The following is a 54525-nucleotide window of genomic DNA, read 5'->3' as shown; positions in this document are numbered from 1 at the left end:
GCCTCCGGTGAGGTTGGAGACATTGGTGAAGCCAGCGGCTTTGAGGGCGAGGGCGGCCTTCTGGCTGCGGGCTCCTGAGCGGCAGTGGATGACGATCTCGTCGTTTTTGTGGGCGGCAAGTTCGCTGATGCGGGACTCGATGGAGCCTACGGGGATCAGAGGGGCGCCGAGGTTCGCGATCTGATACTCGTGGGGCTCGCGGACGTCGAGGACGAAGATGTTCTCCTTCGCGTCGAGCTTCTTCTTCAGGATCTCGACGGAGATCTGCGGGATGCCATCGACGACAGAAGCGTCGGCGACGGCCTTGTCGCGGGCGACTTCAAGTGGGCCGACGGAGGTTGGCTTCTCGATGCCGCAGAACTGGTCGTAGTCGATGAGTTCTTTGATCTCGCGGGTTCCGCAGGCCGGGCAGTTGGGGTTCTTGCGCAGCTTGAGGGTGCGGAAGCCCATGCCGAGCGCGTCGACGAGCAGGAGACGGCCGATTAGGGGGTCTCCAATTCCCAGGATGAGCTTGATGACCTCGGTGGCCTGGATGACTCCGACGAGGCCGGGGAGGATTCCGAGGACTCCGCCTTCGGCGCACGAGGGGACGAGGCCGGGCGGTGGCGGCTCGGGGTAGAGGCAGCGGTAGCACGGGCCTTCCTCGGTGGCGAAGACAGAGGCCTGGCCCTCGAAACGGAAGATGCTGCCGTACGCATTGGGCTTGCCGGTGAGGACGCAGGCGTCATTGACCAGGTAGCGGGTCTGGAAGTTGTCGGTGCCGTCGGCGATGACGTCGTAGTCCTTGAAGATCTCGAGCGCGTTGGCGCTGGTGAGCATCGTGTTGTGCTTGACGATGTTGACGTTCTTGTTGAGGCCCTTGAGCATCTGCTCGGCGGAGTCGACCTTGAGCTTGCCGACGGTGGACTGCGAGTGGATGATCTGGCGCTGCAGGTTGGACTCGTCGACGACGTCGAAGTCGATGAGGCCGAGGGTGCCGACGCCAGCGGCAGCCAGATAGAGGGCGAGCGGGGCTCCGAGGCCTCCGGTACCGACGCAGAGGACCTTCGCGGCCTTCAACTTGCGCTGGCCCTCCATGCCGACCTCGGGAAGGATGAGGTGGCGAGAGTAACGGGCGATCTCTTCGTTCGAGAGCTTCGGGAGTTCTACGGCTTCTTCGATGGCGGTTGGCATTGGGTTTACCTGTTTCTTTTTAATTCTAGATGCTTTTGCTTCAGGAATGGCTCATTGGAACGGATTCATTCCCACCCTTCGCGAAGGATGGGGCACCCCAGCGGTATCGGCAACCGACGCGAAATACGGGGGTTCTTCCCGTTCGACTTCGCTCAGGGCAGGCTGCTGCGCTCAGAATGACAACTGTGGTGGGAACTAAAAAAGGAGGGGACAACAGGTACAACAGCCGCCGGCGATGGAGGGGATGATAGTGAGTTCGTCGGTGGAGGTGACGGGAGTGGCTTCTTTGGCCGGGAGGTAGCGGAGGTCTTCGTCGTTGAAGTAGACGTTGACGAAGGAGCGGAGCTTGCCGTCGGCGGTGAAGAGCTGCTGCTTGAGCTCGGGGTACTGGGCGGTGAGCGCGGTGAAGACCTCGGTAATGGTGCCTCCGGGGATGCTGACCGTCTCGGCTCCGCCGGTGTAGACGCGGAGCGGTGTGGGGATGTGGATGTTCATGCCTTGCCTTTCTGTTGAGATGTTTCGGCGGCGACGTCGATCTCGATGGGTTGATCTTGAAACTTCTTGTCTTCCTCGGTGGTTCCGGTTAGGAGAAAGGAATTGGTGATAGCGGCCTTGCCTTGCTCCACAGAGGTGATGACGTAGGAGCAGCCGATCCAGTGGGCCTCGGCGAAGTCGGTGGAGGACCATTGCGCGGGGTGGTCGGGGTGCGAGTGGTAGAAGCCGACGATGTCGAGACCGAGCCCGCGGGCCTGCCGCTGGATCTTCACCAGTTCCTGCGGGGCGATGTTGTAGCGGTTGTGCGCGGAGTCGGTGCGGGTGTTGCCGGCGCGGACGATCTGTTGGACGCTGTTGCCGTCGGGGCCGGACTTGCCGAGCAGGACGCCGCAGCACTCATGAGGGTAGGTCTCCTCGCCGTGGGCGCGCAGGGCCTGGTAGTTGGCGTAGTCGATGTGCAGCATGGGCTAGTCTTTCTCCAGCCAGAAGCGGTCGCTCATGTATTTCTCCGCGGAGTCGGGGAGGATGGTGACGATGACGGCCTCGCGTCCGGCGGCGGCCTCCTGCTCGGCGACCTGGAGCGAGGCAGCGACGGCGGCGCCGGAGGAGATGCCGACGAGAAGTCCGTGCTTGCGGCCGAGGGTGCGGGCCATCTTGTAGGCGACCTCGGTGTCCATGTCGATATTGGCGTCGGCGAGCGCGGGATCGTAGATGCGCGGGACGATCGCCGTGGCCATGTGCTTGAGGCCTTCGAGGCCGTGGAAGGCGGAGTCAGGCTGCATCGAGATGCAGCGGATCTTCGGATTCAGCTCGCGCAGGCGGCGGGTGGTTCCCATGAAGGTGCCGGAGGTCCCGAGGCCAGCGACGAAGTGCGTGATCTGGCCTTCGGTCTGCTGCCAGATCTCGTTGGCGGTGGTGCAGTAGTGGGCGCGCCAGTTCTCGTCGTTGGAGTACTGGTCAGCGTAGAAGTAGCGGCCGGGTTCGGCGGCGGCCAGCTCTCGGGCCTTGCGGATGGCGCCGTCGGAGCCATCGGCGGGGTCGGTCCAGACGATCTCGGCGCCGTAGGCGGCGAGGTACTTCTTGCGCTCGGGCGAGACGTTGGACGGCATGCAGAGTGTGACCGGGAAGCCGAGCGCCGCTCCGAACATGGCGTAGGCGATGCCGGTGTTGCCGCTGGTGGCGTCGAGCAGGCCCTTAGCCACATCTGAGCCGCGGGCGCTGCCGATAAGACCGCGCTTCAGCGCGTCGGTGACGATGGCCGATGCTGCGCGGTCCTTGACGGAGCCGCCGGGGTTCGCCCACTCGGCCTTGCCGAGAATCTGGATGCCAGGGAGATGAGCCGTCAGCCCCTCGAGACGCACAAGTGGCGTGTTGCCAACGCGTTCGAGGATGGTGGTGCCGAGCGGTTTGACGGTGGTCATCATGTTCATTCGATGTCTTCTGCAATTGATTCGTAACAGCGCCGTTTGAAGACGGCCATGAGGTTATGCGAGAGTTAAGTCTAACGTATGGCACTCATGGCGAAAAAGTCTCAGCTACCGACCTTTAACGACACGCTCTCCATCCTTGGCAGTCAACGATTCGATGTTGCACCTGCGCAGGAGGGTGCAAAGCGCGTCCCGAATGCCGTTCAGGTAAGGAAGTATGGCTGTGCGGCCGAGATCGCTCCCGCTGCCGACGGCACGCCAGAGATCCTGTCGCGTCCGGGGTGGGTGCTGAATGGAGAGATCGCGCGGCTGCTCGACCGCGGCTACCAGAAGTTCTTCAAGACAAGCAAAGTGGAGATTCCCGCGACTGCGGACCATCTTCGGTCGCTTCATGAGTTCAGCGAAGAGTTGAAGCAGGCGATCGGCGCGACGAGCCTCTACAACGAGTCGCTGGGGACGACCAGCGATCTCTACCACTACGACCGCGTGAAGGGCCGCGAATAAGGCTCAGCGAAGCCGGTTCTGTTCGCGTTGCAGCTCGCGGTAGGCCTCGCTCTTGCCGATACCGCGTTCGCGGGCTACGCGCTTGAGTGCGTCCTTTTCGGTGAGGTTTTCCGACTGCATGAGAGCCGCGACCTCTGCAGCGATGCTTTGGCTTCGCGGCGAGGCGGCAGCGTCTGCCGCAGCGGGAGCGAGAAGGAGAACGAACTCTCCGCGAATAGACTGGCGTGCGCTGAGTTGGGCGTGGAGTTCGCTGACCGGGCCGCGAAGGAACTCCTCATGCAGCTTGGTGAGTTCGCGCGCGAGGACGATGGGCTGATCGGGGCCGAAGGTGACCTCGATGTCGGCCAGCGTGCCCACAATGCGGTGTGGAGCTTCGTAAAAGATATGGGTCTCGCCGGTGCGGGAGAGATGCTCCAGTACGGTGCGGCGCTGGCCCTCTTTTGCGGGGAGGAAGCCGTGGAAGGTGAAGCGCTCCGATGAGAGGCCGCTGGCGATGAGCGCGCTGAGAGCGGCGTTGGCTCCGGGGATGGGGTAGACGGGGATGCCGGCAGCGATGGCCGCGGCGGCGATCTGCGAGCCGGGGTCGGCGATACCGGGCGTGCCTGCGTCGCTGACGACGGCTATGCGCGCGCCGTGCTTCAACTGCTCGATCAGCTCCACGGTGCGCGGAGCCTCGTTGTGCATGTGGTAGCTGACGGTGGGGGTGCGGATAGCGAAGTGGTTGAGCAGCTTCTGGGTCTGGCGGGTGTCCTCGCAGGCGATGCGGTCTGCGCTTGTGAGCACGCGGAGGGCGCGGAGGGTGATGTCCTCAAGGTTGCCGATGGGTGTGGCGACGAGATAGAGGCCGGGAGCCAAGGGTTGCGCTTCGGCCTGACGGTCTTCGGGCATTATTCCTGTGAGCGCAGACGGCGGCGCTGGTTGAGCATGCCAATGGAGTGGGCGAGATTCTGCGGCGTGATGATGCCGACGATGCGGTCACCTTCGATGATGGGAACCATCTGGACGCCCTGCCCCGCCATGATGCGGCGCAGCGTCTTGACCAGGGAGTCGTCAGGCTGGGCCGTCTGGAAGGAGCGCGACATAACGCCCTGCACGTAACCGTTGCCCTCGGCCTCGAGCGCCTCGACGATGCCCTGGCGCGAGACGGAGCCGACGAGATTGGGCCCGCGCACGACGGGGAAGACATCCTGCAGGGTGTGGACGGAGTGCTGCAGCGCGTCCTCGAGCGTGTCCGATGCAGAGAGCGTGCTGAACTGCGTGAGCATGACGTCGCGCATGCGCACGGCGTCAGTGTCGCTCTGGAACAGCAGGCCCTGGTCTTCCATGTGGGAGCCGATCATGAGGAAGAGGCCGATCATGACGAGCCACATATTCGGGATCACCAACCCTGCGATGACGAGGCCAAAGGAGATGGCCTGGCCCAGCCCGGCGGCGGCGCGCATGCCCTTGATGGCTCCGCGCGATTTGGCGAACTCGCCGCGAAAGACGCGGCCTCCATCGAGCGGCGAGACGGGAAGGAAGTTGACAGCGCCGAGCAGAAGGTTGATCCAGACAAAGCCGCGAAGCAGGTGCGAGGGCGTGATCCAGGGGCGCTCGAAGAGATTGATCTTCGGCGCGAGAACCATGATGATCGCCGCCAGCACAAGGCCGAAGCCGATGTTGGCGATGGGGCCGACGATAGCGAGGCGCTTCTGCATCTCGGGCGTGGCGGCCAGCTCGCTTGCTTCGGGCGTGGCGTAGGCCTGAAGGCCTCCGGTGGGGAGCAGTAGCAGGCTGCGCAGTTCCAGTCCATACCATGCAGCGGCGACGGCGCGCGCGATCTCGCGGACGGCGACGGCGATCAGAAGCAGCACCCAGAGCCAGAAGCCGCGCCCGCCGCTCGTGCCAGAGACCGACGAGTAGCTGACGGCGAGACCGAGCAAAAGAAGGAAGAAGGTGTGGATGCGGAGATCCACGCCGAGAAAGCTTCCGATAGGAAACGACCACCCTCGCATATCTACAATTGTATTCTCAGGCTCAAGGCCTCCGGAGAAAGATGCGCGTCATCGCAGGAACCTATCGCTCACGTCCACTGGCAGCGCCGCGCGGGATGGACACTCGGCCAACCAGCGACCGGCTGCGCGAGACGCTGTTCAACATCCTCGCGCCCCGCATCGAGGGCAGCAGGTTTCTTGACCTCTACGCCGGAACGGGCGCGGTGGGGATCGAAGCTTTGAGCCGTGGAACCGCGCAGGTGTGGTTTGTCGAGGACGCGGCTCCGGCAGTTAAGGTGATTCGTGCGAACCTTGCTTCGCTGAAGATCGGCGGCGGCTACACGCTTGAGGTTCGCAGTGCCGCCGCAGCGCTGGAGCGGATGAGCAAGCAGGGATTGGTGGCAGACATCGTCTTTCTCGACCCACCCTACGAGGCCGAGGCAGAGTATGCGCGGACGCTTGAGTTCTTAGGGAATGCACGAGGAAGGTTGCTGCTCGCGGAAGGCGCGCTAGTGATCGCAGAGCACAGAAGCAAGACGTCGCTTGCGGAGCAATACGGCGCGCTGGAGAGGACGCGCGTAGTGAAGCAGGGGGACGCGGCGCTCAGCTTCTTTGCGATACCTCTGCTAAGTGCGGAAGATGAGGTCAAGTCCTAGGTCTTCCAGCCGCCGCCCAGATGATGGCCGGTGAGCAGATCAACGGTGAAGGGGCGCTCCTGATCGGTGAGGAGGTTCCAGCCCGTGCCATGGAGCGTGTCGGCTTCGACTCCGGTGATGCGAACTCCCTCCCAGCTGAGCTTGCCGGTGTGCCATGCCTCGCCGTGCGCTCCCCAGGCGAGGATGGTGTGGAAGCCCACGAAGAGGAGAAGTTGGTGTTGCGGGAGAGGGTGGATGTGTACGACTGGCTTGAGGGGGATGTGCGTTGAACGCTCGGGGTGGAGCGTGTCGAGGATGTAGGCGTAGCCTCCGGCGACGGCGCAGAGTTCGTCAAGGTTGGGGCAGGAGAAGACTCCCGTTGGCATGGTGGGATCGGTGAAGCCTAGGGCGCAGGTGGCGAGGAAGGTGCCTCCATCTGCGGGCCGGACGAGGAGTTGGAGTGCTCCTCGCTCGAGAGCGTCTTCTTCACCAGCGATCTGGCGAGGGTAGGTGAAGTGGCGTGCTGGAGCAATGAGTGGGGCCGATTTAAGAGTCTCAGCGGTCCAGCTATGTGAGAAAGAGTTGTCGATCATGAGGGGTTCGCCTTCATGTTGAGGTTGACCCAGGAACGCTGTTCATTTGTGTCAGGGACAGGATATCCGCGAGCTATGGATACTTGTGTCCACGCCGCCTCCGATGAAACTCCGGATCGGATCAGTAAACTGACAGCGACAACCGAAGATCGGCCTATACTAGCGCGGCAGTGAATACCTATCCGTCTGCCAGCTGCTAATTCACTTTCAAGTTCGGACAGGAATTTCACGAAGTTTTCAACATGGAGTGGGACGTTCCGATCCGGAACAGGAAAATTAATGAAGGAAATTCCCGCATTAACAGCGGCATTTTCTTCTTCCTGCAATCCCAAGTCCGCAGCCTCTTCGCTTTCGAGCATAGAGACGACAACATCAATTCCGGCCTGGTGAAGAGCCAACATCTCATCTTCCAGCCCGTCGCCGCCTCTGGGTCTGGGCACAATCGCGAGTTGGGGAGCAATCCAGTAAAGGCCCACTATCACTGTTTGATTGCGTCCAACGCCTGAGCGATGTCTTCGAGGAGGTCTTCGATGTCCTCGCAGCCGGCGCTCAGGCGGATGAAGCCCTCGGCGATGTCGTCGCCTCCCCAGCGGGCGCGGCGCTCGGCGGAGGTGGAGACGCCGCCGAAGCTGGTGGCCTCGGTGAGGAGCTTCGATTTTGCGAGGAAGGTTTCGGCGGCGGCCTTGTTGCGAAGGATGAAGCTGAGCACGGGGCCGAAGTAGCGCATCTGCTTTGCGGCGATGGCGTGGCCGGGATGCATAGGCAGGCCGGGGTAGAGGACGCTCTCGACCTCTGCGCGAGTGCTGACGAACTCCGCGATGCGCTGGGCGTTCTGGCAGGAGCGCTCGAGCCGCAGCGGCAGCGTGGCGATGGAGCGCAGGGCTAGCCAGGCCTCCATGGGTCCGAGGATGCCGCCGGTGAGTGTGCGCCACTGGTCGATCTTCTGGCGCAGTTCGAGATCGCGCACGGCGACGTGGCCGAGGAGGATGTCGCTATGGCCGGTCATCGCCTTGGTGTCTGAAGCGACGGAGAGATCGGCCCCGAGTGCAAGCGGGAGCTGGCCGAGCGGCGTGGGCGTGGTGTTGTCGACGGCGACGAGAGCGCCGGCCTTGTGCGCAGCGTCGCAGAGCGCTGCGATGTCGCAGACCTCCATCGTGGGATTGCTGGGGGTCTCGATCCAGAGCAGCTTCGCGCCTTCGAGGTGCTCCGCCTGCGCGTTGTTGGCTGTGGGCGCGAGGCGGAGCGTGATGCCCATCTTCGCGAAGTACTCCTGCGCGAGGACGCGGGCGGCGTAGTAGGCGTTTGCGGGCAGAACCACGGTGTCGCCGGGGCGCAGCAGCGCTCCGAAGACCGCTGTGGTGGCGGCCATGCCGGAGGCGAAGACAAGCGCGTGGGCGCGGTAATCCGCGCCGGACTCCATTTGGCCGATGGCCTTCTCGAGATGCGTCCACGTGGGGTTGTGCGAGCGGGCGTAGGTGTAGGGAGTCTGCGAGGCGTCGCCGGGCGCGTGGTACGGCGCAGCGAAGACAGGGCCGGAGTGAAGAGGTTCGCCGGGTTTGGTGGGAGTGAGCGTGGAGCGAATGATCTTTGTGGCTTCGCGCATACCTGATTTTAGGCGAGAGCAAAGTCTCGATGGCCGATCACAGCAGAGAGCTGTGGTGACGACTTCAAGGCAAGGGGGCGCAGCCTATTGAACTGCCGCGCCCACTGTAACCACGGCCGCTTCGCTGCGGGACCTCCGCAGTTGCCGGAGCCGGGCGCCGAACCCAGAGATGGAAGCCGAGATGACGCTAGAAGTTCAATGACATCTGCAGCAGAATGCGGCGCGTCGCTGCATTGCTGGTATAGATGTTGCCTGCCAGTTGTGTCGAGTGTCCGAACAGCTCAGCCGACTTCAAGACTCCCACCGGTGTCGATAAGTTCTCCGTGTCGAACAGGTTCAGGAACGTAGCGCCGAAAGAAAGGTTGTACCGCCGGCCAGTGCTCACGCCTCCGCCAAATATTCCGCCGGGTCCTCCAGGTCCGCCGCGCCCGCGATCGCCACCGGGTCCGCCGCGCCCACCCTGCCCACCCTGGTCGCGAGCGGTCTCAGGTCCAAACCCGAAGGTCTTGGAAACGCGCAGATTCATCGTAAACAAGGCGGGGCCGGTGCAGTAATTGATCGGAATCTGCGTATAGCTGGTGACACTCGGATCCGGCACATAGAAGCTGCTTGCGTCCGAGCAGTTTGCCGAGGTCTTCCCAGGCAGAAATGCAGGGCGGTCGTTGAAGACGCTGTCGTTGTTCCGGTCTGTGCCGATCGTGACGTTATACGGGGTCCCCGACTGCGCCACGATAAACGGACTCAGCGTGATCCGGTAGGGCGCCGTCGCGTTGCCTCCAACGAACAGCCGGTTACGCACATCGAACTGCGCCCGCCCGTAGTCGGCGCCGATATTGCCCGGCTGCGATGGGAAGTAGCTGATGCCCGCCGTGTCCGCGTTCGCGAAGTTCAGCGCGTAGTAGCCAAACAGGGTGAAGTACCGGCTGCTACGGATGTTGACGTTCGTCATCAGCTGATTCTGCCGGAACACGCCTTCCGACTGGTATTGATACTGCGTCGGGGCCGGCGTCCCATAGCTGACGTTCTGGCTCAGGAACTGATGCACTCCGTGAGCATTCAGGTAGTTGACCGAGATCGTCGCCCCGCGGAAAAGCTGCTGATCTACGCCGATCCCAAACTGCACCGTATAGGGAGTACGAAGATTGGGTGCCGCTGTAAACGTTGTTGTGTTGGCCGTGGTCGGCGTACCGCAAGCAGCCGCAGTCATGTTGCCTGGGGAGCAAGCCGGATTTGGAGATTTATTGATCAACTGTTGCTGCCGGACGCCATCACTCTGCACCGTCGTCATGATGTTCGAAATCTGATAGCGGTCGTAGAACAGACCGAATCCGCCGCGCAGCACCGTCTTCGGCGACCCCTTCGAACTACCCAGCCCGTAGGCGAACGAGACGCGAGGCGCAAAGTCGTGGTGCTCGCCGAGATAGTTCTGCGTCTCGTACCGGATCCCGTAGGTCACGGTCAGGTTGGGCTGCACCTTCCAGTCGTCCTCAAAGTACAGTCCGACATCGGCTATCGTCGCTCTGCTCGGAGCGTTGACCTGCGTCAGGCTGAACTGGCTCAGCTTTCCGTTCTTATAGTCATCCAGGCTGGCATAGGTGAATTTGCCGTTAGTTCCCGCGGTCGTGCTGGTTGACTCCTGATTCACACGCAGCCTGCCGCCAAAGCGCATGAAGTTCTTCGCCAACTGGACCGAGGTGTAGTTCTGCACCTCGAGACGATTCTGGTGCGTTGAGACGGTGCCGGAGTTCGAACCGCCTGACGTAAACGCTCCGGAGACGATCACAGTCGGATCCGTGCTCTGCGCCCTCTGCGTATCCCGGTTGCGTCCCAGCTCGAAGCGAGTCTCATTGATGACGCGTGAACTCAGAACCTGCGTATCGCTTACCTGCAGTTCATACTCAGAGCTGTCGATGTTGTAGCCGGTCGAGGGCAGATCGAATCCGCCTACGCCATTATTTGTCTGTGAGCTCTGATAGAGCTGGAACCGTGTCGTTAAGGTGTTCTTCTCACCGAGCGCGAGGTCCACGCGCGGGCTGACGTCCAGCCGCGTCTGCGGAAAGGGATTGGCGTACTGATAGGAGGTCGAGACGCAGCTCAGATCTCCTGGGTTGCAGATCATGGTCGGAGACGCCGGATTCGCCAAGATCTGTCCGTTGACGATCGTATTGTCCTGGATTGAGCGCCGCGACGCCGACAACGTAAAGGATGCGATCGGCGAGATCGGTCCAGTGATGCTGCCGAAGCCGAAGACCGTGTGATACGGAGGCTGAACGGCAGTGGGATCCAGGAGCGGATTGCCGGTGTTGAACGAAGAGTCGTTTCCGTTGAGTTGGAACGAGCCATGGAGCTTGTCCGTACCCGGCTTGGTGAAGACCTCCACGCGCCCGTAGCCCAGCCTGTCGTACTGCGCTGAAAACGGGTTCTGGTTGACGCGGATCTCGCGGATCGAGGACTTCGGCGGGAGTTGGCCGCCCGTGAATCCATCGACATAGATCTGGCCGCCGTTCGGCCCTGCCGCTGGTCCCGCGAGTGCCGACAACTCGGACGACAACTCGTCCGGATCATCCGACAATGCATCGAGGTCCTTGCCCTTGATGACCGTCGAACTCGCGTTGCTGTCCTGATCGACACTGACCTGCGCCGACTGTGCCGAGACCTGGACCTCCTGCGAAGCCGCCTGCACCGTCATCTTCGTATCGATCGTCAGCGATTGCCCTGCCGCGATGCGCAGCCCCTGCTTTACGACGGTCGTGAAGCCCTGCATCGTCACGGTCAGAGAGTAAGTGCTGGGCGACAGGTTACGAATGACGTAGCTGCCATCGTTCTGCGACTTCGTGACTGCTCCTTTCCCCGAGGCAGGAGTCAAGGTGACCGTCGCCCCCGGAATCACCGCTCCATCAGGGTCGGAGATCGTGCCACTCACCGTCGCTCCCGTCTGCTGCGCGTTTGCGACCGCAGCCCCCAAGGCAAGAAAAAAGAGAAAAAGAAACTTCAATGCTGCGCGAAGATACATTCCTGCTCCTGAAAAAACCCGCCATTTCTCATAACGAAAGACTGCTACTGCACCCCACCTGCGTCAGGCGCGCCGCCGCCTACGCTCCACGGGGACAGCGTCATCGCGGCAGACCCGCTCGGCGAAGCCGCCAGAATCGGCTCGACGCCGGACAACATCGTCACCGCGGTCACCGACGTGCTTTTCGGGTCCGGCTGGGACCCGACGACCATCACCGCATCGCCAACCTTCAGATCAGCCAGCGCCTCGGTCGGAGACTGTGCCAGCATCTGCGACAGGTCACCTCCCTGCCTTGCTCCTCCCGGTCCGCCCTGTCCACGCGGTCCCTGCCCAGCCCCGGCGCTGGTTCCTGCGCCCTGCGCGCTGCCCTGCCCCGCGCCTGCGCTCCCGGCTGGGCCGCCTTTAGCGCGAGCCGCCAGCATCGCAGCATCCCGCTCGGGCAGCTTGCGAACATCGGAGTTAGCCGTCACCTTCACAGTCACGTTTTTCTTTGTCACAAGGTCCTTCAGGCTGAGCGTCCCGTCTGCGGCGTTGATTGAAGCGATCGTTCCGGAGAGATTCTTGAACGTTCCGCTGACGATGGCGTCTGCCTGAATTGACGCACCATCCTCAGACTTGTCACCCAGCACGCGCACCTGGTCGCCCGGCTGGATCTGCGCCAGCGTACTCGGCTTTGCGTCCTCGAACTTCACCGAATCCCCGGAGTAGCGGCGGAACTGCGTCTTCGCCGACGTATTCACCATGACCTTCTTCACACCCGAAGAGATCGAAATCGCTCCCGTGGACGCGTCGACCGCGCTCACCAGACCACCCGATCCACGACGCTGCCAGTCGGCCTGCTCCTCCTGATGCTTCTGCGCGATATCGCTTGACTTCATCAGGATGACGCGCGCCGCAGTGAAGCTGCCGTCATCAGCTACCTTGCCGGTTACGAGAACGCGGTCGCCGACAGCGATATCGCCGATCGCGATCAGCTGCGCCGATTTCAGGTCGGTGCTTCCGGGAGCAAGCTGCAGCACTCGCGCCCCATCCGCCACCGTCACCGTCACCTGCGCTCCCGCGTCGGTGCCCAGCGTAATGGTGTTCCCGGAGATCGCCTTCACGGTTCCGAGCTGCCGAGCCGCCGGGCCTGCCGCAGGCGCCTGCGCTTTTGCCGCGTGAGAACAATATCCCCGTGCGATGGGCAGAACCAGCCCGGCCGCAAACACTGAACTCCGAAAGATAGACTTCATCCGCATCGTTATCGACCTCAAAAAAGATTCCATGGAGACTGCACTGTCCACACTCTTCCGCATGCCCGCGGAGGCGGAACTATTTTCCTGAGATACGTTGCAGTCCCGTAAAAGTTTCGGGAGTGAATCGGTTTGTAAACTTGCGACCTGGAGGAAGAGGTGACTGCGTCTTTTACGCCACCCAGAGCGTCAGTCTATCGAGGTGCAGCGTCGCGGCGCAAGATTGACGTCTATTCGCTTGAGAGTACGACGAAACGGCTCGGCGGCAACAGAACTGTCTCCCCGGTAACCTGAATATCCTCGTGCGAGCGAAGGACTGCGGCAAGGCCTCCATGGTTCTCAAGCGCAACTGACGCGACGCCCAGATTCGCCATCATCTTCATGCCGCCTCGTTCCATCACAAGCCAGCGGTCGTTCTCGTCGAAGTCCACCCGCACGTGATGCAGATCGCCGTTGTTCAGCGCCCCCGACCTGCGCCGCAGCGCGACCAGGCTGCGGCACCAGTCGAGCATCTCCGCATGGCGTCCGTGTGTGGTCTCCTGCCATTGCAGCTTCGAGCGTTCATAGGTCTCACGGCTGCCGGGATCGGGAATCTCCTCCGGCCTCCATCCCAGGGCGGCAAACTCTCTCCTTCGCCCTTCCGACACCGCCTTCGCCATCCCCGGCTCTTCGTGATGCGCGAAGAACTGGAACGGCGTCGAAGCGGCGAACTCCTCGCCCTGAAACAGCAGGGGAATGACGGGCGACGTCAGCACCAGCCCAAGCGCTACCTTTGCGCGATCGATGCCGATGGCGTGCTCCAGCCGGTCGCCTGTGGCTCGATTGCCCACCTGATCATGGTTCTGGATGAACCCGATGAAGCAATGTGCTGAAAGCCCTTCGACGGGCCTGCCGTGGTTCTTCCTCCGGTACTTCGAGTAGCCGCCATCGTTCACAAAGATCTTCGTCAGCGCCTTGGCAAGCGTGGCGAACGAGCCGTAGTCCGAAAAGTAGCCCCTCTGTGTCTCGGCCGGCTCCAGCACCGTAAACAGCGCATGGTGGAAGTCGTCGTTCCACTGGGCATCCATCCCATAGCCGCCCGCCTGCGGAGGCATCACCACACGAGGATCGTTCAAATCGCTTTCAGCGATAAGCACAAGCCTCCGTCCCAGCGTGGTCGACAACACTTCGGCCTCAGAGGAAAGCTGCTCCATGAAGTGAATCGCCGAGCGGTCCACGTATTCATGCACCGCGTCCAGCCGCAGGCCGTCGATGTGATAGTCGCGCATCCACATCAGCGCGTTGTCGCAGAAGAACCGTCGCACCTCGTCGCTGTCTTCGAACTCGAGATTTACGGCGTCGCCCCATGGCGTCCCGTGGCGGTTCGTCACATAGGGCCCGAACTTTCCCGTGTAGTTCCCCACTGGGCCGAAGTGGTTGTAGACGACATCCAGCAAAACCGCGAGGTTGTTGCGGTGACAGGCATCGACGAAACGCTTCAGCCCATCGGGGCCGCCATAGCTGTCTTTGACAGCGAACAGGCTCACGCCGTCGTAGCCCCATCCATAGTCGCCCGGGAACTCGGCCACCGGCATCAGCTCCACGTGCGTGACGCCGAGGCGCGCAAGATGCCCCAGCCGCTCAATCGCTCCATCGAACGTTCCCTCCGGCGAGAAGGTCCCCACATGCATCTCGTAGATCACCGCGGAGGCCAGCGGAGGAGCCTGCCAATGTTCATCGCGCCAGACAAATGCGCTCTGATCGTAGAGCCGCGAGACGCCGTGCACTCCCCTCGGTTGCCACAGCGAGCGCGGATCGGGATACGGCTTCGGATCGTCATCCAGCAAAAGCGCGTAGTCCGTTCCCGGCCCTGCCTGCTCGACCTTCACACTCCACCATCCGCGCACGCTCCTCAGGCTCATCGGGAAACGCCCCCCGCCTACCGCGACCGCAACAGACTTCGCCCTTGGAGCCCACACGGCGAACTCATACATCGACCGTCTCCTTCACCAGCAGCGCCACAGGGAACTCCTTCAGCAACGTCTTCATCGTTACTCGTCCGCCGGCGATGCGATCTCCCGTGAGCCGGTTCGTCCATCGCCCCTCGGGCAACGCAACGACGGTATCGCGCCACGCGCGCATCAGGCGCGACGTCAGGCGCGGCACAATCGTCGCCACAGCGTCGCCGCGCAGGTAGGCGATCACGTGGTCGCGCCTCGCTCCCGCGACCTCGAGCGGCGTGTATTGTGCGTCCGCTCCAAACCACTCCGGATGCTCGCGCCGGAGTTGCAGCGCGTGATAGATCGTCCACATCTTGGGCATGCCGTCGTCGGCACGCTCCATCACTCTCGTCGCAGCATCGTCGCCCATCATGTTCTTCATCTCTTCGAACAACCGCCGCCTGCGCTCATAATCCACGGGCCGCCGGTTGTCCGGATCCACCAAGCTCAGGTCCCAGACCTCAGTTCCCTGGTATAGATCAGGAACTCCCGGCGCCGTGTGCTTCATCAGCGTCTGCGCCAGCGAGTTCACGCGGCCAGCATCCTTCACCCTCTCGACAAACTGCTCCAGCTCGCGCACAAACGGAGCATGATCCAGGGTCTTCGCAATGAAGCTCTCAAGCGCCTCCTCGAACTCGCGATTGTTCGCGGTCCAGGAGGTCTGCTGCCTGGCCTCGCGCACCGCTTTCAGCATGTAGCTCTGCGCCCGCTCCACCGGCAAAGGCCATGCGCCGATCAGCGTCTGATAGTAGAGGTACTCAGTGTTGCGGTCGGGCATCGCTCCCCCGCCTGGCCTGCTCCTCAGAAAGCCGCTGTTTATCCGCGACCAACGGTTAATCGCCGATCCGAACCTCCCTGCCATCTCTGAGAGCACCAGCAAACGCGCACGCACATCGCCGCTGCGCTTGGTGTCGTGTGTCGCCAGCGCGGTCATCGTCAGCGGATGCGTCGCCTGCACCTTCGCGCAATACTCATGAAACTCCGCGACGCTGACGCCATTTCTCCCCGGATCGCCGCCCACCTCGTTCATCGCCGAGAGCCGGTTGTAGCAGTAGAACGCAGTGTCCTCCACACCCTTGGCCATCACCGGTCCGGTGAACTGCTGAAAGCGCAGCAGGAACTCGCTCTCGCGCTTGCCCGTCACCGTCATTGTCAGTACGTCGCGCAGAAATTCGAAGAGATCGCTGTCGATGTCCTGCCGATTCTGCTTGGCACACTCGGTGGCCTGCCCGATGTACGCTCGATCCTCCTCGGTGATCTCGTTGCGCGAGGGAGCGACATAGGTGCGATAGACCGGAAAACACGCCGCTACTTCGCGGATTGCGCGGCGTATGTCCGTCCTCGTGTAGTCCCTGCGGTCGCGGCTAGCCTCGCAGATCTCGACAAACATCGAGGTCACCTGGTTCACGTCACTTCCCAGCCTCTCCTGCATCACGTCGATCTTCTTGTTGTGTGCGATCGCGTGAAAGTCGTCAAAGCCCGCCGCATAATCCGTTCCCAGAAAGGTCTGATACACGGAGCTCAGCTCCGACATTCCCTGCGGCCACACGAGCACGCCGGCGGCCATGTTCATGAAGTCATAGCCGGTCGTTCCCTGAATCGGCCAGCTCTCACGCAAAAACTCACCCGGCTCAAGAATCTTCTCTCCAACGATCCATGCCTCGGGAGCATGGTCGCGCAGACGCTTCAGGTATTCCAGCGGATCGCGCAGCCCGTCTGGATGGTCCACCCGCACGCCATCGAGCACGCCACCGCGCAGCCACTCCAGCACCAGCGCGTGCGACTCCTCAAAGACATGCTCGCGCTCGACTCGCAGCCCAACCAGCGTGTTCACATCGAAGAATCGGCGGTACGCAAGCTGCTGCCCCGCGGTCTTCCAGTACGACAGCCGGTAATTCTGCTGGTTCAGAAAATCATCGAGCGCATCGAGATTCCCGTTTAGTTCCGCAAGTGATCGGTCAATCGCCTCGCACACGCCCGTCTCCTCAGCGAACAGGCGTTCCAGCAGCGTGTACAGCACGACCTTATCGCGATGCCGCGCCAGGACCGTTCTGCGCTCCTCGTATCCGGGGGCAGGCAGCCTCCCAAACGACGCGGCAAGGAAGTTCAGCGTGTTCGACCTCGCGTACTCGGCAGCGCGCGACAGAATCACCGGCAGCGACTGCGGCGCAACTGGCAGTGAATTCCCCGCCGTCTCCACATGAAGCTTATGCCCCACGCGCAAGACCTTGATGCCGCCGGCCTTCAGCACTCGTCCGTATTGGTCGGCAAGGATTGGCATCAGCACCTTATCGCGGAGCCTCTCCTCCTGCGGCTGCCAGTCGATATCGAAGAACGACGCATACCGGCTCGACTGTCCATTTTCAAGCACGTCCCACCAGTAGCGGTTCTCCTTGCCCAGCGACATGTGGTTCGGCACCACATCGAGCACCTGCCCCATCCCCAGTTCGCGCAGTCTCACCGAAAAACGCGCGTGAGCCTTAGCGCCACCCAGCTCCTCATTCACCTGCTGGTGCGAGACAACGTCATATCCATGCGCACTTCCCGGTGCCGCCTGCAGATAAGGCGAGCAGTAAACATGCGAGATTCCCAGCTCCCGCAGATAGCCGGCAATCCCAGCTGCGTCGTCGAACGTAAAGTCCTTGTTCAACTGCAGGCGATATGTAGACAAAGGTGTCCGCAAGTTTTTCATCGATCAAAGTCAAAAATATGAACTTGGCGAAGTGGAACAGAAGGGACCGCTTTTCTCTTATTCCCTTTAGATTCTCCAAATGCGGGCCCGGGTTGCATTGCGCCGCGTCGTTGGAGGGCTCTATGAAAATCAGCCTTCTGAAGTACTTGCGGACGCACTTTTGCAGCAACCACTCGCATCTCTCCTGCATCTGTCGAAAAACAGGATGTTGTCACAACTTCAGCGACCTCACACATACGCAGCATCTAAAATCTCTTGAGCAACTCCGCAGTTGGAGCCCGCAAGTGAAGAAGTCCGGTAGCGCCACCGATTCTCTCTGGTACAAGGACGCCGTTATCTACGAGCTACACGTCCGCGCGTTTCAAGACTCCAACGGCGACGGTATCGGCGACTTCCCTGGCCTCATCTCACGCCTCGACTACCTTCAAGACCTCGGCGTAACCTGCCTTTGGCTGCTGCCCTTTTTTCCCTCGCCCCTGCGCGACGACGGCTACGACATCGCCAACTACACCGATGTCAACCCCAGCTACGGCTCGCTCGACGACTTCAAGCGCTTCCTCGCCGCCGCCCATCAGCGCAACATGCAGGTGCTCATCGAGTTGGTCATCAACCACACCTCCGACCAGCATCCGTGGTTCAAGGCATCGCGCCTCGCGCCTCCCGGCTCGCCCGAGCGCAACTTCTACGTCTGGTCGCATACCGACCAGCTGTACAAGAGCGTGCCGATCATCTTCTCGGACACCGAGAAGTCCAACTGGACCTGGGACGAGACCGCCGGAGCCTACTACTGGCACCGCTTCTTCTCCCACCAGCCCGACCTCAACTTCGACAACCCCGCCGTCTTCGAAGAGGTCCTCAAGGCCATGCGCTTCTGGCTCGACCTCGGCGTCGACGGCTTCCGTCTCGACGCCATCCCCTACCTCATCGAGCGCGACGGAACCACCTGCGACAATCTCCCCGAGACGCACGCCATCATCAAGCGCATCCGCGCCGCCATCGACGAGGGCTACAGCAACCGATTCCTGCTCGCCGAGGCAAACACCTGGCCCACCGACGTCCGCCCTTACTTCGGCAATGGCGACGAGTGCCACATGGCCTTCCACTTCCCGCTGATGCCTCGCATCTACATGGCGCTACGTCAGGAAGACCGCATGCCGATCACCGAGATCATGGCGCAGACGCCGCCCATCCCGGACTGCTGCCAGTGGGGACTCTTCCTCCGCAACCACGACGAGCTTACCCTCGAGATGGTCACCAGCGACGAGCGCGACTATATGTACTTCGCCTATTCGGCCGATCCACGTATGCGAATCAACGTAGGCATCCGCCGCCGCCTCGCTCCGCTGGTCGACAACAACCGCCGCCGCATCGAGTTGCTCAATTCACTGCTGTTTTCCTTCCCCGGCACGCCCATCCTTTACTACGGCGACGAGATCGGCATGGGCGACAACATCTACCTCGGCGACCGCAACGGCGTCCGCACCCCCATGCAGTGGAACCCCGACCGAAACGCCGGCTTCTCCACCGCCGTCCCGTCCCGGCTCTATTTCCCTGTCATCATGGACCCCACCTTCGGCTACCAGGCGGTCAACGTCGAGACGCAGTTGAGCGAGCCCTCTTCTCTGCTGCACTGGACCCGCAACATGATCGCCCTGCGCAAGCTCTTCCACGTCTTCGGCCGCGGTACGCTCGAGTTCCTCAGCCCTGAGAACCGTAAGGTCCTCGCTTACATCCGCCACTACGATCCTCACTCCGACTCGCGCGAGCAGACGGAGGCCGCCCGCGTTCGCGACGTCACCTCGCCCGGCAACGAGACCGTACTCTGCGTCGCCAACCTCTCCCGCTTCGCGCAGCCCGTCTCGCTCGATCTCTCAGAGTTCGCCGGAATGCAGCCAGTCGAGATGCTCGGCTATGTCCCCTTCCCTATCATCACCAGTCAGCCGTATCCTCTTACTCTTGCGCCCTACTCCTTCTTCTGGCTCGAGCTGCAGGGCGCTCCCGAGGCCCGACAGGAGTAAACCATGGCCTCCACGCCGACCAACACCGCCCCTTCCGCCGACGCCATGCCGGCCACAGGCAGTCTGCTGCTGATCAATCTCGCGCCTCTGCCACCCGGAGAACTCGAGGCCACGCTCTCCAACCTCGCCCTCGCCTTTCCCGCGCAGCAAGTCCTCGTCGCCGTGCCCGACGTTACTCCCGACGTCGCCACGCAGTCCTCCTTCAACACTCTCCGGCTGCTGCCGTACGAGCCGCCGGGCGAGCCCTCCGCCACCGCCGCCGCGCTCACCGCCGCCGACTACCTCAACACCTTCCGGCTCGCGCAGGAGAACAACGCCGCTGCCTGCCTGCTGCTCGGCGCCGAGGCCAACTCGCTCGACCCCACCTCCATCCGCAGCCTCGCCTCGGCTGCCTCGGCCGCCGACCTCGCTACGGCGCGGTATCACATCGGCCCCAACCATGGGCTCGTCAACTCCGCTATCCTCTACCCCATCACTCGCGCACTCTTCGGCGCGCACCCGCGCTTTCCGCTCGGGCCCGATCTCGGCCTCTCGCTGCGCATGGCTGAGCGCCTCGCCGCGCAAGCCCACCGCTACGCCTCCGCCGGACAGAACGATGCCCTCCTCTGGCCCGTCGCAGAGGCTGCCGTTGCCGGCTACACCTGCACCGAGGTGGAGGCCCCTTCGCGCACCTTTCCGCAGCCGCCAGCCCCCGACCTCAACGCCATACTCACACAGATCGCCGGTTCGCTCTTCGCCGACATCGATGCCAAGGCCGCATTCTGGCAGCGCAACCAGAGCGCCCTCGCTCCCCGCGCAGCTGCCTTGCCCGTCGCGGCAATCGACAACCTGCCCGACGTCGCTCCCATGCTCGATTCCTTCCACCTCGCCTACAAGAATCTGCAGGAACTCTGGTCGCTGGTTCTACCGCCGCAGTCGCTGCTCGGCCTCAAGCACCTCTCCCTCATGCCCCCTGCAGAGTTCCGCATGCCCGACTCTCTCTGGGCGCGCATCGTCTACGACTTCGCCCTCGCCTGGCGCCTGCGCACCCTCAACCGCAGCCACCTTCTCGGCGCGCTCACGCCTCTCTATCTCGCATGGGTCGCCTCGCACCTTACCCTCATCCGCAACGGCACGCCGCCGGAGACGCACATCGAAGACCTCGCCGGCGTCTTCGAGCGCGACAAGCCTTATCTGGTCTCGCGCTGGCGCTGGCCTGACCGATTCAATCCATAAAAGAATCGGCAGAATAAACCAACCCGCCGGCCTGCATCTAACTCGAAGGAGATCAACCTATGTGGCAACAAGTCGAACTCGCCCTAAAGGAATCCGCTCACCGAGCCCTGTTCACGCTGGCGACGTTTCTCCCCGGAATTCTTGCCCTTCTGGTTGCCGTCGTCCTTCTCACGCTTCTGGGAGCCTTGCTCGCCGCCGTGCTGCGCCGCCTTCTCTCCTCGATGCGCTTCGACGAGCGCCTCGGCCGTAACACCGTCGTCCCGCTCTCGGACTGGGCCCCCGCAAACAGCCCATCGATCCTCATCACCCGCGTTGTCTTCTGGGGGTGCGTCGTCCTCGGCTTCATCATCGGCATTCAGGCCTTCGACTCCGCCTACTCCGGCAACTCGCAGATGGCGCTGTTCCTGCTGCCCTACCTCACCCACTCGGTCGGGGCCATCATCCTGCTCATCCTCGGCAACATCATCGCCCGCTTCCTCTCGCGCTCGGTGCTCATCGGAGCCGTCAACTCAAACCTCCAGTACGCACGCATTCTCGCGCTCGGCGTTAAATGGATGGTTCTCGTCGTCACCGCGGCGATGGTGCTCGATCACCTGCAGATCGGCGGCACCATCGTCGATCTTTCGTTCGGCATCCTGTTCGGAGGTATCGTCCTCACGCTCGCCCTGGCCGTAGGCCTCGGCTCACGCGAGATCGTCAGCCGCTCGCTTGAAAAGAACGTCGACCGACCGCCCGACACCATGACGCCAGGGCATAACGGCGCCCACACGCCGACCGAAACCCTGCGCCACTTCTAAGCAGGGCGAGCTGAGTAGCCGAGCAACCTATTGCTGGCTGTGCGCAACCACCACGATCATGAAGGTCCCAGGCTTCACTGCCGGGCGGCCACCGGCTTTTGGCTCCTCAAACTCTGCCGTGGGCAGATAGACTGTGTGCGATGTCGGATCGACTCCCATCGTCTTCGCGCCAGTCCGCGTTTTCACAACCTGCTCGATCTCGAACTTACCCGGCGACGTCTCTCTGGCGACTGCGAGCGATCCGTCGCGGCAGCTCGCGAACGCCTGGTTTCCGTCGATCTTCGTGGCATCGACGCCGTCTCCAATCGGAAGATCCGCCAGCACCTTGCCATCAGCCGTGCTCATCACGATCATTTTTGCGGGCTTCCGGCAACCGAGAATGAGGCGTCCCTTTTGGGCGTCGATCGACATCCCCACCGGCGCTCCGCCCGGAGCGACAGGCCAGCGTGCGACAACCTTCCGCGCCTTCATGTCCACGACCGCGACCTCGTTCTTATCCATGATGTTGACGAAGACTTTGCCTTTTCCATCGGCTGCAAGGAACTCGGGCGCTCCTCCCAGATCGATCGGAGCTTCGATCTTTCCGTTTGCCGGATCGATGTCCGGCTTGAACGTCATCAGCACGCCCTTGTCTCCCGACACCACGAGCACGCGCCCGATCGATGGGTCATAGATGATGCCGTCTGCATCCGGCTGCGCGGCGAGCTTGCCCAGCACCGCATACGTCTTCAGATCGAAGATCACGATAGCGCCATCCCCGCCGCCATCGGTGATGAACCCTCGCCCTACCGAAGGAACAATCGCAACACCATGCGCGGTCTTCTGCCCCGGAATGTCACCCAGCGTCTTGCCCGTTTCAGCATCGATCACCATCGTGTGCGTGCTTCTCGGGACAAACAGCCTATGTGTATCAGGGTCAACCGTAAGGTAGTCCCACGACCCCTGACCACCGATCGGAAGCGTCTTGGTGACGTCCCACTTCGTCTGTGCCACAGCAGGCAGAAAACTCGCGCACAACAAAATGGGCAAAGAGGCTCTAACAACGAGGTTCACGCAACGCATATCGACTCTCCTGGCTTACTTTCACGCAACAGCGATCCTTGGTATTCGGAACACGAATACAAGCTAGCTGCTGAAAGTTAAGCCTTCCTGAAGAATGCGGCCGTACCCCTACTCCACGTGATAGTTCGGGGCCTCGCGCGTGATGATGACGTCATGCACATGGCTCTCGCGGAGCCCGGCGTTCGAGATGCGAATGAACCTCGCGTTCTCCTGCAACTCCTCGATCGTCGCGCAGCCGAGATACCCCATGCCCGACCGCAGTCCTCCGACGAGCTGATATACCATCGCCTCGAGCGGCCCCCTGTGCGGCACGCGGCCCTCAATGCCCTCCGGCACAAACTTCGCCAGCCGGTTCGAGCTTCCGTTCTCCCGCGCCGTCAGCGAAGGCCGCTCCGCGGTCGAAGCCTCGTTCAGATCGTCCTTGCCCTGGAAGTACCGCTCGCCGGATCCCTGCGCCATCGCCGACAGCGATCCCATCCCGCGATACGCCTTGAAGCTGCGGCCCTGGTACAGAATCGTCTCACCCGGGCTCTCATCCACGCCGGCAAACAGCGAACCCATCATCACCACGCTCGCGCCCGCTGCAATCGCCTTCGTCACATCGCCCGAGTACTTGATGCCGCCATCGGCGATGATCGGAATCCCCGTCTCCTTCGCGGCGCGATACGCCTCCGCGATCGCGGTGATCTGCGGCATCCCTGCTCCGGTCACCATGCGCGTTGTGCAGATCGAGCCCGGCCCGATCCCCACCTTCACCGCATCGGCACCGGCCTTCATCAGCGCCATCGCGCCGTCGTAGGTCGCAATGTTGCCCGCCAGCAGATCGACCTCCGGGAACCTCCGCTTCACCTCGCGCACCGCCTCCAGCACTCGCGACGAGTGCCCGTGCGCCGAGTCCACCGCCAGCGCATCCACCCGCGCCTTCACCAGTTCCTCCGCCCGCTCCAGAAAGTCCCCCGTCGCTCCAATGGCTCCCGCCACCCGCAGCCTTCCCTGCGAGTCCTTCGAGGCGTTCGGGTATTTCAGCTTCTTCTGGATGTCCTTGACAGTGATGAGCCCCTTCAGTTCGTAGTCGTCGTTGACCACCAGCAACTTCTCCACGCGATGCTCGTGCAGAATCTGTTCCGCCTGCTCCAGCGTCGTGCCCACTGCAACTGTGATCAGGTTCTTCTTCGTCATCACGGAGTCGATAGACAGATCAGTCCGCGAGACAAACCGCAGGTCGCGGTTTGTCAGGATTCCCACCAGCTTCTTGTTGTTCGTCACAGGCACGCCCGAGATCTTGTACCGCCGCATCACGTCGAGCGCGTCCGCAATCGATTGCTCGGGGGCCACCGTCACCGGATCGACGATCATGCCGCTCTCCGACCGCTTCACCTTGTCGATCTCGCCCGCCTGCTCGGCAATCGTCAGGTTGCGATGCACCACGCCCAAGCCTCCCTGCTGTGCCATCGCAATCGCCAGCCGGGCCTCGGTCACCGTGTCCATAGCGGCCGACATCAGCGGCGTGTAAAGCGTGATCCGCTTGGTAAGCTGTGTCTGCGTGCTGACCTGGGTCGGAACGACCTCGCTATATGCAGGTACAAGAAGGACGTCGTCAAATGTAAGAGCTTCAGGAACTGGAATTTCTATCATAGATATTGGATGAGCGTGTCCGGACGGGGCTTCATGCCACGGGGGTTTGAGAGATTGTAGAATCGCCATCGCGTCAGAGCAAATCCGCGGCTTCGTCTTCCGTTCCCATTCCCGAGTCCCGGGGGACTGGCCTCTTGCCTCTTGTTTGAAATCCTTGCCCGACCGATGTATCATCATGGCTGTAGGCTGTGTTTGTTCCGTAGTGCCGTGCTCGCACCGGCCAGTTGACGGAAGAGATGAGTGGGCTCGAGCCCACTTTTTATTTGCTCTCAAAACACACTGGGCAACACAGTACCAGAATCGCTATGGCATTGAATCTGGACACAATACGGGCAACAGCCGAGCGCGTCGCCGCCTCCCACGGTCTTGATGTCGTCGAGGTCGAGTTTCAGGGCGCCGGCAAGTTCCGCGCCCTGCGCGTCTTCGTCGAAAAGAACGCAGCCGAGCGCGCAAAGCTCGCTGAATCAGCAGATTCCGAGACGCTGCCCAAGGGTGTTCCCGTCGAAGCCCTCTCTGGCGTCACCCATGAAGACTGCGCGACCTTCGCCCAGGACTTCGGAACTGTGCTCGACGTCGAAGACCTCATCCCCGGCGCCGAGTACACCCTCGAGGTCTCTTCCCCCGGTCTCGACCGTAAGCTGGTCAAACCGGAGGACTTCACCCGCTTTATGGGAAGCCTCGTCAAGCTCCGCACCTTTACCCCGGTCAACAACAACCGGCAGTGGCAGGGCCGGATGACCCGCTTCTCCGACGGTCTGCTGACCATCGACCTCACAGCCACTAAGCAGAAGGGCAAGGGCAAAAAGAAGCTGACCGAGCAGACAGTCGATATCGCCCTCGCCAACATCGAACGAGCAAATCTGGTTGCGGAGATCTAAGCAAACTCTCCCAGCCGATCGGCGTCTCCCATAGGGCCAAGTAGCGGGAGCCGCCACGACAATTGAATAACGCAACAGAGGAAAATAGGCATGGCAAGTGCTTTGTACCAATCAATCGAGATTCTGAGCCGCGACAAGGGCATCGATCCGACGATCGTCGTCGGCGCCGTCGAGGACGCGATCGCCCTCGCCACCCGCAAGTTCTACAAGACGCAGGAGAACATGCGCGCCGAGATGGACCGCGAGACCGGCGAGATTCGCGCCTACGTCTTCAAGACCGTCGTCGAGAGCCCCGAGCAGGTAGAGGACGAGGTCAACCAGCTCACCCTCGATCAGGCCCGCGAGCTTGCTCCTGAGGTCGAGGTCGGCGGCGAGTTGCGCTTCTACAAGGACACCACGCCTCTAGGGCGCATCGCCGCCCAGATGGCCAAACAGGTCATCTTCCAGAAGGTCCGCGAAGCCGAGCGCGACACGGTCTACAACGAGTACAACCACCGCGCCGGAGAGGTCATCAACGCCACAGTCAAGCGCCTTGAGCCCATGGACGTCATCTTCGACATCGGCAAGGCCGAGGCCCGCATGCCCAAGCGCGAGCAGTCGCGGCTGGAGCAGTTCGCCGTCGGCGAGCGCGTCCGCGTCGTGCTGCTGCGCGTCGATCGCGCCGCCAAGGGCCCGCAGGTCATCGTCTCCCGTGCCGCTCCGGCGCTCGTACAGAACCTCTTCCAGTCCGAGGTCCCCGAGATCTACGACGGAACCGTCACTATCCGCGCCATCGCCCGCGAGGCCGGTGAGCGCACCAAGATCGCTGTCATGAGCCGCGACAAGGACGTTGACCCCGTTGGAGCCTGCGTCGGCATGAAGGGCATGCGCGTGCAGTCCATCATCCGCGAGCTGCGCGGCGAGAAGATCGACATCATCGAGTTCTCCGAAGAGATCACCACCTTCGCCGAAAAGGCCCTCCAGCCCGCGAAGGTCAGCCGCGTCTCCATCACTGACCTCACCGAGAAGCAGCTTGAGGTCATCGTTGATGACACCCAGCTCTCTCTCGCCATCGGCAAGAAGGGTCAGAACGTCCGCCTCGCCGCCAAGCTGCTGCAGTGGAAGATCGACATCAAGAGCGAGGAGGAGAAGCGCCAGGAGGTCGAGCAGCAGATGCAGGCCATGTCCGGCGGCCCCACCACGCCGATCGAGCAGGTCACCGAACTTGGCGAAACCATCCTCGAGAAGCTCATCGCCGCCGGAATCACCACCGTCGAGGCGCTCGCCGACATGACTCCCGAGCAGCTCGAAGAGGTCCCCGGCATCGGCGAAAAGACCGTCGAGAAGATCTCCGTCGCCGTCCGCCACTACTTCGGACAATACGAAGAAGGAGAGGAACGGCCGGCTGCTGCGCCTGCACCTGCGGCGGAACCGGCTGAAGCCGAGGAGCCATCCCTGGGAAAAGTTCCGGAGGCGATCCTCGCTGAGGAAGCCGGCAGCGGGACCGCCACGGAAGTCCATGACCTCTCGGCTGAAGCACTCGCCGAGGCCGAAGATGACGCCTCCGTCAGCGACGCCTACAGCGACGCCGATGCGCGCGAAGAGAAGATTGAGTTAGACAATGACGCGGTAGACACCCTGGTCAATGAGGCTCAGGATGTCTCCGACGAGGGAATCGATGAGTCAGGGTCCGGCCGTGGCTAATCGCTATGACCACGAAGCTGGACTCTGCCGAAGTCGCGAAACAGGCGATTTCGGGGATAATACATACATAACCATTCCTACCTCGAAGAGGCTGATATGAGCAGCTAAGGGCGCAAGGAAGCGAAAAGGACCGGATGAGCAAAGTTCGAATCAACGATCTGGCACGTGAACTGGAGGTCAAGAGCAAGTCCATTCTGGACGCGCTTACGGCGGTTGGCGTTACGGAAAAAAAGACCCACTCCAGTTCCATCGAGGCCGACGAAGCCGAGAAGGTCCGCAGCTATCTGACCGGCGGAAGCCGCAGCGCATCGGCGCCGAAGCCTGCGGCGGAGAAGCCGAAGTTTGACCTCTCCAAGGTCTCCAAGCCCGGCGATGCGCTCAAGGCGATCCTCGAGCGCAAGCAGGCCGAGGCCGCCATCAGGTCCACGCCTCCACCGCGTCCCACGGCAGTGGTCGCTCCGCCTGCCGCCGCACCCAGCGCCGCCGGCTCGCCAACGCGCCCTGTAGCCGCCGCGCCTCCCGCAGCAACTGCAGCCCCAGCACAGCCCGCGGCTCCGGCTCCACGCCGCATAATCATGCCGCAGCCGCGCCCTCAGGCCAACATCATCACTCCGCCGCAGTCGGCGCCGGCAATCGCCAGCAAGCCTCCCGTGGGCCCCGTCATCGCGCGTCCTCCCGCTGGAGTAGCGCCGCATGCAGCCCCCGAACGGCCCGTCGTCGTGGCCCATTCGCCTGTTGCTGCCCACGCGCCTGTCGCTGCCCATCCACCTCTCCAGGCGCCGAAGCCTCCCGTGACCGCCGCGTCTCCCGCGGCAGCACCGGCTCCCGTAGTAGCGGTCTCCGCGCCAGCTGCTGAGACTGTACCGGCTCCGGTAGCCGCAGCCGCGACTCCCGGCGCTCCCGTCCAGCCTCAGCAGATTCCTGAGGTCGAGGCCGAAACAGCCGCAACGCCCGCGCCCGTCGCTTCCACCGCAACGCCCGCCACGCCGCCGCGCCGCGTCATCATGCCACAGACCGGCCCGCGACCGAGCTACACCGCGCCCGCCGGTGCGACACCGCAGCGCGGCCGTCCCATCTTCGAGCGTCCCCGCCCACAGAGCCCTGGCGCTCCCGGCTCGCGTCCGCCCATGGGACCCGGCGGCCGTCGCCCCATGCATCCCACGCGCACCTTCCCCGGCGGTCCCGGCGCAGGCCCCGGCGGCCCTGGCCGTCCCGGATTTGCCCCCGGCTCACGCCCCGGCTTCGGCGCGCGTCCCGGTTTTGGTCCGCGTCCCGGAGGCCCCGGCGGCATACTTCCGCCTCCGGGTGAAGCTCCGGCTGGACGTCCAGCCGGCCGGCCAGCCCAGCGCCGCGGCGGCAACCAGCGCTACGAGAAGTCCAAAGAGGGCCCGATGAAGGGATTCGCCCCTCCGCCACGTTTCGGCGGAGCGCACATCCCCACCGAGCCGATGCCCATCACGCGCACTATCACGGTGACCGAGGGCATCAGCGTCAAGGACCTCGCCGAGAAGCTCGACATCCGCGGCAAGGATCTCATCGCCACCCTGCTCATGCGCGGAGTCTTCGTCACCGTCAATCAGTCGCTCGACAGCGAGCTGGTCAAGGACGTCGCCCGCCAGTTCGGCGCCGACGCCCAGGTCATCTCCGTCGAAGAGCAGCTTGAGAACGAGGCCATTGAGGGCCTGCTCGAGGACACCACCGGCATGGTCGAAGTCGTCCGCTCACCGGTCGTCACCGTCATGGGCCACGTAGACCACGGCAAGACCTCGTTGCTCGACGCCATCCGCTCCACCGACGTCGCCGGCGGCGAGGCCGGAGGCATCACCCAGCACATCGGCGCCTACAAGGTCAAAATCACCAAGCCCGACTCCCCCGCCTTCGGCCGAGAGATCGTCTTCCTCGACACCCCCGGCCACGAGGCCTTCACCCGCATGCGTGCCCGCGGAGCCAAGGTCACCGACATCGTCGTCATCGTCGTCGCTGCCGACGACGGAGTCATGCCGCAGACCCTTGAGGCCATCGACCACGCCCGCGCCGCCAAGGTCCCCATCATCGTCGCGGTCAACAAGATCGACAAGCCCGAGGCCCACCCCGACCGCGTCAAGCAGCAGCTCGCCGAGCGCGGCCTGCAGCCCGACTCCTGGGGCGGCGACACGCCCTTCGTCGAGGTCTCCGCGAAGAAGCGCATCAACCTCGACGGCCTCGAGGAGATGATCTGCCTCGTCGCCGACACCAACGAGCAGAAGGCCACCCCAGACCGTCCCGCCGTCGGAACCGTCATCGAGGCCAAGCTCGACCGCGGCCGCGGAGCCGTCGCCTCCATCCTCGTACAGAACGGTACCCTCCGCACCGGCGACAGCTACATCGTCGGCAACACCTTCGGCAAGATCCGCGCCATGTTCGACGACCGCGGCCGTCCCGTCACCGAGGCCGGCCCATCGACCCCGGTCGAGATCCTCGGCCTCGAGGGAATGCCCGACGCCGGCGACACCTTCCTCGTCATGTCCGACCGCGACAAGGCCAAGGGCATCGCGCAGTACCGCAAGATGAAGGAGCGCGAGGCTCAGCTCGCCAAGAGCTCCCGCGCCTCGCTCGAAGGCCTCGCCGAGCAGATCAAGCAAGCCGGCATGAAGGATCTCAACCTCATCCTCAAGGGCGACGTGCAGGGCTCAGTCGAAGTCCTCGCCGACTCGCTCGAGAAGATGTCCACCGAGAAGGTCCGCGTCCGCGTCCTGCGCGCTGGAGTCGGAGCCATCACCGAGTCCGACGTTCTGCTCGCATCCGCCTCCAACGCAGTCATCATCGGCTTCAGCGTTCGTCCCGACCGCAAGGCCGCCGAGATCGCCGAGCGCGAGAACGTCGAGATCCGCCTCCACTCCATCATCTACGAGCTGCAGGACCAGATCACCAAGGCGATGCTCGGTCTCCTCGAGCCCGTCTACAAGGAGAACTACCTCGGCCGCGCCGAAGTCCTCAACGTCTTCAAGATCACGAAGGTCGGCCAGATTGCCGGCTCCGTGGTTCGCGACGGCCTCATCCGCCGCGACGCGAACGTCCGCGTCCTGCGCGACGGCCACGAGCTCTGGAAGGGCAAGATCTCCTCGCTCAAGCGCTTCAAGGACGATGTCAGCGAAGTCCGTCAGGGCGTCGAGTGCGGTATCGACCTCGCCGGCTTCAAGGAGATACAGGTCGGCGACATCATCGAGGCCTTCACCACCGAGAAGATCGCCGCCGAACTCGGCCAGACCACAGCCGCCCGCAAGGCCGAGCAGGAAAAGTCCGCCGAGACAGCCCACGCATAATCGGCAACCAACCTCAACACGAAAGGCCGGGAGCAATCCCGGCCTTTTTCTGCCTTGTTGTTATTGAGCGGCCTCTCGACGACGGGACGGCGGAGGTCACCGTTTTGGTGCATACGAACGCCTTCGTGTATGTGACCGACTTCCCACCAGACCTGATGACGCTATTCGGCAACACCCCCACAAACGTGGCAGGGGGGCGCAGGCAGGGGTGGGCAAGTGCCTTCTCCACTTGGTGTTCATTAACAGCGCGCTAGGCGCACCTTTGCCCGACCTGGTGCAGCTCTTGATCTCCAACCCGGGAGCGGTAAGGTTCGTCGCCATCAACTCAACAGCCGCGGGCCCGCTTAATGCCAACTTCGGAGTCCCAACCGGCACGCCGGGGTTGTTTCAAATGACTCAGACCGGCGTCCTGCAATCCAACGGAAGCGGCGGACCACGCGGCGATTTCTTCCCTGCGGAGCGCATCAATCTCACGGTTGCAGGCCACTAGCAGGCTTTCTCACCGAACGTGCGCCGTTCTTGTAGGGAGTAAGCGTATGCCAGCACCGTGTTGACGTAGTGTGGGAGGGAGATTTCTCAAGAAGACTAAGTGTCCATCAAAATCTCAAGTGGACACTTGAGATTAGCTAACATGGCTGGGAGTGCGGCGAGGTTCCAGGCAGAAGCTCGTGGATGCGGCTGATGGGATGATCGGCGATGCCTTCGAGCACATGACGCAAATAGAGTTCCGGATCGAGACCATTGAGCCTTCCGAGTAGGCGAACCACACGGCAGGGGCAGTTGTGTCGCCTGCGGGAAGATCATCGCGCACATAGGTCCAGAGTCGCGGACGGGTGGCCCTCATCTGACCGTACCACCACGACAATCGGGTGCCCCATAGCTGGCGGCTTCATCGCCAGATGTGGGGCAATCGCGCGCAAGCGCGATCCGCCCTGCTTATGGGCACGGCTTCAGAGCTTGTCCTGAGCAAAGTCGAAGGATGCCGAAAAAAGCCGGCGTACCGCTCTGCTGAAGGCCGGAGCGGAGTGCAAAGCACGAAACGACTGACTTCCCTTCCCAGCCGCAGATGCCCAAGCATGAGCCAGCGTATACTCTCGCAAAACTACGGAGGCACCCATGGGCTCAATCTCAGTAGCCTGCTATAAGCCGCGTCCCGGATGTGAAGACGCCCTGCTTACGCTGGTCCGCAACCACCTCTCGCCGCTCCGAGCCTTATGCCTCATCACCGACCGTCCTCCAATCGTGATGCGCACCTCCGACGGAACCATCGTCGAGGTCTTCGAGTGGGTTTCGCAGGAGGCCATCGACGCCGCCCACCACAACCCCACCGTCCAGCTACTCTGGAAGCACTTCGAAGACGTATGCACCTACGAGGTCCCATCCAATATCGCCGAGTTCCAGAAGATGTTCTCGCACTTCGAACCGATGAATCTCCACAGCAAACCTTGACTCCCCTGCGCGGGTGCCCCATCCTTGTCGCAGTCTCATCGCGACAAGGGTGGGAATGAAATCCGTCCCAGCCCTATCAAACCCGCTGTTGCTTCTGACATACACAAGGGTTGCCATTTTCCACACCAAATCCTTGACACCCCTGATACCCTTAAATCAAGGAGAAAAGAAGGCCCGGCCAAGGCGCCGGGCCTTCTTCTTCTAAGCCGTTTGGCAACAGACGTGCGCACGAAGTCCAGACCTAAAGTCTATGGATGGAAGACTTTGCACAAATAAGTACGGGGGAGGGGGTTACCATGAACCAGACCGCAATTGAGAGCACAACCATGGACCTGGCAGCTATCCAATCCGCCCTCCGCGAACAGAAACTCGACGGCTGGCTCTTCTACGACCACCACAACCGCGACCCCCTCGCCTACCGCATCCTCGGCATCCCCGGTGGACACATCACCCGCCGCTGGTACTACTTCATCCCTGCACAGGGCGAGCCTAAAAAATTGGTCCACCGCATCGAGTCGCACAAGCTCGACGCCCTGCCCGGCCCGAAAGACCAATACTCCTCCTGGCAGGAGCTTGAATCCAGGCTCAAAGCGATGCTCGATGGCGCGACGAAGATCGCCATGCAGTACTCGCCCAACAACGCCATCATGTACGTCTCGCTCGTCGACGCCGGCACCATTGAGCTGCTCCGCTCCTTCAAGAAAGAGATCGTCACCTCCGCCGACCTCGTCAGCCACTTCGAAGCCGTCCTCACCGAATCCCAGATCGCCACGCACTACGAGGCCCAGCGAAAGCTCGACGCCATCCTCGCCGAGGGCTGGCACGAGATCGGCTCCCGCGTCCGTGCCAACTCACCCGATGCGCACGAGTTCGCCATCGTCGAATTCCTCCAGCGAGCCATCGAGCGCGAAGGCATGGTCACCGAGTTCGGCCCCAACGTCTCCGTCGGGCCAAACTCCGCCGACTCACACTACGTGCCCACTGCGGCCACCTCGAAGCCTATCCGCCGCGGCGACTTCGTCCTCATCGATATATGGTCGAAGCTCGCCAACAACCCCGGAGCCGTCTGGTACGACATCACCTGGACCGGCGCCGTCGACCGCTCCCCCACCGAGCGCGAGCACCACATCTTCACCACCGTCCGCGACGCCCGCGACGCCGCGATCGCCCGCGTGCAACAAGCTTTCAGCACTAACACTCCCATCGCAGGCTTCGAGGCCGACGACGCCTCCCGCGCCGTCATTCGCAACGCCGGCCTGGCCGACTGGTTCACCCACCGGACCGGCCACAACATCGCGACCGACCTCCACGGCAACGGCGCGCACCTCGACAACCTCGAGACCCACGACACCCGCCTCATCCTCCCCAACACCTGCTTCTCCGTCGAGCCCGGCCTCTACTTCCCCGGCGAGTTTGGTATCCGCAGCGAGGTCAACATGATCACTCGCCCCGGCAAAGCGGACGTCACCGGCCGCATCCAGACTGAACTGCTCCGCATTTAGCGCGGCCATCGCATCTTGCCTTGCGCTGCCAGGACCCCACAGCGACGACTGAATTCCCACCTGATATCATCAAATCTGGATATGGCCACCACCCCTCCCGCAGCGGCGCGCGCCGCACAATCCTCTGCCCTGCCCGCGCTCGCGCTGATCGCCGGATGGCTCGTCCCCGGCGCTGGTCACTTCCTTCTTCGCAAGTGGATTCGCGGCTCGCTGATCTTCGTCTCCATCGTCTCGATGTTCCTCATCGGCCTCGCGCTCAAGGGAAAGATCTACTCCCCCACGACCGCCGAGATCCTCGACATGCTGAACTTCGCCGGTGATGTCGGAACCGGGCTGCTCTACGTCATCGCCCGCGTCTTCGATCTCGGCCAGGCCTCCGTCCAGGTGGCCATCGCCGACTACGGAACGAAGTTCATCGTCGTCGCCGGCCTGCTCAACATCATGGCCGCCGTCGATGCACACTCCCTCGCCAACGGGAGAAAGCCCTCATGACCATCTCTCACTTTGGAGCCGTGCTCCTCTTCTCCCTCTTCACCTCGGTGGTCTTCGGCATCACGCAGCGCTCAGAGCCGCGCCTGATGTTCCGCTTCGGCGCCTTCTGCTTCGCCCTCTTCGTCTTCGGAACCATCGCCGCAAGCTGGCTCATGTGGCTCATCAAACACTAGCCCGCCTATGATTAGCGGCCGTCGGGCCTACGCTGAAGATCCTGTCAAGCCCCCAAACCACTCAACCCAATAAAAACAAACAACTTCCGAGTGGCAGAGTGGTTTCCACTACTTTGCTAAAATAGAACCAAGAGCGAAAAGCCCCGAAGACCTTCCGGGGCTTTCGCCTTTAAGCCCAATAAAATGAATATTTTGAACCAGACGCAAACGTAAGTTGTTGAATCTGAGTCGTCCGAAAGCAGCGACCTCACCGGCAAGTCATCTATATATATATGAATATTTTGCGGGTAAACCGTTACGAATGCATATTTTGCGAGAACAGAATACAATAAGCACAATAAGCGGCTGATAATAAATGACATAGGGCAAGCAACAGGGGGAGGGGTATCCATTTCATCGGTATTTTCCCGGGTGGAGGGTGCCTCCAGTCCTGCGGTCAGCCAAATCACTGATAGATAGTGGTTTGCACTTTAGTCATAGCCGATTTGGGTGATTGACCCACCCCCATCGTCCGTTGCCTCATAAGGGAGCACATCTGCGACCCCGTTCGCCGCAATCCTCCCCGGCGACGCACGAAGCCGCCCGAATGGAGACAGTTACCTTCGTGAAAGGGAGAGCAAAAAACCATTAGTCTTACGACCTTCGTGCAGGTATGCTACCTAGTACTTTACGGTGACAGATGAGCTTTCGGCGGTCTGAAAATGGCACAGCCAAACTGTGGGCTTTGTGGACACGGGAACTCCTGGATTCGCATCCAGAGGCGGAGTGTGAAGAGCTGACGCGCCTGGCCGCCTCTCTCTGCGGCACGCCGATCGGCCTTGTCACGCTTCTTGACGAGCGGCAGCAGTGGGTCCGGGCCTCCGATCTCTTCAAGCTCGGCGAGACTCCCCGCGAGATCGCCTTCTGTGCCCACGCCGTGCGCCAGCAGGGCTTGTTTGTCGTAAAGGACGCCCTGCTCGACAACCGCTTCGGAACCAATCCTCTGGTCACCGGCGACCCGCCGCTCCGCTTCTATGCCGGTACTCCGATCGTGACCGCCGACGGCCACGTCCTCGGAACTTTCTCGGTTCTTGACCTGACACCGCGCATCCTCACGGCCGACCAGGCGCAGGTGCTCGAGGTTCTCTCCCGGCAGGCCGCCGCGCGGCTTGAGCTCAAGATGCAGCGCGGCGCGCTCGACCAGGCGCTGATTGAAAAAGAGAAGGCTGGCGCAAACCTGCGCGCCAGCGAAGAGCTCTTCCGCGCCTTCATGAACGCCAGCCCGTTCCTCAGCTATATCAAGGACGCTGCGGGCCGTCTGCTCTTCTACAACCGCGCCTTTGCCCACCGCTTCGGCATCAGCGAATACTCCTGGCTCGGCCGCAGCGACGAGCAGCTCTGGCAGCGCACGATCAAGTCGGTCCGAACTCATGATCTCGAGGTCATGGCCGGCGGCGGCATCGTCGAAACCGAAGAGCAGATCCGCGGCACCGACGGCAAGATCAGCACGCTGCGTTCGTATAAGTTCCCCTGCCACGACTCGGCAGGAAATGTTCTGCTGGCTGGCGTCGCCGTGGACGTCACCGACGACGTGGCCCAGAAGTCCGAGCTCGAGCGCTACCACCAGGAGCTCGAAGACGCCAACGACCAGCTCCGCCGGCTCGCCGTCACCGACGAACTCACTGGCCTGCGCAACCGCCGCGCCTTCGAAGAGCGCCTCGTCATGGAGTTCTCCATGGCCCGCCGCCGCAAGCGCGACCTCGCCGTGCTGCTCATGGACGTCGACAACTTCAAGAAGATCAACGACCGCTTCGGCCACGCGTCAGGCGACGACGTGCTGCGCCGGCTGGGCAATATTCTGCGCACCACCGTCAGGCTGCCTGACCTCCCGGCCCGCTATGGCGGCGAAGAGTTCGTCGTCCTGCTGCCGGAGAGCGGCGAAGAGAGCGCGATGGGCCTCGCGCGCCGCCTCATGCAGCGCATCGCCGTCGAAGAGTGGGAGAACGAACCTGTCACCATCAGCATGGGCATGGCCGCGATGAACGAGTCACTTCAGAACGGCTACCAGCTCGTCGAACTGGCCGACGAGGCCCTCTACGCCGCCAAACGCGCCGGCAAAAACCGCGTCATGGTGCATAGCGGATAAGCTCAGAGATCTGTGGCAAACAAAAGAGGCGCCCTGAGCGGTACGCGCCTCTAGATCGCGGCCAGGCGAGCAAGATAAGCCTTGAGAGTGTCGCGGCAAAGCGTGTAATGAACGAACTTGCCTTCCCGCTGCGCCTCAACAAGTCCGGCATTTTCAAGTTCTTTCATGTGGTGAGAGAGCGTTGGCGCGCTGATCGGCATACAGCTGCGGATGTTCTCGCAGGCGGTGACATCCATCTTGCCAAGCTGCTCGAGAATCTCGTACCGCCTGGGATCAGCCAGCGCCCGTGCAACGAGCCGGAACTGGCGATCGGTGAGCGGGATGTCCTTTGTCTTAGCCACGTGACTACTCTAATCCTTAGATGCGCAAGCATGAAGCCCGGAATCAACTCGCGCCTGGGCATGAGCATTCTCGAGCAGAGCAGCCGCATCGCGAGTGAAGAAGTACGCCAATAAAAACCAAGGGGCGCATCCATCGGAATGCGCCCCTTGGCAATGCTTGCTCGACCGAATCGAGCGTGTTACTACTCCTCCGACTTCGGAGCCTCGTCGGCGGCTGCCGCGGCGTTCTGCTCCTCAAGCTGCTTCTGCAGCTCCTCACGCTTCTTGGCGCGGGTCTCGGCGCGCTTCTGCGCCTTCTCGTTGAGCTCCTGCTCGGCACCGAGCAGCTCGATGAACGCCATCTCGGCAGCGTCGCCCTTGCGAGCGCCGGTGCGAGTGATGCGGCTGTAGCCGCCGTTGCGTGCGCCATAACGCGGAGCGACAACGGCAAAGAGGCGGTCCACCGACTCTGGCGTCATGAGATAGGCGGCGGCCTGACGGCGTGCGTGAACGTCGCCGCGCTTGCCCAGCGTGATCATCTTCTCGACCAGAGGGCGCGAGGCCTTGGCCTTGGTGATGGTGGTTTCGATACGGTCGTTGAGAACGATCGACGTCACCAGACTGCGGAGCACCGCACGACGGTGAGATGTGTTTCGTCCAAGTTTGTAGCCAGCGTTACGGTGGCGCATTTTATATCTCCTTCGAAGCTCACTTCTGTGAGCACCGGAATTGCATTGATTTGTGGGCAGGAGCAGGGCTTGCTGAAGCCTTAGCCCTACTCCCTGAACCCTGTAGTTAGAAGTTTTCCTGCTCGTTGGGAAGCAGGTCGTCTTCTTCGTCGTCCTCGTCGTCGAAGTTGCCGAAGCTGGCGGCGAGAGTCGCGGCAGGAAGAACCGAGGTCGGTCCAGGCTGCGGGTTGCCGTTCTCGTCGATCTTCATGCCGAGTGACAGGCCCATCTGCGCGAGGATCTCCTTGATCTCGTTCAGCGACTTGCGGCCGAAGTTCTTGGTCTTCAGCATCTCGGCTTCGGTCTTCTGGATGAGTTCGCCGATGGTGGCAATGTTGGCGTTCTTCAGGCAGTTGTAGCTGCGCACCGAGAGCTCCAGCTCCTCGACCGAGCGGTTGAGGTTCTCGTTGCGAATCGCCGGGCCATCATGCGCACCCTCCTGACCGGCCTCCATCTCCTCTTCGAAGTTGATGAAGATCGTCATGTGGTCCTTGAGCAGCTTGGCGGAGAGGCCGAGAGCATCAGCGGGAGACACGGTGCCGTTGGTCCAGATCTCGAGCGTCAGCTTGTCGTAGTCGGTGATCTGACCGAGACGGGCCGCCTCAACGAGGTAGTTGACCTTGCGGACAGGCGAGTGGACGCTGTCGACCGGGATGAAGCCCAGGCCGAGGTCCGCGTCGAAGTTCTTGTCGGCCGAGATGTAACCGCGGCCACGCTTCAGACGCATCTCCATGTCGATCTTGCCGCCCTCGGAGATGGTGCAGATGTAAACGTCCTTATCGAGGATCTCGACGTCGCCGTCGGCCTCGATGGAACCGGAGGTCACGACGCCGGCCTGGTCCGCGCGCAGATAGAGGGCCTTGGGGCCTTCGCCGTTCAGCTTGAACGGAATCTGCTTCAGGTTGAGGATGATGTCGGTCGCGTCCTCAACGACGCCTGTGATGGACTGGAACTCATGCAGCACGCCCTCGATGCGAACAGCGGTCACGGCCGCGCCCTCGATCGACGAGAGCAGCGTGCGGCGAAGCGCGTTGCCGATCGTTGTGCCGAAGCCGCGCTCAAAGGGCTGCGCGCTGAACTTGCCGTACTTCTCGGTAATGGTTTCGCCATCGACTGCGAGGCGCTTGGGCTTCTGGAATCCTCTCCAAAGCATCGGTTTCTCCTTTTGCCGTCCTAGCCGCGAGGCATTCTGCGGACTGGCGGGTGGTTCGGTTGCGTATTCGGTTGTTGGTGGTGAAGAAAGCTTCAGCTTCCAGCCGTTAGCCTTTAGCTATAAAAGCTAGAAGCTAGCGGCTGGAAGCCGCCTTCAGATTACTTGCTGTAAAGCTCGACGATCAGCTGCTCGTTGACCGGCAGGTTGATGTCCTCGCGCTTCGGCAGGGCAAGCACCTTGCCAGAAAGATTATCGCGGTTGATATCCAGCCACTGCGCCGCGCGCTGACCGCTGGCGAACTCCTTCGCGGACTCGAGGATCGTGATCGACTTCGAACCCTCGCGGATCGCGACCTCGTCTCCCACCTTGCACTGGAAGGAAGGAATGTTGACCTTGCGGCCATTGACCTGAACGTGGCCGTGGCGGACGAGCTGACGGGCCTGACGGCGGCTCAGCGCGAAGCCGAGGCGGTAGGCCACGTTGTCCAGACGCGTCTCAAGCTGCTGCAGCAGCAGTTCGCCGGTGACGCCGGTCTTGTTCGAGGCCTTCTCATAGTAGGCGCGGAACTGTGTCTCGAGCGTGAAGTAGATGCGCTTGGCCTTCTGCTTCTCACGCAGCTGCAGACCGTAGCCGACGACCTTCTTCTGCTTCTTGGACTGGCCGTGCTGGCCCGGGGGGAAGTTGCGCTTCTCTACGGGGCACTTCTCTGAAAAGCACTTGGCTCCCTTGAGGAAGAGCTTGGTTCCGTCGCGGCGGCAAAGGCGGCAGACGGGTCCGGTGTAACGTGCCATAACTTTCTATCTCCTGACTTCGGTTGTCGATCGCTTTACGCGCTGGCTGCGCTTCTTCACGATCCGGAATTACGACTGTTGGCTTCGCCTCGCCGAAATTGGTAAGCAATGGCTTGGTTTATACCAACGGCAAACAATGTGCTGAGCAACACACCAAGAAAGCGATGTGAGATGTAACCAATTACGACAACTACGAGAAGTGAGGCTCCACGCACTACCCATAACAGAATACTTGCAGTAGATCGCGGGGAGCCGGTCACCCTTACACTCTCCTGCGCTTCGGCGGACGGCAGCCGTTGTGCGGCATCGGCGTGACGTCGCGGATCGAGCGAACCTCGATTCCGGCGGTCGCGAGGGCGCGGATCGCCGACTCGCGGCCCGAACCCGGCCCGGAGACGCGCACATCCACCGAACGAAGACCGTGGTCGCGGGCAGCGTTGGCAGCGTTGACGGCGGCCTGCTGCGCGGCAAACGGGGTTCCCTTGCGGGAGCCGCGGAAGCCGAGCGACCCCGAGCTCTTCCAGCTGAGCGTGTTACCCGTCTGGTCGGTGATGGTGACGATGGTGTTGTTGAACGAAGCCTGAATGAAGACGAGGCCGTACGGAACGTTCTTCCGTTCCCGCTTCTTGAACTTCTTATTCTTACCGGTCTTGGCGGCTGCCTTGGTCTGTGTCTTCGCCATGTCTTATTTCGTCGCTTTCTTCTTACCGGCAACGGTTCCCTTGCGTGGGCCCTTGCGGGTGCGAGCGTTAGTGTGTGTGCGCTGACCGCGTACTGGAAGCGAGCGGCGGTGGCGGAGACCACGATAGGACTGGATTTCGATGAGGCGCTTGATGTTCAGCGAGACATCCTTGCGGAGATCGCCTTCAATCTGGCCTTCCTCTTCGATGACCTGACGGATGTGGTTCAGCTGATCCTCGTCAAGCGTGGAGACCTTCGCGAAGGGGTCAACCGCCGCCTTCTCGAGGATCTTCGCGGCGCGGGAGTTGCCGATCCCGTAGATGTAAGTGAGAGCGATGCGCGCCTGTTTGTTATTCGGGACATCGACTCCAGCAATACGTGCCATGGATTTCCTTTGTGCTGGGCTCCGGCAGCTTCGCCGCTGGAGCGGGGTTTCTGGTTTACGGCAGATTCGCGGGGTTCAACGCAAGCCTTAACTTCGGCTAACTAGCCCTGCGGGGCCAAATGAGGGATGAAAATCGGGAAGCAGGCGGAAACAGAGTTTCTGCTTGTCCTTCTTTATCCTTGACGCTGCTTGTGCTTGGCGTTCTCGCAGATAACGCGAACGACTCCACGGCGGTGAATCACCTTGCACTTGTCACAAATCTTCTTTACGGAAGCACGAACCTTCATAAAACAAAACTCCTGAAAACAGCCGCCAGCTCTTTACACTGACTTACGCCAGAGGCCAACGTGGTCTTGAATTGCACTTGATTTCCAGCCGAGAGCGAGACGCTGCAAGCCGGAGGCTTCTTTCGCGCCGTCTACTTATAGCGGTAGACGATGCGTCCGCGGTTGAGATCGTACGGGCTGAGCTCAATCGCGACACGGTCGCCGGGGAGGATGCGGATGAAGTTCTTGCGCATGCGTCCGGAGACGTGCGCAAGCGCCTGATGCTTGTTCTCAAGCTCGACCTTGAACATCGCATTCGGCAACGTCTCAACAACGGTTGCCATTACTTCAATTGCATCTTCCTTCGACAATCGATCTCCTTGGGAAAGCCGGGGTCTATGCCCCTTATTTCCAGAAACTTCTATCCGCAGGGCCGGCTTCGGCAAAACGGAACCGGCTGCGCTTGGACGAACCGCACACAGCATTTCCTACTATACCCTAGTTTGGCCCCATTTTCCTAGAGAGTAAGTATCTGGGGGCCATCTTTGGTCAACGCCACCGTGTGCTCGAAGTGGGCGCTGTAGCTCCCGTCGACGGTCACCGCCGTCCAGCCGTCAGCCAGGACCCGAACCTCCGGGCCACCGGCGTTGATCATCGGCTCAATCGCGAGCACCATGCCGGCCTTCAGACGCGGCCCCTTGCCCTTGGGGCCAAAGTTCGGGACCTGGGGGTCCTCGTGCATGCTCCGGCCAATACCGTGGCCGACAAAGTCGCGGACCACGCCAAACCCTTCAGCTTCACACATCTCCTGCACTGCCGCGGAGATATCGCCCAGCCGGCCGCCGACCTGGCATTGCTGAATCGCCGCCTCGAGCGACGCCTTCGTAATCTCCAGCAGCCGCTGGATCCGGGGCTTCGTCTCCCCGATTGAATAGGTCACCGCGGCGTCCGAGTAGAAGCCATCGACAATCACTCCGCAGTCAATTGAGAGGATGTCTCCATCCTTGAGGACCCGCTTCTGGTTTGGCATCCCGTGGACGACCTCTTCATTGATCGAGGTACATAGAGCCGAAGGATAACCGTGGTAGCCCTTAAAGGCGGCCTTTGCGCCGAACTCGGCGATCTTCGCAGCCGCGATCTCCTCGATGTCCATCGTCGAAGCGCCCGCCACAACATGCGGCGCGATGGCGTCATGCACCTTGCGAAGCACTTTGCCCGAGATCCGCATCTTCTCGATCTCCTGCGGCGACTTAATCATGATGGCCATCGGCTAACTCCTTCCCGTTCCCTGGCGAAGGCGGCGCAGCGCACCCGTAATCGCGGAGGTCACCTCTTCTACACCCCGGCTGCCGTCGACCTGCTCAAACCGGCCCTGCCTGCTGTAGTGTTCGACGACCGGCGCCGTCAGCTCTCCAAACGTCTTCATCCGCTCGTGGAAGACCGTCTCCGAGTCGTCCGAGCGCTGGATCAGCGCCTGACCGTCTGCATCGCACTCCCCCGCGACCGCCGGAGGATTCGTATAGATGTTATAGATGTGCCCGGCCGGGCAAAGACGCCTGCCCGTGATGCGGCGCAGCAACTCATCGTACCCGACGACGATGCTGATCGCGACGATCGGAAGCGTCTCAGGCCCCGAGGCAAGCTGCGAATCCACCCACTCTGCCTGGATCAGCGTGCGCGGAAAGCCATCGAGGATATAGCCGCGAGCCACGTCCGGCTTCGCGAGCCGGTCAGCGACCATCTGGTTGACGAGGTCGTCGGAGACCAGCTGGCCCTTGTCCATGAGCGCGCGAGCAGCCTTGCCAAGATCCGTTCCCATGGCGATGTTTTCGCGCAGCAGGTCGCCGGTCGATATCTGCGGAATGCCAAACTCGGCCATCAGCCGCTTTGCCTGTGTCCCCTTGCCTACCCCGGGAGCTCCCAAAAGAAGGACCGGCCCTGGCAAGAAGCTAACGTCTGCCGGGGCCGGTTGATGTGTTGATAAATCGACAGTCAATGCTTCCACTTCCCTACCAGCTCTTGCGTCCGCGGATTCTTCCGCTCTTCGGAGTAAAGCCATCATAGTGGCGCATGATGAGCTGCGACTCGATCTGCTGCACCGTATCCATGGCGACGCCCACGACGATCAGCAGCGAGGTGCCGCCGAAGTAGAAGTTCACGCCGAGGCCGTTGGTCATCCAGCTCGGAAGCTGGTCAAACATCCTGCCGATCAGCCAGATATGGTTGAAGTGAATTCCGCTGATGAGAAGCTCGGGGATGATCGACACGATGATCAGGTAGAGCGCGCCAACCAGTGTTATGCGAGTCAGAACGTCGTTGATGAAGTCGGCCGTGCGCTTGCCCGGACGGATGCCGGGAATGAACCCGCCGTACTTCCGCATGTTATCGGCGATGTCGTCCGGACGGAAGACGATCGAGATGTAGAAGTATGCGAAGAAGATGATCGCGATGATGCGGAGCAGTTCGTACCACGGCTCGCCCGGCGAGAGGTTGCGGATGATCGGCCCGAAGAAGGCCGTATCGCGCAGAGGAGCGCTGCCGAAGAAGCTCATGCCCTGGAACAGAAGGGGGGCCGAAAGAATCGAGCTCGCGAAGATGACCGGCATCACGCCGCCGGAGTTCACCTTGAGCGGCAAGTGCGTGGATTGCCCTCCCATCATGCGCCGTCCGACGATGCGCTTGGCGTACTGCACCGTGATACGTCGCTCAGAGCGCTCGACGTAGACGATAAATGCGACCACCGCGATCATGCCCGCAATCAGCAGGACGACCGCGACCGGAGTAAACGCGCCCCAGGCATTCGTCTGAACCTTGTCGTAAAGCTCCGCGATGCCCCGTGGAATACCGACGACGATACCGGCGAAGATCAGCAGTGACATACCATTGCCGACGCCGCGCTCGGTGATCTGCTCACCCAGCCACATGATGAAGGCAGTACCGCAGGTCAGCGTCAGAACGCACAGTGGGATAAAGGCGCCACGCGAGATCGTAACCATCGGCGCGCCTGTAGTCGAGTTCGTGAGCGTCAGAGCGATCGTGAACGACTGGACAATGCCCAGGAGCACGGTGACATAGCGGGTCCACTGTGTAATCTTGCGGCGGCCAAGCTCGCCTTCCTTCTGCAGCTTTGCCAGCGGCTCGTAGATCACCGTTAGCAGCTGGAAGATGATCGACGCAGTGATGTACGGCATGATGCCGAGTGCGAAGATCGTTAGTTTGCGAAGGTTGCCGCCGGAGAAGAGGTCAACCAGGCCGAGGGCCGAACCAGAGTTCTGATTGAAGAACTCCGCCAGCATCGCGCCATTGATGCCCGGGGTCGGGATATTCGATCCGATACGGTAGACGGCCAGCATGCCAAGCGTGAACAGCACGCGCTTGCGCAGGTCAGGAATGCGAAAGATGTTTGCGATTTTCTCGAACATCGGAGATGGGAAACCTCGGGTGGAGCTGGTTCGGATGAAACTGCGACGCGAGGGTCACTCGCCCTCGCTGCCACAATTCTAATACTGCCGCCTTAGCCGATCAGGACAGCCTTGCCGCCAGCCTTTTCGATCGCCTCCTGGGCGGTCTTCGAGAACTTGTGCGCGTGAACGGTGACGGCGGTCTTGATCTCGCCGTTATTCAGTACCTTGATCAGACCGTTCTTCTTGCGCAGCAGGCCAAGAGCGACGATCTTCTCAAGCGTGAACTCGGTCTCGCTGGAGGCAGCGTTGATCTCTGCGATGCGGTCGAGGCCAACAACCGTGTACTCGGTGCGGAAGATGTTGGTGAAGCCGCGCTTAGGAAGACGGCGATGCAGCGGCATCTGGCCACCTTCAAAGCCGCGCATCAGGCTCGAGCCCGAACGCGAACCCTGGCCCTTGTGGCCGCGGGTCGAAGTCTTACCCATGCCCGAGCCCATACCGCGGCCGATACGCTTCTTGTTGCTATTGGCCTTTGCAGGGGCCTTCAGATTGGAAAGATTACGGATTGCCATTGTTTCCTCGCTCTAACGCCGGGAGATTGTTCCCGACTCGCATTTGTTCGCCGGAGTCTATGCCGGCGATGGATGAGTGCCCTTCCCTACTCGACGATACGGACGAGATGGGGAACCTTGGCGACCATGCCCCGAATAGAGGGCGTGTCCTCGCGCTCGACGATCTGGTTCAGCCGCGTGAAGCCAAGGCCCTTGATGACGAGCTTGTGCTTCTCTGGCGTAGCGATCTTCGAACGGAAGTACTGCAGCTTGATTTTGGCTTTGGACTCGGCCATGGGTAAAAACTCCTCTTACAGTTCTTCTTCAGCTTTGCCACGCAGCGTGGCGACATCGGCCTTGCTGCGAAGCTGTGTGAGAGCGTCGAAGGTGGCCTTAATCACGTTGTGCGGGTTCTTGGTGCCGATCGACTTCGTCAGCACGTTCTGCACGCCCGCCGAGGTCATCACAGCGCGGACCGTGCCGCCGGCGATGACGCCCGTTCCCTCAGGAGCAGGCTTCAGCATCACCTGGCCTGCGCCGTAGTGGCCGAGAACCTGGTGCGGAATCGAAGTCTGGGTCAGGTTGACCTTGACGAGGTTCTTCTTCGCAGCCTCGATGCCCTTGCGGATGGCCTGCGGGACCTCCTTGGCCTTGCCCGAACCGTAGCCCACGATTCCCTCGGCCGGATCGCCGATGACGACCAGCGCAGCGAAGGACATGTTCTTGCCACCCTTGACGACCTTGGTGACGCGGTTAATGGAGACCACCTGGTCCTTCAGGTTGAGCCGGTTCGCGTCGATCTTCTTCTTTGTTGCCATAGTCTCTTATCCAGCTTTCTGGCTTCCCGTCCAGGGAGCCTTGAGGGAACTCTTAGAACTCCAGTCCTGTTTCGCGGGCGGCATCGGCCAGTGCCTTGATGCGGCCGTGATAGAGATAACCGCCGCGGTCGAAGACGACCTTCTTGATACCCTTCTCCTGCGCGCGCTGTGCGATCAGCTTGCCCACTTCGACCGCCGCTGCGACGTTGCCGCCGGTCTTCGACGCCTCGCCCTTCTTGGTGAGCGTGGAGGCCGAAACGATCGTGACGCCGTTCTGGTCGTCGATAAGCTGCGTGTAGATGTGGTTCAGCGAGCGGTAGACATTCAGGCGCGGACGCTCCGCGGTGCCGGACATCTTCTCGCGGATGCGCGTGTGGACGCGCTTACGGATGACATTACGTTTGCGAGGACTGATCATAATTTGCTTTCCTTCCTAGTGGCGGCGCCAGAGTACTGGCGACGTTCGGTTGTGGAGGACCTGGGAGGGGAGTAGTTTTGCTCCTTCTATTCCCTATCCCCAGGCCCTATTCCCTGTTTTACTTCGCGCCCGTCTTGCCGACCTTCTTCTTCAGCTTCTCGCCGGTGTAGCGGACGCCCTTGTTCTTGTACGGATCGGGCTTGCGTAGCGCGCGCATGTCTGCGGCAACCTGGCCGACCTTCTGCCGGTCAACGCCGGAGATGGTAAGGTGCGTCTGCTTCGGGTCGATCTCTACTGTAATGCCGGTCGGCAGCGGGAACTCGATCGGGTGCGAGTAGCCAAGCGTAAACACCACCAGGCCCTTGCCCTTCATCTCGACGCGGTATCCGATACCGACGACGTCGAGCTCCTTGCTCCAGCCAGCGGTAACGCCATGAACCGCGTTGAAGACCAGCGCGCGGGCGAGGCCGTGAAACGCAGCCTGCTTGTCGTTCTCGCGCTCAGCGACGATGGCGCCGTCCTTCTGGACGAGCTTGATGCCCTCCGGCAGCAGCGCGGTGACCTTGCCCTTCGGGCCTTCAACGAGGACAGTGTTGCCGTTGACGGTGTACTTCACGCCAGCGGGAACGGGAATCGGCTTTTTGCCAATACGTGACATGATGAATTCCTTTGGTGGCTTGCGAGTCGCGAGTCAGCCTGAGCTGGGCCCGTTCCACTGCAGCCGCGGCGATCTCCCGCCGTTTGGTGCTTTATGTCTTCGGCTGGCCAGGGGTCTCCTCGCCGGCCGCAATAACTACCAGACCTCGCAGAGGATCTCGCCGCCAACGCCTTCGCGGCGCGCCTGACGGCCGGTCATAACGCCCTTCGGGGTAGTCATGATCGAGATGCCCAGGCCACCCTGCACGCGGCGGATCTCGTCACGACCGACGTACACACGGCATCCGGGACGGGAGACACGCTGCAGGTCGCGGATCGCAGCCTCGTTGTTCGGTCCGTACTTCAAATAAACACGGATGACCTTCTGGCCGTTCTCTTCCACGGCCTTGAAGTTGGCGATGTATCCCTCATCCTTCAGGATGCGGGCGATCTCGCTCTTGAGCTTCGAGGCAGGAACGTCAAGCTTCTGGTGACGGGCCCGGATGGAGTTGCGGATCCGGGTCAGAAAGTCAGCTACTGGATCGGTGAGGTTCATTCATTCTCCTTCATCCCCCGTTCGCTCGCGAGTCGGCCTCGACGAGAACCAGCGGGAATGTTCTATTGCGGGTGCTGCATCCAGACGTCTGCATTCAAAGCCGTGGCCCGAATGAGGTCTCTGGGTGGGCGTACTGTCTCAACCAGCTGTACGCGGAGTGATACTTCTATACTACCAGCTCGACTTCACGACGCCCGGAATCTCTCCCTTGAGAGCGAGCGAACGGAAGCAGAGACGGCAGACGCCGAACTTACGCAGGAACGCACGCGGGCGGCCGCAGAGCTGGCAGCGGTTGTGCTTCCTGGACTTGAACTTCGGCTTGGCTGCATCTTTGACGCGTTTTGCGGTAGTTGCCATATTTATTCTCTATCCTGTTTCAAACTTCTGTTTAGGCTCCGGCGCGGAAAGGCATTCCAAAGCCCTTCAGCAGAGCGCGGGCGCCGTTGTCGTCCTTCGCCGTCGTCACGATCGTGACGTTCATGCCCTTCAGCTTGTCGACCTTCGCATAGTCGATCTCGGCGAAGATGAGCTGGTCGCGCAGGCCAAGCGTGTAGTTGCCGCGGCCGTCGAAGCTCTTCGATGAGACGCCACGGAAGTCGCGAACGCGAGGAAGCGCAATCGAGATCAGGCGGTCCAGAAACTCGTACATCGCGTCGCCGCGCAGCGTGACCATCGCGCCGATGGGCATGCCCTCACGGACCTTGAACGCCGCGATAGACTTCTTGGCCTTGGTCGTCACCGGCTTCTGGCCGGTGATGGCCGCGAGATCGGCGACCAGAGGGTCCATGATCTTCACGTTCTGCGTCGCTTCACCGAGACCCATGTTGACGACGATCTTCTCGAGCCTCGGAATCGCCATCACGTTCTCGATACTGAGTTCCTTCGCCAGTGCCGGTTTGATCTCTTTTTCGTACTTCTCTTTGAATCGTGTTGCCATGACCTACTCTTCGCTTTCTCCACGGTTCCGGATTGGCTATGCCGTATACCGATTCGTGGGGTGAACCTGAAATTCTGAAACTGAAACTACAAAGACAAAAGACTCTGCTTAATCTCTTTACTTCTTCTTGTCGGGAATCACATTCCCGCTCGCCTTCGAAACCCGAACTCTCTTGTCGCCCTCAAGCCGCGATCCGACGCGGGTCTTGTTGCCCTCGGCGTCGATCAGCATCACGTTCGAGATGTGGATCGGCGACTCCTGCTCGGCGATGCCGCCCTTGATGTTGCGCTGCGGGTTGGGCTTGACGTGCTTCTTCACCGTCATCACGCCCTCAACCAGGACGCGGTTTTTGTCCGCAATCACGCGGAGCACGCGGCCCTGCTTGCCCTTATCTTTGCCGGCGATCACTTCCACACGGTCGTTGCGCTTGATCTTGATGCCTGCCATAAAGTTCTTCTCTCCTGCCTCGACGATCCATACAGCACCGGAGTCGGAATCCGGGATAAGCGCGCCGCTGACAGCTCGGCGCGAAATGACGTTAGATAACCTCAGGCGCGAGCGAGACGATCTTCAGGAACTTCTTCTCGCGGAGCTCACGGGCAACCGGCCCGAAGACGCGCGTTCCAACCGGCTCCATCGCGTCGTTGATCACGACAGCGGCGTTCTGATCAAAGCGGATATAGGTTCCATCGCGGCGGCGCGACTCCTTGCGGGTCCGCACGATCACGGCCTTCACGACCTTGCCCTTCTTCACGGTGCCGTCGGGCGAGGCCTCTTTGACCGCCGCGGTGACAACGTCACCGAGACCGGCCTTCTTGCCGAGACCGCCACCAAGGGGCAGGATCACCTGCAGCTTGCGCGCGCCGGAGTTGTCGGCAACGTCAAGGATTGTTCTCATCTGTACTGACATCGTTCGTCTCCTGGTGTAACGGTCAGGGCCTCAGGCCCCAACATTCCAAACTTCTTCACGAGCCCTGAGGCCCGGGACACTGACTACTTCCCTTCAGCAGGCGTCTCGTCGGCAAGCTGGGCGAGCGAGCTGCGGCGGACGATCTCCTCAAGCGACCACCGCTTGAGCTTCGACAAGGGCCGCGCCTCACGGATGCGGACCACATCGCCCACGCGGGCCGAGTTCTGCTCGTCGTGCGCGTAGAACTTCTTGTTCGACTTCATCACGCGCTTGTACTTCGGGTGCGCCTTGCGCATCTCGATCTCGACGACGATCGTCTTCTGCATCTTGGTCGAGACGACGAGGCCGACCTTCTCGTTACGGCGCGACGCCGCCTGCTCGGTTGCCTGCGTGTTGTTCGTTGTATCTGCCATGACTTAATCCTTCTTCGCTTTCTTGCGAGTACTCTTGGCCGGCTCGGCCTTTGCGGCAACCGCAGCCACCGGCTTGCCGGCGCCGAGCTCACGCTCACGGGCGACGGTCTTGATACGGGCGATGTCCAGCTTGAGCGTCCGCAGCTTCTTCACGCCATCGCTGTTACCTAGGCTCTTCTGGAAGCGGATGCGGAAGAGCTGCTCGGCCGCCTTGGCCTGCTCGCTCTTGAGCTCGTCGTCACTGAGGTTGCGAATCTTGTCGAGTTCCATTGTCTTTTCCTTCAAACCTTAATTACTTGGCTGCGACCGTCGCCTTTACGTCGTGGCGCATGACGAAACTGGTCTTCAGCGGAAGCTTGTGAGCCGCCAGGCGCATCGCTTCCTTGGCGATGTCCGGGTTCACACCCTCCATCTCGAAGAGGATCCTGCCCGGACGAACCACGCAGACCCAGTGATCCGGAGCGCCCTTGCCCTTACCCATACGGGTTTCGGCCGGCTTCTTTGTGATCGGCTTGTCCGGGAACAGACGCAGCCACACCTTGCCGCCGCGCTTGATGAAACGCGTCATCGCGATACGGCTGGCCTCGATCTGGCGGTCAGTGATGTAACCGCACTCCATGACCTTCAGGCCGTAGTCACCGAACGAGAGATCGGAGCCGCGCCACGCCTTGCCGGTCATACGGCCGCGCTGCTGCTTGCGATACTTCACCTTCTTTGGCATCAACATAACGAAAACCCCTGGCTGTTAGCTGCTAGCTTCTAGCTGTTAGCCAGATCTAGCTGATTCAAAATCTTCTCCGCTGCAACCAACTAGCTAAAAGCTAAGAGCTAAGAGCTAGCAGATGTGCTTACGACGTGAACACTCCGGACGTCGTACCCTGATCGCGACGCTTCTTCTGCTCGTAGATATCGCCACGGTAGATCCACGTCTTGACGCCGATGACGCCATACGTCGTCTTGGCCTCTGCGAAGCCGTAGTCGATATCGGCGCGCAGCGTGTGCAGCGGCAGACGTCCCTGCAGATACCACTCCGATCGCGCGATCTCGTTTCCATTCAGACGGCCCGAGACGCGAACCTTGATGCCCTTGCAGCCGAAACGCAGCGCAGAGTCCACGCTCTTGCGCATCGCGCGGCGGAAGCTGACGCGCTTCTCGAGCTGCAGCGCGATGTTCTCGGCCACCAGCTGAGCATCCAGCTCCGGCTTGTTAACCTCGAGGATGTCGACAAACACCTCGCGGCTCGTGTTCTTCTGGATGTCGGCCTTGAGCTTGTCGATCTCCGCGCCCTTGCGGCCGATGATGATGCCCGGCCGCGCGGTGCGGATGATCAGGCGCAGCTTGTTGCCCGGACGCTCCACCTCAACCGAGCTCACGCCGGCGGCCTTCAGCTTGTCACGCAGCTCGGCCTTCAGCTTGACGTCCTCGACCAGCAGCTTGTCATAGCCGCGCTCAACGAACCAGCGCGACTTCCACGGCTTGTTCACGCCGAGGCGAAACCCATACGGATGGACTTTCTGTCCCATAGTTTCCTTTACTCCGTGCCCGGTGCCGGTTGAGCCGGCGGGCGGTCATGCAAAACCTTTATTTTACCAATCCTGGCAAGCAAAAAAGAACGCTTATTTCGTGGCTTTCTTAACTGCTGCCTTCTTCGCGGGAGCCTTCTTGGCTGCAGTCTTCTTCGCCGCGGTCTTGGTGGCCGTCTTCTTGGCGCCCTTTGCCGGCGCGGCGACCGTCTCGGTCTCCCCGGCTGCCGTCACGGGCGCCTTCTTCTCGGCGACGGTGACGACGATGTGTGCCAGCCTGCGCTGGTAACGAAACGCACGACCCATCGGGGCAGGGCGAATCCGCTTCATACGAGGTCCCTCGTTCGCCACGGCCGACTTCACATACAGGTTGTCGACGTCGACATCGAGGCCCTGCTCCTGCGAAACGTAGTTGGCGTTCTGGATCGCCGAACGCAAAACCTTCTCGACCACCGGAGCGATGCGCTTCGAGCTAAAGTGAACCGTGTTGATCGCCTGCTCCACGCGGAGGCCCTTGATGAGGTCGAGGACGAGCTTCGCCTTTTGCGGGCTCGTGCGTTGGAACTTCGCCTCAGCGCGAAACTCTCTGATTTTCTCTGCTGCCTTAGCCATGACTTTCAGTCCTTAGAAACAAAAAAACAAACTATTCTGCCGAAGAGTTTTTACTTCGGCTTTGCGGAGGTCTCGGCCGCCTTGGCGGAGTGCCCCTTGAATGTACGGGTCGCCGCAAACTCGCCCAGCTTGTGGCCCACCATGTTTTCCGTCACGTAGACCGGGATGAACTTGCGGCCGTTGTGGACGGCGATCGTGTGCCCGACGAAGTCCGGGTGAATCGTGGACCGGCGGGACCAGGTGCGTACCACCTTCTTATCGTTCGCCTGGTTCATGACGTTGATCTTCGCCATGATGTGATCGTCGATGAAGGGGCCTTTTTTCGTAGAACGTGCCATCTGTTAGCTCCGAAATCTCTCTAAAACGCTTCTCTACCGAAAAGCTTTTACTTGCTGCGGCGGTTGACGATGAACACATCGGTCCGCTTGTTGTTGCGTGTCTTGTAGCCACGGGTCGGCTGGCCCCACGGCGTCACCGGATGACGGCCGCCCGAGGTCTTGCCCTCACCACCGCCGTGCGGGTGATCGACCGGGTTCATCGAGACGCCGCGATTCGCCGGACGGATTCCCTTCCAACGATTACGACCCGCCTTGCCGATCGTGACATTCTCGTGGTCCGTGTTGCCGACCTGGCCGATCGTCGCCATGCACTCAACGAGGACCTTGCGGGTCTCGCCAGAGGGCAGCTTCAGAAGGGCATAGTCGCCTTCTTTCGCAACGAGCTGAACCTGCGCGCCTGCCGAACGGGCCATCTGAGCGCCCTTGCCCGGACGAAGTTCGATGTTGTGTATCGTCGTACCAGCAGGGATGTTCTTCAGGGGCAGTGCGTTGCCAACCAGAATGTCGGCCTCAGGACCGCTCATGATCGACTGGCCAACCTTCAGCCCAACCGGCTGCAGGATGTAGCGCTTCTCGCCGTCGGCGTAGCTGACCAGCGCAATGCGCGAGCTGCGATTCGGATCGTATTCGATCGTCGTCACTGTGGCCGGGATACCGTACTTGTCGCGCTTGAAGTCGATGAGGCGCAGCTTCTTCTTGTGGCCGCCACCCTGGTGACGCACTGAGAGAGCGCCGGTCGAGTTGCGGCCGCCGGTGCGCTGCTTGACGGCCAGCAACGGCTTATGCGGCTTGTCCGTCGTCAGGTCATCGTTGACCAGCTTCGTCGCGAAGCGGAGGGATGGTGTAATCGGTCGAAATGATTTGATCGGCATCGTCTTTTCAACTCCTAGCCTGGGGCCCTAAAGCCGGGTCGCTAGTTCTCTTTCAAAACTTCGTTAGAAATCCAGTCCTGCTCGTTGCTTACAGGCTGTTGATGTACTCCGGCATCTTCTCGCCCTCTTTCAGGCGAACATAAGCCTTCTTCCAGTCGGGGCGGTAGCCTGCAAACTTTCCGCGGCGGCGCTCCTTGCCCTCAACGGTCGATGTGCGAACACCCGAGACCTTCACCTTGAAGAGGGCTTCCACAGCTTGCTTCACCTCGGTCTTGGTCGCCTTCAGATCGACCTCAAAGACCAGGGTGTTCTGAGTCTCTTTCACGCCCATGCCCTTCTCGGTAATCAGGGGACGGCGAATGACGGTATAAAGAGTCGGCATTTATGCGACCTCCTTCTGGGCCGCAGCGGCCTTGCGCTTCGATACGTACTTCTTCAACGTCTCCTGCAGGGCCTCGATGGCGTCCTTCGAGAAGACAGCGTGCTCATAGCGAAGCAGGTCATAGGGATGAACCTCGGAGCTGAGGACCAGCTCGACGCCTGCCAGATTCCGCGAGCCAAGGTACAGCTTCTCATCGAGCTTCTTGCTTGTCTCGACCAGCAGGGTCGTCTTGCCCGCCTCCAGCTTGTCGAGAGCCTGGCGATACAGCTTCGTCTTGGCCTCAGGCACCGCGAACGAATCGACGACGGTGAACTTGCCCTCTGCGATCTTCGCAGTAATGGCCGAGCGCAATGCGCCCATCAGCTTCTTCTGCGGAAACGCATACTCATAGCTGCGCGGCTGAGGCCCGTGGACCGTACCGCCGCCGCGCCAGAGCGGAGTGCGGATCGAGCCCACGCGAGCGCGTCCCGTTCCCTTCTGCTTCCACAGCTTCTTGCCGGCGCCGGAGACCAGCTTACGGTTCTTGGTCGCCGCCGTTCCCTGCCGGAGAGCTGCGCGATAGTGCTTCACTGCCTCCCACAGCAGCCCGTCATTCACGTCACCGGCGAAGACCGCGTCAGAGAGCTCAAACTCCCCAACCTTCGTTCCGCCGAGATTGACTACGTTGATGTTTGCCATCGTTCTTCGTTTCACTTTCTGTGCGGCCATCGATGCGGCACGCCCTGACTTTGTTTCTCTGCTTTCACCGGTCCTGTTCCCCGAGCAGAGTGTTGCTATGAATCAATAAGCAAAAACAAATACCTTCTACTTATTTTTCTTTACTTCTTCTTCGGCGCAGCCTTCTTCGAAGCCTTCAGCGGATCGAGTGTCGTCGCACCCGCGAAGCCACGGCGCTCACGCGGCGGAGCCTTGGCCTTCGAGATCAGAACATAACCATCACGCGGCCCCGGAACTGCTCCCTCGACCATGATCAGGTTCTCGTCGAGATCGATCCCGCGGATCCGCAGATTGCGAACCGTCACCTGGTCGTGTCCCATGTGGCCCGGCATACGCTGGCCCGGGAAGACGCGCGAGGGAAACGACGAGGCTCCGATCGAACCCTGCACCTGGAACATGTGACCGTGCGACTTCGGCCCGCCTCCGAAGGCATGGCGGCGAATGACGCCGGCAAAGCCACGGCCCTTCGAGGTGCCGATCACATCCACAAATTTTTCGTCCGAAAAAATATCAACCAGGATGCGATCACCCGCCTTGATGCCATTCGACTCTTCGCCATCCTTGGCGGCCGCAGTCTCAACCGCAACCTCCTTCAAAACGCGGACCGGAGGAACGTTCGACTTGGCAAAGTGGCCGGTCATGGCCTTGTTCACCTTCGAAGCCTTTACGAAATCGACGTAGCCGATCTGGGCGGCGTCGTAGCCGTCCTTGGCCAGAGTCTTCAGCTGCGTCACAACGCAGGGGCCGGCCTTCAGCACGGTGACCGGGTGAACCTCACCCTTGTCATCGAACATCTGGGTCATGCCGATCTTTTTACCGAGAATTCCTGATACTGACATCTTCTTTTCCTTTCCTCATCATGCTCAGCGGAGCACTGTAGGTGTCACTCAACAGATCGAAAACTAAAGCTCTCTGCTCAAGGTTCTTTACTTCTGAACCGTCTTGATCTCGACATCCACGCCAGCCGGAAGATCGAGCTTCATCAGCGCATCGACCGTCTGCTGCGTCGGCTCGAGAATGTCGATCAGCCGCTTGTGCGTGCGGATCTCGAAGGCCTCGCGCGACTTCTTGTCGACGTGGGGCGAACGCAGCACGCAATACTTGTTCTTCATCGTCGGCAGGGGAATGGGGCCCGCAACCTGAGCGCCCGTGCGCTTGGCCGTTTCGACGATCTCACCGGTGGAGGTGTCGAGCACGCGGTAGTCATAAGCCTTCAACCGAATTCTGATTCTCTGTCCTGCCATCGTCTTCTCTCTCAGTCTTGTTGTGCAAAGATCGGGTTGAGTCGCCGCCCGCGGAAGCAGGCGGCGCTATCTATTACTTAATGATCTCGGAGATGGTACCGGCGCCGACGGTGCGTCCGCCCTCGCGGATGGCGAAGCGCAGGCCCTTCTCCATGGCCACCGGGGTGTGCAGCGTGATCTCCAGCGCGATGTTGTCGCCCGGCATCACCATCTCCGTGCC

62 protein-coding genes and 1 pseudogene (1 of these 63 only partly in view) are annotated in these 54525 nt (G+C 61.5%); 14 read left to right on the top strand and 49 right to left on the bottom strand.

Annotated features, from left to right (window positions below; genetic code table 11):
• The 4 genes from moeB to OHL16_RS19885 form a co-directional block, all read right to left on the bottom strand.
• A protein-coding gene (moeB, locus tag OHL16_RS19900) for a molybdopterin-synthase adenylyltransferase MoeB (protein WP_263368949.1) crosses the window boundary here: on the bottom strand, positions 1–1173 show its 5' portion. 48 nt of this gene lie to the left of the window's left edge; the window shows 1173 of its 1221 coding nt (coding positions 1–1173); it begins with the start codon at positions 1171–1173; its stop codon lies off the left edge, out of view.
• Positions 1174–1368: 195 nt separating this feature from the next.
• Complete coding sequence (locus tag OHL16_RS19895; RefSeq protein WP_263368948.1) at positions 1369–1668, bottom strand: MoaD/ThiS family protein; 300 nt, start codon at positions 1666–1668, stop codon at positions 1369–1371.
• Positions 1665–2132: a M67 family metallopeptidase gene (locus OHL16_RS19890; protein ID WP_263368947.1), complete on the bottom strand. Its 468-nt coding sequence runs from the start codon at positions 2130–2132 to the stop codon at positions 1665–1667. Before OHL16_RS19890 ends, OHL16_RS19895 begins: the two co-directional genes overlap by 4 nt.
• Positions 2133–2135: 3 nt before the next feature.
• Entirely contained in the window at positions 2136–3092 is a 957-nt protein-coding gene (locus OHL16_RS19885; RefSeq protein WP_263368973.1) for a PLP-dependent cysteine synthase family protein, read from the bottom strand.
• Positions 3093–3185: 93 nt separating this feature from the next.
• Between OHL16_RS19885 and OHL16_RS19880 the strand changes: the two genes are divergently transcribed.
• Complete coding sequence (locus tag OHL16_RS19880; protein WP_263368946.1) at positions 3186–3599, top strand: hypothetical protein; 414 nt, start codon at positions 3186–3188, stop codon at positions 3597–3599.
• Between the two features lie 3 nt (positions 3600–3602).
• Here OHL16_RS19880 and rsmI read toward each other — a convergent pair whose 3' ends face one another.
• Together rsmI and OHL16_RS19870 are read right to left on the bottom strand one after the other, a co-directional pair.
• Positions 3603–4487, bottom strand: coding sequence for a 16S rRNA (cytidine(1402)-2'-O)-methyltransferase (rsmI, locus tag OHL16_RS19875; protein WP_263368945.1), 885 nt, complete (start codon positions 4485–4487; stop codon positions 3603–3605).
• Complete coding sequence (locus OHL16_RS19870) at positions 4487–5593, bottom strand: CBS domain-containing protein (RefSeq protein ID WP_263368944.1); 1107 nt, start codon at positions 5591–5593, stop codon at positions 4487–4489. The genes rsmI and OHL16_RS19870 overlap by 1 nt, the downstream gene beginning before the upstream one ends.
• A 41-nt stretch (positions 5594–5634) precedes the next feature.
• Between OHL16_RS19870 and rsmD the strand changes: the two genes are divergently transcribed.
• A complete protein-coding gene (gene rsmD, locus OHL16_RS19865; RefSeq protein ID WP_263368943.1) occupies positions 5635–6228 on the top strand; it encodes a 16S rRNA (guanine(966)-N(2))-methyltransferase RsmD in 594 nt (197 codons plus the stop codon).
• On the opposite strand, the gene OHL16_RS19860 is transcribed toward rsmD, so the two are convergent.
• The 7 genes from OHL16_RS19860 to treY form a co-directional block, all read right to left on the bottom strand.
• Positions 6225–6800, bottom strand: a complete 576-nt coding sequence (locus OHL16_RS19860) for a hypothetical protein (RefSeq protein WP_263368942.1) — start codon at positions 6798–6800, stop codon at positions 6225–6227. The two genes, rsmD and OHL16_RS19860, sit on opposite strands and share 4 nt — an antisense overlap.
• Positions 6797–7240, bottom strand: a complete 444-nt coding sequence (locus OHL16_RS19855; protein WP_396127237.1) for a protein-tyrosine phosphatase family protein — start codon at positions 7238–7240, stop codon at positions 6797–6799. The genes OHL16_RS19860 and OHL16_RS19855 overlap by 4 nt, the downstream gene beginning before the upstream one ends.
• Before the next feature lie 38 nt (positions 7241–7278).
• Complete coding sequence (locus tag OHL16_RS19850) at positions 7279–8403, bottom strand: cystathionine gamma-lyase (RefSeq protein WP_263368940.1); 1125 nt, start codon at positions 8401–8403, stop codon at positions 7279–7281.
• A gap of 187 nt (positions 8404–8590) precedes the next feature.
• Positions 8591–11416: a TonB-dependent receptor gene (locus tag OHL16_RS19845; protein ID WP_263368939.1), complete on the bottom strand. Its 2826-nt coding sequence runs from the start codon at positions 11414–11416 to the stop codon at positions 8591–8593.
• A 44-nt stretch (positions 11417–11460) separates the two neighbouring features.
• Positions 11461–12654 (bottom strand): DUF5666 domain-containing protein, encoded by a 1194-nt coding sequence (locus tag OHL16_RS19840; RefSeq protein ID WP_263368938.1) that lies wholly within the window; start codon positions 12652–12654, stop codon positions 11461–11463.
• A 224-nt stretch (positions 12655–12878) separates the two neighbouring features.
• Entirely contained in the window at positions 12879–14621 is a 1743-nt protein-coding gene (treZ, locus tag OHL16_RS19835) for a malto-oligosyltrehalose trehalohydrolase (protein ID WP_263368937.1), read from the bottom strand.
• On the bottom strand, positions 14614–17298 hold the full coding sequence (treY, locus tag OHL16_RS19830; RefSeq protein WP_317891108.1) for a malto-oligosyltrehalose synthase: 2685 nt from the start codon (positions 17296–17298) through the stop codon (positions 14614–14616). The genes treZ and treY overlap by 8 nt, the downstream gene beginning before the upstream one ends.
• 305 nt (positions 17299–17603) lie before the next feature.
• Between treY and treS the strand changes: the two genes are divergently transcribed.
• The 3 genes from treS to OHL16_RS19815 are packed head-to-tail and all read left to right on the top strand — an operon-like array spanning position 17604 to position 21349.
• On the top strand, positions 17604–19337 hold the full coding sequence (gene treS / locus OHL16_RS19825) for a maltose alpha-D-glucosyltransferase (RefSeq protein WP_396127236.1): 1734 nt from the start codon (positions 17604–17606) through the stop codon (positions 19335–19337).
• Between the two features lie 3 nt (positions 19338–19340).
• Positions 19341–20552, top strand: a complete 1212-nt coding sequence (locus tag OHL16_RS19820) for a hypothetical protein (protein WP_263368935.1) — start codon at positions 19341–19343, stop codon at positions 20550–20552.
• A 59-nt stretch (positions 20553–20611) separates the two neighbouring features.
• Positions 20612–21349, top strand: a complete 738-nt coding sequence (locus OHL16_RS19815; protein ID WP_263368934.1) for a hypothetical protein — start codon at positions 20612–20614, stop codon at positions 21347–21349.
• A 27-nt stretch (positions 21350–21376) separates the two neighbouring features.
• Here the strand turns inward: OHL16_RS19815 and OHL16_RS19810 are convergent, their stop codons facing one another.
• Together OHL16_RS19810 and guaB are read right to left on the bottom strand one after the other, a co-directional pair.
• Positions 21377–22342 carry a YncE family protein gene (locus OHL16_RS19810; protein ID WP_263368933.1) on the bottom strand — a complete coding sequence of 322 codons (966 nt, stop codon included), beginning with the start codon at positions 22340–22342 and terminating at the stop codon, positions 21377–21379.
• Between the two features lie 177 nt (positions 22343–22519).
• Entirely contained in the window at positions 22520–24046 is a 1527-nt protein-coding gene (guaB, locus tag OHL16_RS19805; RefSeq protein WP_263368932.1) for an IMP dehydrogenase, read from the bottom strand.
• 305 nt (positions 24047–24351) lie between these two features.
• Between guaB and OHL16_RS19800 the strand changes: the two genes are divergently transcribed.
• From OHL16_RS19800 to OHL16_RS19785, 4 genes are all read left to right on the top strand, one after another.
• On the top strand, positions 24352–24924 hold the full coding sequence (locus tag OHL16_RS19800) for a ribosome maturation factor RimP (RefSeq protein WP_263368931.1): 573 nt from the start codon (positions 24352–24354) through the stop codon (positions 24922–24924).
• Positions 24925–25014: 90 nt separating this feature from the next.
• Entirely contained in the window at positions 25015–26607 is a 1593-nt protein-coding gene (nusA, locus tag OHL16_RS19795; protein WP_263368930.1) for a transcription termination factor NusA, read from the top strand.
• Positions 26608–26741: 134 nt separating this feature from the next.
• Positions 26742–29909 (top strand): translation initiation factor IF-2, encoded by a 3168-nt coding sequence (infB, locus tag OHL16_RS19790; RefSeq protein WP_263368929.1) that lies wholly within the window; start codon positions 26742–26744, stop codon positions 29907–29909.
• A gap of 208 nt (positions 29910–30117) precedes the next feature.
• On the top strand, positions 30118–30399 hold the full coding sequence (locus OHL16_RS19785; RefSeq protein ID WP_263368928.1) for a hypothetical protein: 282 nt from the start codon (positions 30118–30120) through the stop codon (positions 30397–30399).
• 136 nt (positions 30400–30535) lie between these two features.
• Here OHL16_RS19785 and OHL16_RS19780 read toward each other — a convergent pair.
• Positions 30536–30658, bottom strand: a pseudogene (locus tag OHL16_RS19780) (transposase domain-containing protein); the annotation flags it as partial.
• A gap of 367 nt (positions 30659–31025) precedes the next feature.
• On the opposite strand from OHL16_RS19780, the gene OHL16_RS19775 reads away from it, so the two are divergent.
• The 5 genes from OHL16_RS19775 to OHL16_RS19755 all read left to right on the top strand — a co-directional run bounded on the left by OHL16_RS19775 (position 31026) and on the right by OHL16_RS19755 (position 35650).
• The gene (locus tag OHL16_RS19775; RefSeq protein ID WP_263368927.1) at positions 31026–31358 is read left to right on the top strand and encodes an antibiotic biosynthesis monooxygenase; all 333 of its coding nucleotides are present in this window, start codon (positions 31026–31028) and stop codon (positions 31356–31358) included.
• A gap of 296 nt (positions 31359–31654) precedes the next feature.
• Complete coding sequence (locus tag OHL16_RS19770; protein ID WP_263368926.1) at positions 31655–32860, top strand: M24 family metallopeptidase; 1206 nt, start codon at positions 31655–31657, stop codon at positions 32858–32860.
• A gap of 81 nt (positions 32861–32941) precedes the next feature.
• Positions 32942–33352 carry a DUF6677 family protein gene (locus tag OHL16_RS19765; RefSeq protein ID WP_263368925.1) on the top strand — a complete coding sequence of 137 codons (411 nt, stop codon included), beginning with the start codon at positions 32942–32944 and terminating at the stop codon, positions 33350–33352.
• Positions 33349–33525, top strand: a complete 177-nt coding sequence (locus OHL16_RS19760; RefSeq protein WP_263368924.1) for a hypothetical protein — start codon at positions 33349–33351, stop codon at positions 33523–33525. The genes OHL16_RS19765 and OHL16_RS19760 overlap by 4 nt, the downstream gene beginning before the upstream one ends.
• A gap of 679 nt (positions 33526–34204) precedes the next feature.
• Complete coding sequence (locus tag OHL16_RS19755; protein ID WP_263368923.1) at positions 34205–35650, top strand: sensor domain-containing diguanylate cyclase; 1446 nt, start codon at positions 34205–34207, stop codon at positions 35648–35650.
• Between the two features lie 50 nt (positions 35651–35700).
• Here the strand turns inward: OHL16_RS19755 and OHL16_RS19750 are convergent, their stop codons facing one another.
• The 33 genes from OHL16_RS19750 to OHL16_RS19590 form a co-directional block, all read right to left on the bottom strand.
• Positions 35701–35991 (bottom strand): ArsR/SmtB family transcription factor, encoded by a 291-nt coding sequence (locus OHL16_RS19750; RefSeq protein ID WP_263368922.1) that lies wholly within the window; start codon positions 35989–35991, stop codon positions 35701–35703.
• A gap of 182 nt (positions 35992–36173) precedes the next feature.
• Entirely contained in the window at positions 36174–36659 is a 486-nt protein-coding gene (gene rplQ / locus OHL16_RS19745; RefSeq protein ID WP_317891107.1) for a 50S ribosomal protein L17, read from the bottom strand.
• Positions 36660–36765: 106 nt separating this feature from the next.
• Positions 36766–37851 (bottom strand): DNA-directed RNA polymerase subunit alpha, encoded by a 1086-nt coding sequence (locus tag OHL16_RS19740; protein ID WP_263368921.1) that lies wholly within the window; start codon positions 37849–37851, stop codon positions 36766–36768.
• Positions 37852–38009: 158 nt separating this feature from the next.
• Complete coding sequence (rpsD, locus tag OHL16_RS19735; RefSeq protein ID WP_263368920.1) at positions 38010–38642, bottom strand: 30S ribosomal protein S4; 633 nt, start codon at positions 38640–38642, stop codon at positions 38010–38012.
• Between the two features lie 262 nt (positions 38643–38904).
• On the bottom strand, positions 38905–39324 hold the full coding sequence (gene rpsK / locus OHL16_RS19730) for a 30S ribosomal protein S11 (protein ID WP_263368919.1): 420 nt from the start codon (positions 39322–39324) through the stop codon (positions 38905–38907).
• A 3-nt stretch (positions 39325–39327) separates the two neighbouring features.
• Positions 39328–39708, bottom strand: coding sequence for a 30S ribosomal protein S13 (gene rpsM, locus OHL16_RS19725; RefSeq protein WP_263368918.1), 381 nt, complete (start codon positions 39706–39708; stop codon positions 39328–39330).
• A 173-nt stretch (positions 39709–39881) separates the two neighbouring features.
• Positions 39882–39995 carry a 50S ribosomal protein L36 gene (gene rpmJ / locus OHL16_RS19720; RefSeq protein WP_013581269.1) on the bottom strand — a complete coding sequence of 38 codons (114 nt, stop codon included), beginning with the start codon at positions 39993–39995 and terminating at the stop codon, positions 39882–39884.
• Between the two features lie 131 nt (positions 39996–40126).
• Complete coding sequence (gene infA, locus OHL16_RS19715; protein WP_035352293.1) at positions 40127–40345, bottom strand: translation initiation factor IF-1; 219 nt, start codon at positions 40343–40345, stop codon at positions 40127–40129.
• A gap of 146 nt (positions 40346–40491) precedes the next feature.
• A complete protein-coding gene (gene map / locus OHL16_RS19710) occupies positions 40492–41241 on the bottom strand; it encodes a type I methionyl aminopeptidase (protein ID WP_263368917.1) in 750 nt (249 codons plus the stop codon).
• Positions 41242–41244: 3 nt separating this feature from the next.
• Entirely contained in the window at positions 41245–41979 is a 735-nt protein-coding gene (locus OHL16_RS19705; protein ID WP_317891106.1) for an adenylate kinase, read from the bottom strand.
• A 4-nt stretch (positions 41980–41983) separates the two neighbouring features.
• Entirely contained in the window at positions 41984–43396 is a 1413-nt protein-coding gene (secY, locus tag OHL16_RS19700) for a preprotein translocase subunit SecY (protein WP_263368916.1), read from the bottom strand.
• Between the two features lie 92 nt (positions 43397–43488).
• Positions 43489–43950, bottom strand: coding sequence for a 50S ribosomal protein L15 (gene rplO, locus OHL16_RS19695; RefSeq protein ID WP_263368915.1), 462 nt, complete (start codon positions 43948–43950; stop codon positions 43489–43491).
• Between the two features lie 86 nt (positions 43951–44036).
• Positions 44037–44225, bottom strand: a complete 189-nt coding sequence (gene rpmD / locus OHL16_RS19690; protein ID WP_263368914.1) for a 50S ribosomal protein L30 — start codon at positions 44223–44225, stop codon at positions 44037–44039.
• Between the two features lie 15 nt (positions 44226–44240).
• A complete protein-coding gene (gene rpsE / locus OHL16_RS19685) occupies positions 44241–44747 on the bottom strand; it encodes a 30S ribosomal protein S5 (RefSeq protein ID WP_263368913.1) in 507 nt (168 codons plus the stop codon).
• A 52-nt stretch (positions 44748–44799) separates the two neighbouring features.
• Positions 44800–45165 (bottom strand): 50S ribosomal protein L18, encoded by a 366-nt coding sequence (gene rplR / locus OHL16_RS19680; protein WP_263368912.1) that lies wholly within the window; start codon positions 45163–45165, stop codon positions 44800–44802.
• Positions 45166–45283: 118 nt separating this feature from the next.
• Positions 45284–45823, bottom strand: coding sequence for a 50S ribosomal protein L6 (rplF, locus tag OHL16_RS19675; RefSeq protein ID WP_263368911.1), 540 nt, complete (start codon positions 45821–45823; stop codon positions 45284–45286).
• Positions 45824–45958: 135 nt separating this feature from the next.
• The gene (gene rpsH / locus OHL16_RS19670) at positions 45959–46357 is read right to left on the bottom strand and encodes a 30S ribosomal protein S8 (protein WP_263368910.1); all 399 of its coding nucleotides are present in this window, start codon (positions 46355–46357) and stop codon (positions 45959–45961) included.
• 171 nt (positions 46358–46528) lie between these two features.
• The gene (locus OHL16_RS19665) at positions 46529–46714 is read right to left on the bottom strand and encodes a type Z 30S ribosomal protein S14 (RefSeq protein WP_263368909.1); all 186 of its coding nucleotides are present in this window, start codon (positions 46712–46714) and stop codon (positions 46529–46531) included.
• 31 nt (positions 46715–46745) lie between these two features.
• Complete coding sequence (rplE, locus tag OHL16_RS19660) at positions 46746–47294, bottom strand: 50S ribosomal protein L5 (protein ID WP_263368908.1); 549 nt, start codon at positions 47292–47294, stop codon at positions 46746–46748.
• A gap of 117 nt (positions 47295–47411) precedes the next feature.
• Entirely contained in the window at positions 47412–47741 is a 330-nt protein-coding gene (gene rplX, locus OHL16_RS19655) for a 50S ribosomal protein L24 (protein ID WP_396127235.1), read from the bottom strand.
• Positions 47742–47832: 91 nt separating this feature from the next.
• Complete coding sequence (rplN, locus tag OHL16_RS19650) at positions 47833–48204, bottom strand: 50S ribosomal protein L14 (protein ID WP_263368907.1); 372 nt, start codon at positions 48202–48204, stop codon at positions 47833–47835.
• A gap of 83 nt (positions 48205–48287) precedes the next feature.
• The gene (gene rpsQ, locus OHL16_RS19645; RefSeq protein ID WP_263368906.1) at positions 48288–48617 is read right to left on the bottom strand and encodes a 30S ribosomal protein S17; all 330 of its coding nucleotides are present in this window, start codon (positions 48615–48617) and stop codon (positions 48288–48290) included.
• Between the two features lie 3 nt (positions 48618–48620).
• A complete protein-coding gene (gene rpmC, locus OHL16_RS19640; RefSeq protein ID WP_263368905.1) occupies positions 48621–48887 on the bottom strand; it encodes a 50S ribosomal protein L29 in 267 nt (88 codons plus the stop codon).
• A gap of 22 nt (positions 48888–48909) precedes the next feature.
• Entirely contained in the window at positions 48910–49344 is a 435-nt protein-coding gene (gene rplP / locus OHL16_RS19635; protein WP_263368904.1) for a 50S ribosomal protein L16, read from the bottom strand.
• 121 nt (positions 49345–49465) lie between these two features.
• A complete protein-coding gene (gene rpsC / locus OHL16_RS19630) occupies positions 49466–50140 on the bottom strand; it encodes a 30S ribosomal protein S3 (protein WP_263368903.1) in 675 nt (224 codons plus the stop codon).
• 93 nt (positions 50141–50233) lie between these two features.
• Positions 50234–50752, bottom strand: a complete 519-nt coding sequence (gene rplV, locus OHL16_RS19625) for a 50S ribosomal protein L22 (protein ID WP_263368902.1) — start codon at positions 50750–50752, stop codon at positions 50234–50236.
• 50 nt (positions 50753–50802) lie between these two features.
• Positions 50803–51090 carry a 30S ribosomal protein S19 gene (gene rpsS / locus OHL16_RS19620; RefSeq protein ID WP_263368901.1) on the bottom strand — a complete coding sequence of 96 codons (288 nt, stop codon included), beginning with the start codon at positions 51088–51090 and terminating at the stop codon, positions 50803–50805.
• A 47-nt stretch (positions 51091–51137) separates the two neighbouring features.
• Complete coding sequence (gene rplB / locus OHL16_RS19615) at positions 51138–51962, bottom strand: 50S ribosomal protein L2 (protein WP_263368900.1); 825 nt, start codon at positions 51960–51962, stop codon at positions 51138–51140.
• A gap of 88 nt (positions 51963–52050) precedes the next feature.
• Positions 52051–52344: a 50S ribosomal protein L23 gene (locus OHL16_RS19610; protein WP_263368899.1), complete on the bottom strand. Its 294-nt coding sequence runs from the start codon at positions 52342–52344 to the stop codon at positions 52051–52053.
• On the bottom strand, positions 52345–53022 hold the full coding sequence (gene rplD, locus OHL16_RS19605) for a 50S ribosomal protein L4 (RefSeq protein WP_263368898.1): 678 nt from the start codon (positions 53020–53022) through the stop codon (positions 52345–52347).
• Positions 53023–53162: 140 nt separating this feature from the next.
• On the bottom strand, positions 53163–53900 hold the full coding sequence (gene rplC, locus OHL16_RS19600; protein WP_263368897.1) for a 50S ribosomal protein L3: 738 nt from the start codon (positions 53898–53900) through the stop codon (positions 53163–53165).
• Positions 53901–53987: 87 nt separating this feature from the next.
• The gene (rpsJ, locus tag OHL16_RS19595) at positions 53988–54305 is read right to left on the bottom strand and encodes a 30S ribosomal protein S10 (protein ID WP_013581294.1); all 318 of its coding nucleotides are present in this window, start codon (positions 54303–54305) and stop codon (positions 53988–53990) included.
• Positions 54306–54378: 73 nt separating this feature from the next.
• A partial coding sequence (locus OHL16_RS19590; RefSeq protein WP_449506057.1) for an EF-Tu C-terminal domain-related protein occupies positions 54379–54525 on the bottom strand: 147 nt, incomplete at its 5' end.

The organism is Edaphobacter bradus, from assembly GCF_025685645.1.
In the GTDB taxonomy this organism is placed as follows: Bacteria; Acidobacteriota; Terriglobia; order Terriglobales; family Acidobacteriaceae; genus Edaphobacter; species Edaphobacter bradus.
Note: the sequence above shows the minus strand (reverse complement) of the source record. Positions and strands in the feature narration are given on the sequence as shown.

Excerpts from the sequence above, each read along its gene's own strand:
- OHL16_RS19895 (WP_263368948.1), bottom strand. The coding sequence starts at position 1,668 with ATGAACATCCACATCCCCACACCGCTCCGCGTCTACACCGGCGGAGCC.
- OHL16_RS19890 (WP_263368947.1), bottom strand. The coding sequence starts at position 2,132 with ATGCTGCACATCGACTACGCCAACTACCAGGCCCTGCGCGCCCACGGC.
- OHL16_RS19885 (WP_263368973.1), bottom strand. The coding sequence starts at position 3,092 with ATGATGACCACCGTCAAACCGCTCGGCACCACCATCCTCGAACGCGTT.
- OHL16_RS19880 (WP_263368946.1), top strand. The coding sequence starts at position 3,186 with ATGGCGAAAAAGTCTCAGCTACCGACCTTTAACGACACGCTCTCCATC.
- rsmI (WP_263368945.1), bottom strand. The coding sequence starts at position 4,487 with ATGCCCGAAGACCGTCAGGCCGAAGCGCAACCCTTGGCTCCCGGCCTC.
- OHL16_RS19870 (WP_263368944.1), bottom strand. The coding sequence starts at position 5,593 with ATGCGAGGGTGGTCGTTTCCTATCGGAAGCTTTCTCGGCGTGGATCTC.
- rsmD (WP_263368943.1), top strand. The coding sequence starts at position 5,635 with ATGCGCGTCATCGCAGGAACCTATCGCTCACGTCCACTGGCAGCGCCG.
- OHL16_RS19860 (WP_263368942.1), bottom strand. The coding sequence starts at position 6,800 with ATGATCGACAACTCTTTCTCACATAGCTGGACCGCTGAGACTCTTAAA.
- OHL16_RS19850 (WP_263368940.1), bottom strand. The coding sequence starts at position 8,403 with ATGCGCGAAGCCACAAAGATCATTCGCTCCACGCTCACTCCCACCAAA.
- OHL16_RS19845 (WP_263368939.1), bottom strand. The coding sequence starts at position 11,416 with ATGTATCTTCGCGCAGCATTGAAGTTTCTTTTTCTCTTTTTTCTTGCC.
- OHL16_RS19840 (WP_263368938.1), bottom strand. The coding sequence starts at position 12,654 with ATGCGGATGAAGTCTATCTTTCGGAGTTCAGTGTTTGCGGCCGGGCTG.
- treZ (WP_263368937.1), bottom strand. The coding sequence starts at position 14,621 with ATGTATGAGTTCGCCGTGTGGGCTCCAAGGGCGAAGTCTGTTGCGGTC.
- OHL16_RS19820 (WP_263368935.1), top strand. The coding sequence starts at position 19,341 with ATGGCCTCCACGCCGACCAACACCGCCCCTTCCGCCGACGCCATGCCG.
- OHL16_RS19815 (WP_263368934.1), top strand. The coding sequence starts at position 20,612 with ATGTGGCAACAAGTCGAACTCGCCCTAAAGGAATCCGCTCACCGAGCC.
- guaB (WP_263368932.1), bottom strand. The coding sequence starts at position 24,046 with ATGATAGAAATTCCAGTTCCTGAAGCTCTTACATTTGACGACGTCCTT.
- OHL16_RS19800 (WP_263368931.1), top strand. The coding sequence starts at position 24,352 with ATGGCATTGAATCTGGACACAATACGGGCAACAGCCGAGCGCGTCGCC.
- nusA (WP_263368930.1), top strand. The coding sequence starts at position 25,015 with ATGGCAAGTGCTTTGTACCAATCAATCGAGATTCTGAGCCGCGACAAG.
- infB (WP_263368929.1), top strand. The coding sequence starts at position 26,742 with ATGAGCAAAGTTCGAATCAACGATCTGGCACGTGAACTGGAGGTCAAG.
- OHL16_RS19775 (WP_263368927.1), top strand. The coding sequence starts at position 31,026 with ATGGGCTCAATCTCAGTAGCCTGCTATAAGCCGCGTCCCGGATGTGAA.
- OHL16_RS19770 (WP_263368926.1), top strand. The coding sequence starts at position 31,655 with ATGAACCAGACCGCAATTGAGAGCACAACCATGGACCTGGCAGCTATC.
- OHL16_RS19765 (WP_263368925.1), top strand. The coding sequence starts at position 32,942 with ATGGCCACCACCCCTCCCGCAGCGGCGCGCGCCGCACAATCCTCTGCC.
- OHL16_RS19760 (WP_263368924.1), top strand. The coding sequence starts at position 33,349 with ATGACCATCTCTCACTTTGGAGCCGTGCTCCTCTTCTCCCTCTTCACC.
- OHL16_RS19755 (WP_263368923.1), top strand. The coding sequence starts at position 34,205 with ATGAGCTTTCGGCGGTCTGAAAATGGCACAGCCAAACTGTGGGCTTTG.
- rplQ (WP_317891107.1), bottom strand. The coding sequence starts at position 36,659 with ATGCGCCACCGTAACGCTGGCTACAAACTTGGACGAAACACATCTCAC.
- OHL16_RS19740 (WP_263368921.1), bottom strand. The coding sequence starts at position 37,851 with ATGCTTTGGAGAGGATTCCAGAAGCCCAAGCGCCTCGCAGTCGATGGC.
- rpsD (WP_263368920.1), bottom strand. The coding sequence starts at position 38,642 with ATGGCACGTTACACCGGACCCGTCTGCCGCCTTTGCCGCCGCGACGGA.
- rpsK (WP_263368919.1), bottom strand. The coding sequence starts at position 39,324 with ATGGCGAAGACACAGACCAAGGCAGCCGCCAAGACCGGTAAGAATAAG.
- rpsM (WP_263368918.1), bottom strand. The coding sequence starts at position 39,708 with ATGGCACGTATTGCTGGAGTCGATGTCCCGAATAACAAACAGGCGCGC.
- rpmJ (WP_013581269.1), bottom strand. The coding sequence starts at position 39,995 with ATGAAGGTTCGTGCTTCCGTAAAGAAGATTTGTGACAAGTGCAAGGTG.
- map (WP_263368917.1), bottom strand. The coding sequence starts at position 41,241 with ATGGCCATCATGATTAAGTCGCCGCAGGAGATCGAGAAGATGCGGATC.
- secY (WP_263368916.1), bottom strand. The coding sequence starts at position 43,396 with ATGTTCGAGAAAATCGCAAACATCTTTCGCATTCCTGACCTGCGCAAG.
- rplO (WP_263368915.1), bottom strand. The coding sequence starts at position 43,950 with ATGGCAATCCGTAATCTTTCCAATCTGAAGGCCCCTGCAAAGGCCAAT.
- rpmD (WP_263368914.1), bottom strand. The coding sequence starts at position 44,225 with ATGGCCGAGTCCAAAGCCAAAATCAAGCTGCAGTACTTCCGTTCGAAG.
- rpsE (WP_263368913.1), bottom strand. The coding sequence starts at position 44,747 with ATGGCAACAAAGAAGAAGATCGACGCGAACCGGCTCAACCTGAAGGAC.
- rplR (WP_263368912.1), bottom strand. The coding sequence starts at position 45,165 with ATGATCAGTCCTCGCAAACGTAATGTCATCCGTAAGCGCGTCCACACG.
- rplF (WP_263368911.1), bottom strand. The coding sequence starts at position 45,823 with ATGTCACGTATTGGCAAAAAGCCGATTCCCGTTCCCGCTGGCGTGAAG.
- rpsH (WP_263368910.1), bottom strand. The coding sequence starts at position 46,357 with ATGAACCTCACCGATCCAGTAGCTGACTTTCTGACCCGGATCCGCAAC.
- OHL16_RS19665 (WP_263368909.1), bottom strand. The coding sequence starts at position 46,714 with ATGGCAACTACCGCAAAACGCGTCAAAGATGCAGCCAAGCCGAAGTTC.
- rplE (WP_263368908.1), bottom strand. The coding sequence starts at position 47,294 with ATGGCAACACGATTCAAAGAGAAGTACGAAAAAGAGATCAAACCGGCA.
- rplX (WP_396127235.1), bottom strand. The coding sequence starts at position 47,741 with ATGGCAGGCATCAAGATCAAGCGCAACGACCGTGTGGAAGTGATCGCC.
- rplN (WP_263368907.1), bottom strand. The coding sequence starts at position 48,204 with ATGTCAGTACAGATGAGAACAATCCTTGACGTTGCCGACAACTCCGGC.
- rpsQ (WP_263368906.1), bottom strand. The coding sequence starts at position 48,617 with ATGGCAGATACAACGAACAACACGCAGGCAACCGAGCAGGCGGCGTCG.
- rpmC (WP_263368905.1), bottom strand. The coding sequence starts at position 48,887 with ATGGAACTCGACAAGATTCGCAACCTCAGTGACGACGAGCTCAAGAGC.
- rplP (WP_263368904.1), bottom strand. The coding sequence starts at position 49,344 with ATGTTGATGCCAAAGAAGGTGAAGTATCGCAAGCAGCAGCGCGGCCGT.
- rpsC (WP_263368903.1), bottom strand. The coding sequence starts at position 50,140 with ATGGGACAGAAAGTCCATCCGTATGGGTTTCGCCTCGGCGTGAACAAG.
- rplV (WP_263368902.1), bottom strand. The coding sequence starts at position 50,752 with ATGGCTAAGGCAGCAGAGAAAATCAGAGAGTTTCGCGCTGAGGCGAAG.
- rpsS (WP_263368901.1), bottom strand. The coding sequence starts at position 51,090 with ATGGCACGTTCTACGAAAAAAGGCCCCTTCATCGACGATCACATCATG.
- rplB (WP_263368900.1), bottom strand. The coding sequence starts at position 51,962 with ATGCCGATCAAATCATTTCGACCGATTACACCATCCCTCCGCTTCGCG.
- OHL16_RS19610 (WP_263368899.1), bottom strand. The coding sequence starts at position 52,344 with ATGCCGACTCTTTATACCGTCATTCGCCGTCCCCTGATTACCGAGAAG.
- rplD (WP_263368898.1), bottom strand. The coding sequence starts at position 53,022 with ATGGCAAACATCAACGTAGTCAATCTCGGCGGAACGAAGGTTGGGGAG.
- rplC (WP_263368897.1), bottom strand. The coding sequence starts at position 53,900 with ATGTCAGTATCAGGAATTCTCGGTAAAAAGATCGGCATGACCCAGATG.
- rpsJ (WP_013581294.1), bottom strand. The coding sequence starts at position 54,305 with ATGGCAGGACAGAGAATCAGAATTCGGTTGAAGGCTTATGACTACCGC.